The sequence below is a fragment of the Flavihumibacter solisilvae genome, assembly GCF_000814475.1.
Taxonomy (GTDB): Bacteria; Bacteroidota; Bacteroidia; order Chitinophagales; family Chitinophagaceae; genus Flavihumibacter; species Flavihumibacter solisilvae.
The window spans coordinates 57,672-114,058 of record NZ_JSVC01000005.1 but is presented as its reverse complement, the minus strand read 5'-3'; the positions used below and the strand labels follow the sequence as shown (position 1 = coordinate 114,058).

General features: G+C 46.5%; 58 protein-coding genes and 1 tRNA gene (2 of these 59 cut by a window edge). 28 read left to right on the top strand and 31 right to left on the bottom strand.

The window, feature by feature from the left end; genetic code table 11:
* Window positions 1-1,599: the 3' portion of a ligase-associated DNA damage response DEXH box helicase gene (locus OI18_RS04835; RefSeq protein WP_039137677.1), read on the top strand. The gene continues 852 nt to the left of window position 1, outside the view; 1,599 of the gene's 2,451 nt are visible here — the last part of the coding sequence; the start codon falls outside the window, past its left edge; the stop codon is at window positions 1,597-1,599.
* Here the strand turns inward: OI18_RS04835 and OI18_RS04830 are convergent, their stop codons facing one another.
* Window positions 1,600-2,088 (bottom strand): hypothetical protein, encoded by a 489-nt coding sequence (locus tag OI18_RS04830; protein ID WP_039137676.1) that lies wholly within the window; start codon window positions 2,086-2,088, stop codon window positions 1,600-1,602.
* A 58-nt stretch (window positions 2,089-2,146) separates the two neighbouring features.
* Between OI18_RS04830 and pdeM the strand changes: the two genes are divergently transcribed.
* Both pdeM and OI18_RS04820 read left to right on the top strand, forming a co-directional pair.
* On the top strand, window positions 2,147-2,806 hold the full coding sequence (gene pdeM, locus OI18_RS04825) for a ligase-associated DNA damage response endonuclease PdeM (protein ID WP_039137674.1): 660 nt from the start codon (window positions 2,147-2,149) through the stop codon (window positions 2,804-2,806).
* Between the two features lie 14 nt (window positions 2,807-2,820).
* The gene (locus OI18_RS04820; RefSeq protein WP_039137673.1) at window positions 2,821-3,738 is read left to right on the top strand and encodes a histone deacetylase family protein; all 918 of its coding nucleotides are present in this window, start codon (window positions 2,821-2,823) and stop codon (window positions 3,736-3,738) included.
* A gap of 58 nt (window positions 3,739-3,796) precedes the next feature.
* Here OI18_RS04820 and OI18_RS04815 read toward each other — a convergent pair whose 3' ends face one another.
* Window positions 3,797-4,546 carry an XRE family transcriptional regulator gene (locus tag OI18_RS04815; protein WP_039137672.1) on the bottom strand — a complete coding sequence of 250 codons (750 nt, stop codon included), beginning with the start codon at window positions 4,544-4,546 and terminating at the stop codon, window positions 3,797-3,799.
* A gap of 184 nt (window positions 4,547-4,730) precedes the next feature.
* On the opposite strand from OI18_RS04815, the gene surE reads away from it, so the two are divergent.
* The 3 genes from surE to lpxB are packed head-to-tail and all read left to right on the top strand — an operon-like array spanning window position 4,731 to window position 6,968.
* Window positions 4,731-5,510, top strand: a complete 780-nt coding sequence (surE, locus tag OI18_RS04810) for a 5'/3'-nucleotidase SurE (RefSeq protein WP_039137671.1) — start codon at window positions 4,731-4,733, stop codon at window positions 5,508-5,510.
* Entirely contained in the window at window positions 5,510-5,809 is a 300-nt protein-coding gene (locus OI18_RS04805; protein WP_039137669.1) for a hypothetical protein, read from the top strand. Before surE ends, OI18_RS04805 begins: the two co-directional genes overlap by 1 nt.
* 10 nt (window positions 5,810-5,819) lie before the next feature.
* Window positions 5,820-6,968 (top strand): lipid-A-disaccharide synthase, encoded by a 1,149-nt coding sequence (gene lpxB, locus OI18_RS04800; RefSeq protein WP_052272875.1) that lies wholly within the window; start codon window positions 5,820-5,822, stop codon window positions 6,966-6,968.
* Here lpxB and OI18_RS25160 read toward each other — a convergent pair.
* The gene (locus tag OI18_RS25160; RefSeq protein ID WP_338030045.1) at window positions 6,934-7,104 is read right to left on the bottom strand and encodes a DUF6728 family protein; all 171 of its coding nucleotides are present in this window, start codon (window positions 7,102-7,104) and stop codon (window positions 6,934-6,936) included. The two genes, lpxB and OI18_RS25160, sit on opposite strands and share 35 nt — an antisense overlap.
* A gap of 62 nt (window positions 7,105-7,166) precedes the next feature.
* Between OI18_RS25160 and OI18_RS04795 the strand changes: the two genes are divergently transcribed.
* Window positions 7,167-7,778, top strand: a complete 612-nt coding sequence (locus OI18_RS04795) for a hypothetical protein (RefSeq protein WP_039137667.1) — start codon at window positions 7,167-7,169, stop codon at window positions 7,776-7,778.
* A 21-nt stretch (window positions 7,779-7,799) separates the two neighbouring features.
* Here the strand turns inward: OI18_RS04795 and OI18_RS04790 are convergent, their stop codons facing one another.
* Window positions 7,800-8,972 (bottom strand): phospholipase D-like domain-containing protein, encoded by a 1,173-nt coding sequence (locus OI18_RS04790; protein ID WP_039137665.1) that lies wholly within the window; start codon window positions 8,970-8,972, stop codon window positions 7,800-7,802.
* An 84-nt stretch (window positions 8,973-9,056) separates the two neighbouring features.
* Here OI18_RS04790 and OI18_RS04785 point away from each other — a divergent pair, with 84 nt between their 5' ends.
* The gene (locus tag OI18_RS04785; protein ID WP_039137663.1) at window positions 9,057-9,305 is read left to right on the top strand and encodes a YtxH domain-containing protein; all 249 of its coding nucleotides are present in this window, start codon (window positions 9,057-9,059) and stop codon (window positions 9,303-9,305) included.
* A gap of 35 nt (window positions 9,306-9,340) precedes the next feature.
* On the opposite strand, the gene OI18_RS04780 is transcribed toward OI18_RS04785, so the two are convergent.
* From OI18_RS04780 to OI18_RS04760, 5 genes are read right to left on the bottom strand one after another with little or no spacing between them, the layout of a single operon-like run.
* The gene (locus OI18_RS04780) at window positions 9,341-10,372 is read right to left on the bottom strand and encodes a metal-dependent hydrolase (protein WP_039137661.1); all 1,032 of its coding nucleotides are present in this window, start codon (window positions 10,370-10,372) and stop codon (window positions 9,341-9,343) included.
* A 26-nt stretch (window positions 10,373-10,398) separates the two neighbouring features.
* The gene (locus OI18_RS04775) at window positions 10,399-11,808 is read right to left on the bottom strand and encodes a serine hydrolase (protein WP_039137660.1); all 1,410 of its coding nucleotides are present in this window, start codon (window positions 11,806-11,808) and stop codon (window positions 10,399-10,401) included.
* 48 nt (window positions 11,809-11,856) lie between these two features.
* The gene (locus OI18_RS04770) at window positions 11,857-12,786 is read right to left on the bottom strand and encodes an alpha/beta hydrolase family protein (RefSeq protein ID WP_039137658.1); all 930 of its coding nucleotides are present in this window, start codon (window positions 12,784-12,786) and stop codon (window positions 11,857-11,859) included.
* A 9-nt stretch (window positions 12,787-12,795) separates the two neighbouring features.
* The gene (locus OI18_RS04765; protein WP_039137656.1) at window positions 12,796-13,335 is read right to left on the bottom strand and encodes a hypothetical protein; all 540 of its coding nucleotides are present in this window, start codon (window positions 13,333-13,335) and stop codon (window positions 12,796-12,798) included.
* 59 nt (window positions 13,336-13,394) lie between these two features.
* Window positions 13,395-13,985: a TetR/AcrR family transcriptional regulator gene (locus tag OI18_RS04760; protein WP_039137655.1), complete on the bottom strand. Its 591-nt coding sequence runs from the start codon at window positions 13,983-13,985 to the stop codon at window positions 13,395-13,397.
* A gap of 66 nt (window positions 13,986-14,051) precedes the next feature.
* Here OI18_RS04760 and OI18_RS04755 point away from each other — a divergent pair, with 66 nt between their 5' ends.
* The 8 genes from OI18_RS04755 to OI18_RS04720 all read left to right on the top strand — a co-directional run bounded on the left by OI18_RS04755 (window position 14,052) and on the right by OI18_RS04720 (window position 24,307).
* Complete coding sequence (locus tag OI18_RS04755) at window positions 14,052-14,552, top strand: hypothetical protein (RefSeq protein ID WP_039137654.1); 501 nt, start codon at window positions 14,052-14,054, stop codon at window positions 14,550-14,552.
* Between the two features lie 41 nt (window positions 14,553-14,593).
* The gene (locus OI18_RS04750) at window positions 14,594-15,505 is read left to right on the top strand and encodes an alpha/beta fold hydrolase (RefSeq protein ID WP_039137653.1); all 912 of its coding nucleotides are present in this window, start codon (window positions 14,594-14,596) and stop codon (window positions 15,503-15,505) included.
* Between the two features lie 18 nt (window positions 15,506-15,523).
* Complete coding sequence (locus tag OI18_RS04745; protein ID WP_039137651.1) at window positions 15,524-16,801, top strand: NfeD family protein; 1,278 nt, start codon at window positions 15,524-15,526, stop codon at window positions 16,799-16,801.
* Between the two features lie 10 nt (window positions 16,802-16,811).
* Entirely contained in the window at window positions 16,812-17,594 is a 783-nt protein-coding gene (locus tag OI18_RS04740; protein ID WP_039137649.1) for a slipin family protein, read from the top strand.
* Between the two features lie 107 nt (window positions 17,595-17,701).
* Window positions 17,702-19,480 (top strand): CHASE3 domain-containing protein, encoded by a 1,779-nt coding sequence (locus OI18_RS04735; protein ID WP_039137647.1) that lies wholly within the window; start codon window positions 17,702-17,704, stop codon window positions 19,478-19,480.
* 36 nt (window positions 19,481-19,516) lie between these two features.
* The gene (locus OI18_RS04730; protein ID WP_039137645.1) at window positions 19,517-21,448 is read left to right on the top strand and encodes an adenylate/guanylate cyclase domain-containing protein; all 1,932 of its coding nucleotides are present in this window, start codon (window positions 19,517-19,519) and stop codon (window positions 21,446-21,448) included.
* Window positions 21,449-21,475: 27 nt separating this feature from the next.
* Window positions 21,476-21,919, top strand: a complete 444-nt coding sequence (locus OI18_RS04725) for a DMT family transporter (protein ID WP_039137643.1) — start codon at window positions 21,476-21,478, stop codon at window positions 21,917-21,919.
* 24 nt (window positions 21,920-21,943) lie between these two features.
* Window positions 21,944-24,307, top strand: a complete 2,364-nt coding sequence (locus tag OI18_RS04720) for a glycoside hydrolase family 95 protein (RefSeq protein ID WP_052272874.1) — start codon at window positions 21,944-21,946, stop codon at window positions 24,305-24,307.
* Here OI18_RS04720 and OI18_RS04715 read toward each other — a convergent pair.
* From OI18_RS04715 to tgt, 6 genes are all read right to left on the bottom strand, one after another.
* Window positions 24,294-24,980 carry a 3-keto-disaccharide hydrolase gene (locus OI18_RS04715; RefSeq protein ID WP_039137642.1) on the bottom strand — a complete coding sequence of 229 codons (687 nt, stop codon included), beginning with the start codon at window positions 24,978-24,980 and terminating at the stop codon, window positions 24,294-24,296. The genes OI18_RS04720 and OI18_RS04715 overlap by 14 nt on opposite strands.
* 64 nt (window positions 24,981-25,044) lie before the next feature.
* Window positions 25,045-25,118: transfer RNA gene (locus OI18_RS04710), tRNA-Ala, on the bottom strand.
* 79 nt (window positions 25,119-25,197) lie between these two features.
* Complete coding sequence (locus OI18_RS04705; protein WP_039137641.1) at window positions 25,198-26,523, bottom strand: citrate (Si)-synthase, eukaryotic; 1,326 nt, start codon at window positions 26,521-26,523, stop codon at window positions 25,198-25,200.
* Window positions 26,524-26,611: 88 nt separating this feature from the next.
* Window positions 26,612-27,706, bottom strand: coding sequence for an LptF/LptG family permease (locus OI18_RS04700; protein ID WP_039137640.1), 1,095 nt, complete (start codon window positions 27,704-27,706; stop codon window positions 26,612-26,614).
* Window positions 27,707-27,736: 30 nt separating this feature from the next.
* A complete protein-coding gene (locus tag OI18_RS04695; RefSeq protein ID WP_039137639.1) occupies window positions 27,737-29,173 on the bottom strand; it encodes a hypothetical protein in 1,437 nt (478 codons plus the stop codon).
* A gap of 1 nt (window position 29,174) precedes the next feature.
* Window positions 29,175-30,314 carry a tRNA guanosine(34) transglycosylase Tgt gene (tgt, locus tag OI18_RS04690; RefSeq protein ID WP_039137638.1) on the bottom strand — a complete coding sequence of 380 codons (1,140 nt, stop codon included), beginning with the start codon at window positions 30,312-30,314 and terminating at the stop codon, window positions 29,175-29,177.
* Between the two features lie 130 nt (window positions 30,315-30,444).
* Here tgt and OI18_RS04685 point away from each other — a divergent pair, with 130 nt between their 5' ends.
* The 3 genes from OI18_RS04685 to OI18_RS04675 all read left to right on the top strand — a co-directional run bounded on the left by OI18_RS04685 (window position 30,445) and on the right by OI18_RS04675 (window position 32,919).
* Window positions 30,445-31,578 (top strand): glycosyltransferase, encoded by a 1,134-nt coding sequence (locus tag OI18_RS04685; RefSeq protein ID WP_039137635.1) that lies wholly within the window; start codon window positions 30,445-30,447, stop codon window positions 31,576-31,578.
* Window positions 31,548-32,198, top strand: coding sequence for a 16S rRNA (guanine(527)-N(7))-methyltransferase RsmG (rsmG, locus tag OI18_RS04680; protein WP_240312722.1), 651 nt, complete (start codon window positions 31,548-31,550; stop codon window positions 32,196-32,198). The genes OI18_RS04685 and rsmG overlap by 31 nt, the downstream gene beginning before the upstream one ends.
* Before the next feature lie 67 nt (window positions 32,199-32,265).
* Complete coding sequence (locus tag OI18_RS04675) at window positions 32,266-32,919, top strand: response regulator (protein ID WP_039137633.1); 654 nt, start codon at window positions 32,266-32,268, stop codon at window positions 32,917-32,919.
* A 218-nt stretch (window positions 32,920-33,137) separates the two neighbouring features.
* Here OI18_RS04675 and OI18_RS04670 read toward each other — a convergent pair whose 3' ends face one another.
* Genes OI18_RS04670 through OI18_RS04645 form a run of 6 tightly spaced genes read right to left on the bottom strand, consistent with a single transcriptional unit; the run spans window position 33,138 to window position 38,615 of the window.
* Window positions 33,138-35,066, bottom strand: a complete 1,929-nt coding sequence (locus OI18_RS04670) for a M1 family metallopeptidase (RefSeq protein ID WP_039137631.1) — start codon at window positions 35,064-35,066, stop codon at window positions 33,138-33,140.
* 19 nt (window positions 35,067-35,085) lie between these two features.
* Window positions 35,086-35,538, bottom strand: coding sequence for a PepSY-like domain-containing protein (locus OI18_RS04665; RefSeq protein ID WP_039137628.1), 453 nt, complete (start codon window positions 35,536-35,538; stop codon window positions 35,086-35,088).
* 57 nt (window positions 35,539-35,595) lie between these two features.
* Window positions 35,596-36,264, bottom strand: a complete 669-nt coding sequence (gene rsmI, locus OI18_RS04660; RefSeq protein ID WP_039137626.1) for a 16S rRNA (cytidine(1402)-2'-O)-methyltransferase — start codon at window positions 36,262-36,264, stop codon at window positions 35,596-35,598.
* Between the two features lie 8 nt (window positions 36,265-36,272).
* Complete coding sequence (gene purS, locus OI18_RS04655) at window positions 36,273-36,518, bottom strand: phosphoribosylformylglycinamidine synthase subunit PurS (protein WP_039137625.1); 246 nt, start codon at window positions 36,516-36,518, stop codon at window positions 36,273-36,275.
* On the bottom strand, window positions 36,515-37,279 hold the full coding sequence (locus tag OI18_RS04650; RefSeq protein ID WP_039137624.1) for a CDP-alcohol phosphatidyltransferase family protein: 765 nt from the start codon (window positions 37,277-37,279) through the stop codon (window positions 36,515-36,517). The genes purS and OI18_RS04650 overlap by 4 nt, the downstream gene beginning before the upstream one ends.
* Window positions 37,280-37,322: 43 nt before the next feature.
* Window positions 37,323-38,615: an aminopeptidase P N-terminal domain-containing protein gene (locus tag OI18_RS04645; protein WP_039137623.1), complete on the bottom strand. Its 1,293-nt coding sequence runs from the start codon at window positions 38,613-38,615 to the stop codon at window positions 37,323-37,325.
* Window positions 38,616-38,941: 326 nt separating this feature from the next.
* On the opposite strand from OI18_RS04645, the gene pckA reads away from it, so the two are divergent.
* Window positions 38,942-40,552 (top strand): phosphoenolpyruvate carboxykinase (ATP), encoded by a 1,611-nt coding sequence (pckA, locus tag OI18_RS04640; protein ID WP_052272873.1) that lies wholly within the window; start codon window positions 38,942-38,944, stop codon window positions 40,550-40,552.
* A gap of 132 nt (window positions 40,553-40,684) precedes the next feature.
* A complete protein-coding gene (locus OI18_RS04635; protein WP_039137621.1) occupies window positions 40,685-41,242 on the top strand; it encodes a DUF922 domain-containing protein in 558 nt (185 codons plus the stop codon).
* Here OI18_RS04635 and OI18_RS04630 read toward each other — a convergent pair.
* From OI18_RS04630 to trpS, 5 genes are all read right to left on the bottom strand, one after another.
* Window positions 41,233-43,356, bottom strand: a complete 2,124-nt coding sequence (locus OI18_RS04630) for a peptidase domain-containing ABC transporter (RefSeq protein WP_072038954.1) — start codon at window positions 43,354-43,356, stop codon at window positions 41,233-41,235. The two genes, OI18_RS04635 and OI18_RS04630, sit on opposite strands and share 10 nt — an antisense overlap.
* Window positions 43,357-43,363: 7 nt before the next feature.
* Window positions 43,364-44,503 (bottom strand): HlyD family secretion protein, encoded by a 1,140-nt coding sequence (locus tag OI18_RS04625; RefSeq protein ID WP_082037856.1) that lies wholly within the window; start codon window positions 44,501-44,503, stop codon window positions 43,364-43,366.
* 42 nt (window positions 44,504-44,545) lie between these two features.
* Window positions 44,546-44,683, bottom strand: a complete 138-nt coding sequence (locus OI18_RS24645; protein WP_160290194.1) for a hypothetical protein — start codon at window positions 44,681-44,683, stop codon at window positions 44,546-44,548.
* Window positions 44,684-44,891: 208 nt separating this feature from the next.
* The gene (locus tag OI18_RS04615) at window positions 44,892-45,527 is read right to left on the bottom strand and encodes a deoxynucleoside kinase (RefSeq protein ID WP_039137614.1); all 636 of its coding nucleotides are present in this window, start codon (window positions 45,525-45,527) and stop codon (window positions 44,892-44,894) included.
* A gap of 11 nt (window positions 45,528-45,538) precedes the next feature.
* Window positions 45,539-46,582: a tryptophan--tRNA ligase gene (trpS, locus tag OI18_RS04610; RefSeq protein ID WP_240312721.1), complete on the bottom strand. Its 1,044-nt coding sequence runs from the start codon at window positions 46,580-46,582 to the stop codon at window positions 45,539-45,541.
* Window positions 46,583-46,608: 26 nt separating this feature from the next.
* On the opposite strand from trpS, the gene gatC reads away from it, so the two are divergent.
* From gatC to OI18_RS04595, 3 genes are read left to right on the top strand one after another with little or no spacing between them, the layout of a single operon-like run.
* Window positions 46,609-46,899: an Asp-tRNA(Asn)/Glu-tRNA(Gln) amidotransferase subunit GatC gene (gatC, locus tag OI18_RS04605; RefSeq protein WP_039137610.1), complete on the top strand. Its 291-nt coding sequence runs from the start codon at window positions 46,609-46,611 to the stop codon at window positions 46,897-46,899.
* 1 nt (window position 46,900) lies between these two features.
* Window positions 46,901-47,614 (top strand): ABC transporter ATP-binding protein, encoded by a 714-nt coding sequence (locus OI18_RS04600; RefSeq protein WP_039137609.1) that lies wholly within the window; start codon window positions 46,901-46,903, stop codon window positions 47,612-47,614.
* A gap of 6 nt (window positions 47,615-47,620) precedes the next feature.
* Window positions 47,621-48,184 (top strand): cob(I)yrinic acid a,c-diamide adenosyltransferase, encoded by a 564-nt coding sequence (locus tag OI18_RS04595; protein ID WP_039137608.1) that lies wholly within the window; start codon window positions 47,621-47,623, stop codon window positions 48,182-48,184.
* Here the strand turns inward: OI18_RS04595 and OI18_RS04590 are convergent.
* Complete coding sequence (locus tag OI18_RS04590) at window positions 48,181-48,840, bottom strand: ABC transporter ATP-binding protein (protein ID WP_039137606.1); 660 nt, start codon at window positions 48,838-48,840, stop codon at window positions 48,181-48,183. The two genes, OI18_RS04595 and OI18_RS04590, sit on opposite strands and share 4 nt — an antisense overlap.
* 115 nt (window positions 48,841-48,955) lie before the next feature.
* On the opposite strand from OI18_RS04590, the gene OI18_RS04585 reads away from it, so the two are divergent.
* On the top strand, window positions 48,956-49,177 hold the full coding sequence (locus OI18_RS04585; protein WP_039131553.1) for a DUF2795 domain-containing protein: 222 nt from the start codon (window positions 48,956-48,958) through the stop codon (window positions 49,175-49,177).
* A 202-nt stretch (window positions 49,178-49,379) separates the two neighbouring features.
* Here OI18_RS04585 and OI18_RS04580 read toward each other — a convergent pair whose 3' ends face one another.
* From OI18_RS04580 to OI18_RS04565, 4 genes are all read right to left on the bottom strand, one after another.
* The gene (locus tag OI18_RS04580) at window positions 49,380-50,204 is read right to left on the bottom strand and encodes an enoyl-ACP reductase FabI (RefSeq protein WP_039137600.1); all 825 of its coding nucleotides are present in this window, start codon (window positions 50,202-50,204) and stop codon (window positions 49,380-49,382) included.
* A 34-nt stretch (window positions 50,205-50,238) separates the two neighbouring features.
* A complete protein-coding gene (gene recN, locus OI18_RS04575) occupies window positions 50,239-51,894 on the bottom strand; it encodes a DNA repair protein RecN (RefSeq protein WP_039137598.1) in 1,656 nt (551 codons plus the stop codon).
* Window positions 51,895-52,025: 131 nt separating this feature from the next.
* A complete protein-coding gene (locus tag OI18_RS04570; protein ID WP_039137594.1) occupies window positions 52,026-52,781 on the bottom strand; it encodes a zinc ribbon domain-containing protein in 756 nt (251 codons plus the stop codon).
* A gap of 14 nt (window positions 52,782-52,795) precedes the next feature.
* Window positions 52,796-53,893 carry a Nif3-like dinuclear metal center hexameric protein gene (locus tag OI18_RS04565; RefSeq protein ID WP_039137592.1) on the bottom strand — a complete coding sequence of 366 codons (1,098 nt, stop codon included), beginning with the start codon at window positions 53,891-53,893 and terminating at the stop codon, window positions 52,796-52,798.
* A gap of 224 nt (window positions 53,894-54,117) precedes the next feature.
* Between OI18_RS04565 and OI18_RS04560 the strand changes: the two genes are divergently transcribed.
* The 3 genes in view from OI18_RS04560 to OI18_RS04550 are tightly spaced (at most 56 nt apart) and all read left to right on the top strand, a layout consistent with a single transcriptional unit that may run on beyond the window.
* Window positions 54,118-55,650: a carboxypeptidase M32 gene (locus tag OI18_RS04560; RefSeq protein ID WP_039137589.1), complete on the top strand. Its 1,533-nt coding sequence runs from the start codon at window positions 54,118-54,120 to the stop codon at window positions 55,648-55,650.
* Window positions 55,647-56,054, top strand: a complete 408-nt coding sequence (locus tag OI18_RS04555) for a hypothetical protein (protein WP_039137587.1) — start codon at window positions 55,647-55,649, stop codon at window positions 56,052-56,054. Before OI18_RS04560 ends, OI18_RS04555 begins: the two co-directional genes overlap by 4 nt.
* Before the next feature lie 56 nt (window positions 56,055-56,110).
* Window positions 56,111-56,387, top strand: the 5' portion of a protein-coding gene (locus tag OI18_RS04550; RefSeq protein ID WP_039137585.1) for a T9SS C-terminal target domain-containing protein. 4,088 nt of this gene lie beyond the right edge of the window; the window shows 277 of its 4,365 coding nt (coding positions 1-277); the start codon lies at window positions 56,111-56,113; its stop codon lies beyond the right edge, outside the window.

Sequence of the window (56,387 nt, the reverse complement as noted above, 5' to 3'; positions counted from 1 at the left end):
CCTGATCTTGCCGGCGCTATTGCGTTGCATCACGGCAGTATCGACCAGGATTTGCGGATCTGGGTGGAAGAAGCGCTGCACACCGGTCTGCTTAAAGTTGTAGTATGCACATCAAGCCTTGACCTTGGTGTTGATTTCCGGCCGGTTGAAACAGTCATCCAGGTTGGTTCACCAAAGGGAGTTGCGCGCTTCCTGCAGCGGGCAGGAAGAAGCGGTCACCAGCCAGGTGCTACCAGCCGCATTTACTTTTTGCCCACACATTCTCTTGAGCTTGTTGAAGCTGCTGCGTTAAAAGAAGCGATGGATCGCAATGTGATTGAATCACGTGACCCGATGTTACTTTGTTATGATGTGTTGTTGCAATTTATGTGCACGCTGGCCATTTCTGAAGGATTTGACCAGGCAGTTCTTTTTAACGAAGTAAGGACAACCTATTGTTTCCGTGACCTCACTCAGGATGACTGGATTCAATTGTTGAGTTTCCTTACGACCGGCGGTAAGGCATTGCAACAATATGACGATTATAAAAAAGTAGAGTTGATAGATGGTGTTTACCGGATCACCAGCCGGAGGATGGCCATGCGACACCGGATGCATATAGGCACGATCGTAAGTGATGTAATGATGAAAGTCCGGTTCATCAGCGGAGGATATATCGGAGTGATTGAAGAAGGGTTCATTGCGCGTTTGGAACCGGGCGACAGTTTCATCCTTGCCGGCAGAAACCTGGAACTGGTAATGGTAAAAGAGATGACTGCCCTGGTTCGAAAATCAAATTCGCCCAAGGCGATCGTACCCAGCTGGGAAGGAGGCCGGATGCCGCTTTCAGCGAACCTGGGCAGAATGCTAAGGGAGCAGTTCGACGAAGCCGGAAGTGGCAGCAGTAACAAAGACGAAATCATTGCGCTACGGCCGCTCTTCGATCTGCAGTCAGAGTTAAGTCACGTGCCAAAGGCAAATGAACTCCTCATTGAGCAGATTGAAACAAAAGATGGTTTCCACCTTTTCGTTTATCCCTTTGAAGGCCGGCTCGTGCACGAAGCAATGGCGGCGATCCTTGCTTACAGGATCAGCCGGATCATGCCTATTACCTTTTCATTTGCGATGAATGATTACGGATTCGAATTACTGAGTGATCAACCCATTCCGGTCGACGACAGCAATGTATATGAATTGTTCTCACCTGAAAATCTATTCCAGGATATCCAGCGAAGTGTCAACAGTACAGAAATGGCCAGGAGAAAGTTCAGGGAGATTGCCACGATCGGCGGGCTTATTTTCCAGGGATATCCCGGGGAGCAGAAGAAGACAAGGCATCTTCAGTCGAGTGCCTCGTTGTTGTTCAATGTGTTTCGGGAATATGATCCCGACAATCTTTTGATCAGGCAGGCCTACCAGCAGGTATTCGATCAGCAGATGGAGGAAGTCCGCCTGCGGGATATGCTGCAACGCATACAGCAGAGCAATATAGTGATCAGGTTCCCTGAAAGACTGACGCCTTTCTGTTTCCCGATCAAAGTCGATAGCATGAGAGAGAACCTGTCCTCGGAAAAGCTCGAGGACAGGATCAAAAAAATGCAGTTACAGCTATCGAAATAATTATTTCAGGTGTTTCAGCTGGGTGGTATACAAAATGATAAACAATACCGGGAATACAAGCATGAAACTCATGGCACCAGCGAAACCGATCCCGATAAAGATGATACTGCCTACGATGGGAAGCAATTCACCGATGAGCCACATGTAGTAACCATTTTTCTGAAGTTTCCGCATCTGGATGGCGCCGTAAATACAGAGACCGACACCTACGAGTGCAATTATAAAAAGGGGAATCCTGTTTTCGTAAGCCAGGCGGGCATTTTCAAGTGCTTCCGGTCCTGCCATTTTCTTCATGAAATCCGGTGCATCATCCAGTTTTCCACTTGATTGAAGTTCCTCGAGGTCATCGAGACTCTTCCTTCCTTTTATAAAGTTCAATGAGCCAAAAAACAGTTCAATCGCACTTCCGATAAATGTGAGAATTGTGAGCACATTCAGCATGGAGGGAAGTTTTTTCTCCTGCGGTTCAAATGGGTTTTCTGTATTCATACGCGGGGTTTTGTTGAAAAGCCAAATTAACAATAATCCTTTTTAGATTTGCAGGATAATGCAGGCACCTCTTTCTTTTTCTGTATCCGGTGAGCAATTGTGGCTTTCCCCTCACAAGGCTGTTTACTGGGAATCGGCCGGTACACTGATCGTCAGTGATCTTCATTTTGGTAAGACCGGGCATTTCCGCAAGGCAGGGATTGCAGTACCACAACATGTGTTCAGGAATGACCTCCAGCGACTTTTTGACCTGGTCAGCTTTTTCAGGCCGCACACGATCCTGATCGTTGGCGACTTCTTTCATTCGGCTGAAAACCGTGAAGCAGACCTGTTTGCCCGCTGGAGAAATGACCACGATGGCATCAGGATCAGGCTGGTCATGGGTAATCATGATATTTTTTCCGAAGACTGGTATACAATAAACAACATAGAAGTTTTTAAGAATATTTACTCACAGGGTCCGTTCAGTTTCGTGCATGAATGGTTACCCGAAATGGAAAACGGGACGGAGACCTATTTTTTCTCCGGCCATATACACCCGGGGGTCCGGTTAAGTGGAATGGGCAGGCAGTCACTCCGTCTGCCATGTTTTTATTTCGGCCGTAGTGCCGCGATCCTGCCTGCCTTCAGTGAATTTACGGGCCTGGCAATACTTGAACCGGATGAAGGCTCACGGGTATTTGTAATTGCCGAGAAAAAAGTGCTTTCCCTTCAATAAGACGACGAGTTCCGATGAGTAGAAACGGCCTGTATATCGCTTATGATCCCATTTATTCTTATCCACTGCCGGAAGGTCATCGCTTCCCGATGATCAAGTACGAACTGATCCCGGGACAACTACTCTATGAAGGATTAATCCGGGAAGAAAATCTCGTGGCGCCAGCAGTATGCCCGGATAAGGTAATACTCTACACGCATGACCATGATTACCTCGGCAGGTTACATAACCAGACACTAAGCGCTAAAGAACAAAGAGAGATAGGCTTTCCCCAATCGCCGCAACTCACGCTTCGTGAACTCATTATCACGCAGGGCACCATCAACTGTTCGTTGCATGCACTGAGTCACGGAATTGCGCTAAATGTTGCGGGAGGTACACATCATGCATATGCCGGAAAGGGCGAGGGCTTCTGCCTCCTGAACGATTTTGCTGTTGCAGCGAATTACCTGCTGCAGGAGCAGCTTGCTTCACGCATACTGATCATTGATCTCGATGTGCACCAGGGTAATGGAACTGCAAAACTCTTTGAGCATGAAAAGCGGGTCTTCACTTTCAGTATGCACGGGCGTCACAATTATCCCTTCCGGAAAGAAATTTCAGACCTGGATATTCCACTTGAAGATGGCACCGATACTATTACCTATCTCGATCTGCTGAAAAAAAACCTGCCCCCGGTAATCAAAAGCTACCAGCCGGATTTTGCGTTCTACCTGTCGGGCGTTGATATACTCGCCACAGATAAATTCGGTAAACTGAAGGTATCCACAGAGGGGTGTCGCGAACGCGACCGGTTCGTTTTTCAAATCTTACACGAGAACCACATTCCGTGCACGGTTGCCATGGGCGGGGGGTATTCACCTGACATCAGGGACATAATAACAGCGCATTGCAATACCTTTCGCGAAGCTGCAATGATCAGTGACAATTAAAAAAACCCCGCCGAAGCGGGGCTTACTAACCCATAATACTAAAAAACAACAGCGTTTATCAATTCATTTTTTTCTTCAGGGAACTAACCTGTTCCTGCAGGTTAGAGACAACTGAGGCCAGTTGGTCAACGTCCCACCGTTGCTGTTGATTTGCACGGGTGATGACCATCTGCGCCTGCCATACTTCCATAATATCGCCGGCATCAACCTGGTAAGGCTGGAAAACCGGGTTATCACTAACGAGGGTAAGTTTAGTTTTTGAGCGGGGATTTTTCATGACCCTTTTATAAACTATACCCTGCTGCCTTGAAACGACTATGTAGGTATTGCTCGTTTTCAACGACTCAAGGTTATCGATCTTCTCGCCAACAATGATAGAACCACTTGGGGTCGGCAACATTGAATCACCAAGAATCTCAAATGCCCTGTACTGGCCCGGAGCAAGCATTGGCAGCGTAAACGTGTTCAATTCATCAATGAACTCCGGATCTGCATAGCCTGCCAGGTAACCGGCGGCTGCTTTAACAGGTACAAATTGAATTACCGTTGGTTCCGAAGCCAGTTTCTGGGCCCGTCGTTTGGCTATATAACTACCCTTTGTATCACCAAGGTCTTTCAGAAACAACTCATCCAGGCTCACCTTGAACATTTCACTCACAACTTCCAGCACTTCCAGTCTTGGCTCTGCCCTTTCTTCTTCATAAGCACCAAGTAAAGATCTTTTGATCCTGAGCTTCGTTGCAAAATCTTCCTGTGTCCATCCCCGAAGCTTACGCAGATATTTTAAGTTTTTGCCGGCAAATGACATGCTAAGTGATTTAGCACGAAAATACTAAATTATTTGTCAAAGTAAAAAGTAAAAAATTAAAATTTAGAAAAATAGTTCCTGCTGCGAATGCGAAGGATGGAGCAACCCGCCTGCGGACACTTGTAACCGTTCCATCCCGGAACCTGTTTTTCCCTTTTTAATATCTACTTTTGACTTTTTTATTATGCCAAAGCGCAAGGAAAAGCCAATCATTCTCATTACAAACGACGACGGTGTTACGGCACCCGGAATTAAAAACCTGGTAGAAGCGGTTAAGGATCTGGGTAAGGTCGTTGTGGTTGCCCCGGACAAACCACAGTCGGGGATGGGACATGCCATTACGATCGGGTCGCCGTTGCGACTGAATGCAGTTACCTATTTTGAGGGCATAGAAGCATACTCATGTACCGGTACTCCGGTGGACTGTGTGAAGCTGGCGGTCGATAAGGTTTTGCACCGCAAGCCGGACATCTGCCTCAGCGGAATAAACCACGGTGCCAATCATTCCATCAATGTGATCTATTCAGGCACTATGTCCGCCGCAGTTGAAGCAGCCATTGAAAGCATCCCCTCCATTGGATTTTCACTGCTGGATTACAGCATTGAAGCGGATTTTTCTGCCGCTGCAGTGTATGCGCGAAAAATTACTGAGCTTGTGCTGGCTAAAAAGCTCGATAAGCACCTCGTATTGAACGTGAACTTCCCGGCAGTACCGGAAGACCAGATAAAAGGCATTAAGATCTGCCGGCAGGCCTATGCCAAGTACCAGGAGGATTTCCTGGAACGCCAGGACCCTCACGGCCGCAGGTATTACTGGCTCACCGGCGAGTTCATGAATTTTGATAAGGGCAGGGATACCGATGTGTGGGCACTTCAGAATAATTATGTAAGTGTGGTTCCTGTACAATTTGATCTTACCAATTACGTTCTTAAGTCCAAACTGGAAAAAAGCTGGAAACATTAATGTTCAAGAAAGACAATCTCCGCCTGGGAATCGTACTGGGCTTACTGGCACCTGTAGCCGGACTGATCATATATTACCTTGTTGCGTTTTTACCGCGGCATGTTGCGTTTACGGACTTTCTTCAATACCTCCGCCTTTATAAAAGCCTGCTGACTGGAGTCAGCAGTATATCGCTGGTTGCAAATGCTATCCTTTTCACCATCTATATCAACAGCAGGAGGGACCAGACGGCGAAAGGCGTATTTATTGCTACACTCGTTTATGGGATCGCTGTCCTCCTTATAAAACTGATCGCCTAATTTTGGGGCTATGAGATATTACATCATCGCGGGCGAGGCCAGCGGCGACCTGCATGGCGGTAACCTGATCAGGGAATTGAAAAAAAGGGATACTGATGCAGACATCCGTTGCTGGGGCGGGGACCTGATGCAGGCCGCCGGTGCAACCCTGGTTAAACATTACTCCGAACTGGCTTTCATGGGTTTTGTGGAAGTGATTGCAAACCTTCGGACCATATTCCGAAACCTTGACTTTTGTAAACAGGATATAACTGAATTCCGGCCGGATGCGATAATATTCATTGACTATCCAGGTTTCAACCTACGCATTGCGAAATGGGCGAAGGAAAAAGGGTACAGGACCATCTATTACATTTCTCCCCAGGTGTGGGCCTGGAAGGAAAACAGGGTCAAAGGTATAAGGGAGAACGTGGATAAAATGCTCGTAATCCTCCCCTTTGAAAAAGGTTTTTATGACAAATGGAATTACCCGGTAGAATATGTGGGTCATCCTTTGGTGGAAGTCATTAACCAGTTTAAGGCTGCACATCCTGATCTGAAACCCGATCCGAAACTGATCGCGCTGCTGCCAGGAAGCCGTAAACAGGAAATCCTTCAGAAGCTTCCGGTAATGCTCGAAGTAAGCCGTTCGTTTCCCGATTACAGGTTTGTCGTGGCAATGGCCCCTGGCCAACCTGACAGCTTTTACGAACCATTATTAGGTCCGTTCCCAAATGTTTCGGCTGTCCGAAACGCGACCTATCCCCTGTTGATGCAGGCTGCGGCAGCCATGGTTACATCGGGCACTGCTACCCTGGAAACTGCGCTGTTCGGCGTTCCGGAAGTTGTGTGCTATAAAGGCAACAGGATATCATACATGATAGCCAAACGACTCATCAAAGTAAAATATATTTCACTGGTGAACCTGATCGTGGATAGGCTGATCGTTAAGGAACTCATCCAGGATGAAATGAATGTGGAGAATCTCAGTGCCGAACTGGATCGACTCCTTCATAACGAATCAGCGCGCCGTCAGCTGGAAAAAGAATACCATGATTTAAGAGAAATCCTTCAACAGGGCGGCAATGCATCAGCGCAGGCAGCTGAAAGTATCTGGAACTTCATGCTGGAAGGAACAAGAGATCTTACTTCCGGAAAAAGACAAAACGGACGAGCATAAAAATCAACGCTGCCACGAACATAAACAATGAGATGCGGTTAATGCCATGCATATACCCTATCCATTTACTCCGTGGCGCTTTCGGATCTCTCTTTTTGATGTAGAGGTATTCTGCTAACTGCCTTAATACGCCCATTATAACGGTTTATTTATTAACAAAACTAGTCGGCTAATAGTTAACTTTAATAAAAAACCGCCATGAAATTTCCAGCAGTTGCGATGGCACTTCTCGCCAGTATGATCTTAACCGGGTGCGGCAGCTCCAAGCCCGCTTCCGGAACCGAAAGTTTCATTGCTGAAGGATACCAGAAAAAGAAGTACAGCAACATCCTGGTGCTGGGCACGATGAAGGATACTGTTGCGCGGAAAAAAGTAGAAAAAGAAATGGTGGATCTGCTGAACCGCAGCGGATATCATTCCACTCCGACACATCCTTATTTTTCGATGACTGAGATTACCAGCCGAGAAGCGTTAAAGACAAAAATTGACCCGATCCAGTTCGATGGAATAATCGTACTGACATATCTTGGAGCGCAGACATCAATGAGTGACCAGGTCAGTGTGGCTTCAACGACACCACTTGCATCCATGAGCCTCTTCGATATTTATACCAGCCCTGCCTACGATTTCAATTATGATACAAGATCGCAGACTGTCGGCAGTGTATCAGCTGCATTCTATACCAGGGAGCAATACCAGAAGCAATGGGCCAGCATGGTGCAGGTAAATATGAGCAACGGCCTTGATATGGGAACAGAAATGCTTGCAGGTTTGGTGTTAGCCCGAATGAAGCGGGACAAGATCCTTTGAAATTTTTTATTTGATGGATGATTATTTACGGTCCTGCTTGAAATAGAAAGTGAACAGGTAAAAGGCGAATCGGATAAGATCATATGAGATGCGTTGCCAGAACCTGACATACCAGGGATAATGTTTTACAAGATCGTCTTCCGTGATCCTGACACAGTCTTGCCGGATAATTTCTTCCAGCTGCTCCCGGACAGACGCGGCAAACTCTTCATCCAGCACTTCAAGGTTTAGTTCAATACTTGCATATGCACTCAGGAAATTCAGGTTATAAGACCCAGTGGTGGCCCATTGCCCATCAGCGCAGCTGATCTTGCCATGAAGGACCTTAGGCTGGTATTCATAAAGCCGCATTTTCTTCCTGATCATCCAGCGGTAAAGGTACCTTTCGGCATGTTTGGCCATATGGATGTCTGACTTGCCTGCTGTAATAACGGTTATCCTCACTCCTCTTGCTGCCGCTGCAGCTATGCTCCGGCGCATGATCCGACCGGGTAAAAAATAGCTCGACATCATATAGACATCCCTGGTTGCATGTGACAGCATTTTCAGGTAACTGGAGGAGATTTCAATCCGCCTGCGAACCCAATCTTCACGCCTTACTCCTACCAGGCATTTATCGGGAATATTAGCGGCGGAAAGTTTGAGGTTAAAGCGTTCACTCTTCTTCTTTCCCCATCCTGACTTATTCCACAGGTCCTGGCAGATGAAGAACAACTTTCCTGCTGCCTGCCCTTCAGTAAGGATCGCCCAATCAAGCCAGGCCGGCTGATCCGACAGGTCATTGTAACGATTACTGAGGTTAATGCCACCAACAAGCGCGCGGGAGCCGTCTGCAACTGCAACCTTATGGTGAAGCCTGCGGCCGAAATAAAAATGTTTGGAACGGAGGAGCGGTTCGAACCAGCGAAACTTTACGCCGGAAGCTTTTAACTCAGATAACTGTTTTGTCACCCCCTGCGAAGCATATCCATCGGCCAGTACAAACACAGCTACTCCCCTGGCTGCCGCAGCCATCAACTCGCCAAGGATTTCACGGCCGGTTTCATCGCCGTCGATAATATAGATCTGGAGGTGGAATGACTGCCTGGCACTCCTGATCAATTCGGTAAGATGACTGAAATATTCTTTTCCTCCGCGAATGAGTTGCACCCGGTTGTGTATGGTATATCCCACCTGAGGAAAAGACTTCTCCATAAAAGTAATTTAGATTAAATCTTGGTATTGTATTTGGTAACTTTAAGAGAGTAACTGAATTCCTTAAATAAAAAACCATTCGTTATGACAAACGCAAATAAAATCATGACTGCACTGGCGGCAGGGGTGGCTATCGGTGGTGTACTGGGAATATTATTCGCTCCCGACAAGGGCGAAAATACCCGCAAAAAAATAGCGGATAACAGCAAAAAGCTCACTGATACCATCCGGGATAAAGTAAATGAAGGGAAGAATAAACTATCCGGCATCCGCAATAATGTTCGCGAACGGGTGGACTCCATCAGGGGTACCATGGATGAATATGCAACCTGAGCCAACAAACTTTTCATTTATAACCAAGCCTTTCGTTACAACCTGCGAAGGGCTTTTTTTCGCCCTGCCATCCTGCGTAATAAAGCTATTGCTACATCTTTGTCCCACTTGGCAAACCGGCCTCTTTGCACAACAAGCATGTTCTCACCGGGGTGTTGCAGGAAATAATGGAATACAAACCGCTCTTCGGGACTTTGCCAACCAATGATCTGACCAAACCTGAGATCATTGAACACGATACTATCTCCCCATCTTTCAACTGTATAGAACCCTTGTGCAAATCGTATCAGCTGATGAACATCCTCATGCTCAGAAATGGGTCGGAGAAGACTGTCATTGCGCGGGAAATACTGAAAATCCATAGTAGTATCCTTATCAAACACTGACCGGTACCCGACATAGTATCCGCTATCATTACCTGTTACCACATACCACAGCAGGTTGTTAAGCGGCGTTGGAGTAATGAAGTAATTGTTCATAGGAATCTTCTGCGCTTTCACAATCTTCTTCACTTCGTTATTTATAACCAGTTTATTGAAGACAGAAAGCAGCAGGTACATTGCCGGCGGTATAAGTCCGAACCTGATCCAGAAGCTTCTTTTTCTGTGTGAGTTGGGAATGATCGCCAACACGACAGTGGCAATAGCCGGCCAGATACTGAACAGGGGATCTGCTACATATACTGCATTGAACGAAAAGCGCGCATGACTAAAGGGTTCAAACCATCCTGTTCCATAATTATTAAACCCATCAAGAAAAATATGTACGAGCATTTCTGCAGCGAAGAACAAGAGAAAACGCCGGAACATAATCTCATGCGGCCGGTGGATCCTGTCGGCTGCAAAAGCCAGGGCGGGTGTGGCCATGAAAATAAATAAAAAGGAATGCGTGAACCCGCGATGTGCAAGAAGTTCTTCAGCGACTGGCATCCAGAATCCGGCTATGAAATCAATATCGGGGAGACTCTGTGCAAGCGCCCCCCAGATCATTGCCTTCTTCCCGATCTGTTTCCCAAAAAAAACTTCACCAATACATGCCCCTAATGCTATGTGAGTTAACGAATCCATTTTCTGACAACAGAATTTTCATGCAATTAAGGATTTATTTGGTGGAAAATCCTGTCTCCTATTTCATTTGCATCTCCATTCAGGCAATTGCTTAATACAACCACCGCCACACCTGTCGCCGGCTGAAACAACACCCTGCTGGTAAAACCGGCTGTACCCCCTGAGTGGAAGAAGTATTTTCCTTTTGCATTTTCTGCCCAGAACCAGCCAATGGCAAGGTTCATTTCCGTTTGCATTACCGGAGCATGGGAATATGCAATATCCCTGCCAGCGATGGAACTATCGGGCGTGGTTTGCATTCGCAAATATTTCAGGAGGTCTTCGATATTGCTGCGGGCTGCCCCGGCAGGTGTATATGCAGATACAGTAAAGTATCGTGCGGGTGTGGCATCCGCATGATACGGACGAACCTCACCGATTGGCTGTTCCTCATTGATGAAACTTCTCTTCATGCCGAGCGGAGTGAATATCAGCTCGCGATACAAAACAGATATCGGCTTGCCTGTTACTCTTTCACACATGTACCCCAGTAAAGAATACCCGAGATTGCTGTAACGGAATTTCGTACCAGGTGTTTCAAAAGGTTTCCAATCCTTCACGAATGCCAGCATATGACGGGCTTCATAGAATTTCATCTGGTTATCGACATCGTCTGAAACTTTTGCACCATAGTCCTTATCGTTCTGATGTGGAAGTCCCCCCGTATGTGCCACCAGGTGCCTGATCAGCAAAGGCGTATCGCTGGTACCCAAAAGAGGAATGGAATCAGGCAGGTATTTATTCACCTTGTCGTCCAGTGATACTTTACCGGTACGTAAAAGGTGGGCGAGTACTGTGCCGGTAAAGGTTTTGGTGACCGAACCGATTTCATAAACAGAATGTGCCGAAGGTAAAGGTCCTCCGTTAAGAAACGACTCACCGTAGTTATAATAAAAAGCCTTCCCATCCTTCCAGACACCAATGCTGATCGCCGGGGTATTTGAGCGTTGCAAAATGGATCTTACGATGGTGTCAACCAGTTTATCGCTGGTACTGGAAAGGGGGTTATCTGTTTGCCATTTATCCCGCTTCTTTAATTCAAAGAAGGGATCTTCATGCGTAAACAGCATTGAAGAGATCTTGTCGTTGTTGTATGAAAGGACAACAAATATTTTTCCTTTGGTGCCCTCAAACTGGTAAAGGGACTGATTGTTTTCTCCTTTGAGAAACTTCACCGAGTTGAAATTTCCGAATGCGTTCTGCAGTGAGGGAACTGCGTTTTTTACCGCATCGAGCGGGAATTGTGTTTTGAATGTGCTGTCGAAAAGACTGAAAAGCCCGGCAGGATCCGATTGGTTGACATAACGCGCGATGTTAGTGGCAACCTCCGGATGCTGCTGGGCGATTGAATGTAGTGCAGTACAAAAGAAAACTGCAATAAGGATAAGGTGGCGCATCTTTTTAGGCAAACTTAGCTGCTGCCAACTTTCCCGGCATTCACATATCTATGTGAAACGGATAGCCGGCTCGCCAACGTGGATAAGCGGTAACGTCTCTCCTGCATTCCTGTCGTCATGCTCGATCTCGCGGAGGATGAGAGGCCAGATTTTCCCGCCAGGTCCGCTCCGGAAAAACCCGGTGTGGGCGATCCTGTACACCCCGGCCTGCTCCGGCGATACCATGATCTTCTTCCGCGGAGAAGAGGGATAAAAAGACAGCAGGCGATCAATGTTGTCACTCGTTGCAATAAAGTCATCTGAAGAACCAAATGCTGTAATCGGAACATTGAAATGCGAGAAATCAAAGCGACCGGATTCCTGTCTCAAGGTTTCTGCAAAATGATCCGGATCGCAGCACCAGCGTGCCCACTGGCGTGCCGCCCCAGCGGGTATGTCCTGGCCAAGGCCATACCGGCTTATCGGTCCATAGCCCAGCAACGGAATTGAAAGCGGGAGGAATACCTTCCACAGGAAAAGACTGTACAGGTTAAAGGGAAACCTAAATGACTTCCAGTATCCCGTTGAGCTGTTAATGGCAATAACTTTTGTGATACAATCGTAGCGGTCCATTAGCGCCATAAACTGTCCACCAATGCTGTGACCGACCCAGTATATTGGTTGAGAAGAAAAGTATTCAACAGCGAAATTCAAAACACCGTTCATGTCGAGCAAGGCCCAGTCAAGCATACTGCATTTTACATTCCTGAGCTTCGAGTTCCTGGAATCTCCCATGCCGCGGTAGTCGTATATGATCACCCGGTAACTTTCACCGGCCATATACCGCGCGAATTTCAAATAGAACTTTTTTGTGAGCCCGGTTGCGGGGTGGACAAGAATTGTTCCTATCACCTGGTTGTTCACGGGCATGATGATGTCGGCTGCGAGTTGCAGACTATCCATGGCCGGGATCGTGATGCTCCTGATAGTTGTGTCCATGGCTGGTTTCTATTGGCAGTTATTCAATGTGCCAACCAGGGCAGGCAATTCTGTGTATGCCGTTTTTCCTGACTCCAGTTGCCCGAGAACAGCCTGGCAATCTTTGGCCATAGGCTTTATGATAGCGACATATTCTTTCTTTTTTAACCAGGTCAGGTCCGGTTCACCGGAAACAGAAATAAAATACTCACCCTTTCGGCCTTCACTTCCCTGCATCACGCTAGCTTCTGTTCCGTTGTAAGTGAGTTTACCATCATTATCGGTCACTTTCTGGTAAAGTGTATAGCGATTGCCTGTTGTCACTACTTCAAAAAAATCATTCTTGTAACTGATATAACGGTGCTGGTCGATCGAGCACTCTTTTACCTGCGAGGCACTCAGTTGCTGCTTTTTGCTGGATGCATCCACATATGTGAGCATGCCGGTCCTGTTGATGTCATTTCTGAAACTACCCTGCAATGTCGTTCCGTTGAAAAGAATGGCTGCGTTTTGAGCCTGGGCGCAATGGACAGTAATAATCAGTCCCACCCCTGCAAGAATCTTTTTCATGTAAGGTTATTTTTTGTCAAATAATTGAGACCAACCGGTCTCTAACAGGTTAAAAAAAATCAGCTTCTAAGGTTCTGGATGCGCTGGCGGAGACTTTCGATTACCGGTGTGGTGTAGCTCATGTCCTTATGCAATTTTGCCAGCAGTATAGCGCCTTCAATGGATACCAGCATGATCCGGGCTTCCGCTTCAGGGTCAGTCGAGGGTTTGAAAATCCCTTTTTCTTTTCCATCGCGGTAAACGGATGCGACGGATTGCTCCCAATCCTTTGCTGCTTTCATGACTTCTTCACGGAGGGGTAGGTTTGTATCGTCCACTTCTGTTGCCGTGTTCAGGATCGGACAACCACCTTCCACTGGCGGATGGGCAAGAAAGTGGCAAAAAGTATCCAGGAACTGGTACAGTTTCTGGTCAGCAGGCTGGCCTTTAGTGAAAGTAGACAAGTAGGCTGCCTTAAGTTTTTGGTAAGAGTAGCGGAACGCGATGGCGGCAAGCATTTCCTTTGACTCGAAATGCCGGTAGATGCCACCCTTTTTCAAACCGGTCTCTTCCATGATGTCGTTGATAGATGTGCCTGCATAACCTTTTGTATTGAACAGGACCGATGCCTTTTCTACAATATGTTGTATGGTTGCTTCAGCATTACGCATGAGACCGATTGGTCTCTAAAGGTATATAAAAAAAATTAATAGGAAAAATTTTTATCCGCTAGTATATTGTTACCAGTTAAGGAAAACAAACCCCTCCTTCCGGCCATCCTGGCTGCCGGTCTATTAACCGGTATACTGGATGGGTTCGCAGCCGTAGTACAATACCTGATAAATACAGGCAGGAACCCGGTGATGGTTTTCCGGTTTATTGCCAGTGGAATCTTTGGCAAACCCGCTTTTGATCCGGAGGCGACATTCATGCCGGTATGGGGCTTATTCTTTCATCTCGCGATAGCAACGATATTTACGGCGATCTTTTTCTTCTTATATCCGAGGATTCCATTTTTTTCCCGGAATCGGATTACAGGCGGAGTAATATACGGACTGGTCATCTGGTTAATCATGAACAGGATTGTTCTGCCGCTCAGCAACACCCCGTCTTTACCATTCAAACTGAAATCAGCTGTTACCGGTATACTCATCCTTATAGTAGCGGTTGGCATTCCGGTGTCCATTCTGGCAGCACGATATTATGAAAGGCCGGGGTTCAGAACTGAAGAGCAATAGCCGGATGAATTAACCGGAGTATTTACTTTAAATCAATTAGCATGAATTTTTTTGCGATGATCACAGTAGCTGCAATGTTGCTGAATGTCGCCTGCAACAACCCGGAAAAAAAACGTAAAGCAATTGCATACCCGGACAAAATTTATTCAACAGACAGCCTGAACATCCATTACACTATAGATGGAGCCGGCGATACGACATTGTTTTTCATACATGGCTGGGCGATCAATCACTCGTACTGGTCGAACCAGGTTTCGGGTTTTTCAGCGAGGTATAAAGTGGTGACTGTTGATCTTCCGGGTTTCGGCGCTTCGGAACCTGGGCGGAAGGAATATACAATTGAGAAATACGCCGACGATATCGCCGCGGTGATTGATCAGCTTAACCTGGAAAACGTAATTCTGATCGGGCATTCCATGAGTGGCGACATCGTAATAGAAGCACTTCGAAAACATCCGCAACATATTAGCGGATTGGTAGGTATCGATAATTTCCAGGATGTCGGAAGAATAATTACATTGAAAGACCAGCAGGAGATACAAAACTTCATGGACGCGCTAAAAAAGAGCTATCAGCAAACAGCAGGAACTTATGCTGACCAGACGTTGTTTCACAAGGATACAGATACGGCTATCCGAAAAAAGGTGATCAATGACATTAAAATGGCTGATTCCACTGTTGCTATCTCTGCCCTCGAAGGATTGTTGAAATACCAGCAGCAGGAAAGAACAGTACTTCAGCAATTAACCCTTCCGCTATTGCTGGTAAATAGTGATGCGAACCCCGTTGACACGATGGCTCTTGCAAAATTTTGCAGATCCGGCTTCCAGGTTTTTTATGTGCCTTCTACCCGGCATTACCCCATGATAGAAAAACCGGAAGAATTTAACCGGGCTTTGCAAAATGCGATCAACAGTATTCCGCATAGAAATGAAACAACAAAAAATCGGTAAATTACGTCAGGGGATCATATGATACGATTCATTTTAATAACCCTGATAGCGCTTGCTTCCTATCAGCTCCAGGCCCAGAAAGTGCTGGCCATAAAAGTTGACGGCGCCATTAATCCGGTTGCGACCGATTATATCCAACGGGGCATTAAAAAGGCCACGGACGATAACGCATCCTGCCTCCTGATCCAATTGAATACACCGGGTGGTCTATTAAAATCTACAAGGGTCATTGTGCAGTCCATACTTGAGTCTCCTGTTCCTGTCATCGTATATATTTCACCGGGGGGCGCGCATGCCGGTTCGGCAGGTGTTTTCATTACGATGGGCGCGCATATCGCAGCGATGGCCCCGGGTACCAACATTGGCGCTGCCCATCCTGTAACACTGCAGGGTGCGCAGGATTCTGTTATGTCAGCCAAAGCAACCAACGATGCAGCCGCCTTCATCAGGAGCATTGCCAACCAGCGCAACCGTAACCTTGAATGGGCGGAACAGGCTGTCCGGGAAAGCCAGTCCATCACGGAAAAAGAAGCGTTGGAAAAAAATGTTATCGATGTTGTGGCTACTGACGTACGCGAATTGCTTGCAATGATCGACGGAAAAGTGGTTCAGACCAGTTCAGGCAAGCACACGCTCCATACGACGAAGAGTTCCGTTGAATATCTTGAAATGGGATTTGTTGACAAGCTCCTCGACCTTTTAAGTGACCCTAACATCGCTTATATCATGCTGCTGATCGGTTTTTATGGAATACTTTTCGAACTCTATAATCCGGGCGCAATCTTTCCGGGAGTTGCCGGAGGGATCTGTCTCATCCTTGCTTTTTACACCCTGCATACGTTACCGATAAACTATGCCGGCCTGGCACTTATCATTTTTGCAGTTATTCTTTATTTGCTGGAAATTAAAATTGTCAGTCATGGTATCCTGGCAATTGGAGGAACAGTGGCGTTACTAATGGGCTCCATGATGTTGTTGCGGAATGACTCGCCGCTGGAATACGTCAGGATCTCACTGAAAGTGATTATACCATCCATTGTCATAACCGCTTTGTTCTTCCTGTTTGTAGTGGGCGCCGGACTCAGGGCCCAGAGAAGCAAGCCGGTTACGGGGCCCGAGGGACTGATTGGTGAAACAGGAGAATCGCTTGAGGAACTGAACCCGTCAGGAATGGTGAGAGTCCATGGGGAGATCTGGCAGGCAGAATCAGTTTCCGGGAGTATCGGAGGCAGTGTACGCATACGGGTAACTGGTATAAAGGATCTCAGATTGTTTGTAGAACCACTCCACATATAAATACATAACCATGCAGCCCGCATCGATCGTATTGTTACTGGTAATTTTCTTTACCATCATCATTCTTGCGAATGCCATAAGAATCCTGCGCGAATATGAACGCGGTGTCGTATTCCGGCTTGGACGGCTGGCACCAAATTCAGGCGTAAGAGGACCGGGACTGATACTGCTTATCCCGATCATAGACAAAATGGTCAGGGTCAGTCTCAGAACAGTTGTACTGGACGTTCCACCGCAGGATATCATTACACAGGATAACGTTTCCATTAAAGTTAATGCCGTGGTCTATTTCCGGGTGATTCATCCGCAAAAGGCAATTGTGGAAGTTGAAAATTACCTGTTTGCCACGTCACAGATTTCACAAACCACACTGAGAAGCGTGCTGGGTCAATCTGAACTCGATGACCTGTTGTCGCAACGGGAAAAGATCAATCATAAACTTCAGCAGATCATCGACGCCAACACTGAGCCATGGGGAATAAAAGTCTCAAATGTGGAAGTAAAGCAGATCGACCTGCCGCAGGAAATGCAGCGGGCGATGGCAAAACAGGCGGAAGCAGAACGTGAACGGCGTTCGAAAGTCATTGCAGCCGAAGGAGAATTCCAGGCATCACAACGATTGGCTGATGCAGCGAAAGTTTTGAGCATGGAGCCGAGTGCATTGACCTTACGTTACCTTCAGACACTTCGTGAAATAGCTACCGAGAACAATTCAACCACCATCTTCCCGGTTCCCATCGACCTGGTTAAACCGTTCATGGATGCTGCAGATGCTGCGAGGAAAAGTAAGTAAGTAAGACCCACAAATTAAAATTCATGACACCGCAATAAAATAGTTCGTTTACCGATATTGGATATTTATCCCTATTTCGTATATTTTACGTCTAATCCATACCTGTTATGATCAAACGAATTATGTTACAGGACAACATCATCAGGCATTGGTTAGGGCAGGTAGTACCGGGTATTACGGAATATGGTATCAAAAAACTTAACCACCCCAGGCTTACGAATGAACGTAAGTTCCTGGCACTATCCATCATTATAATCGCGGGGATTCTTTTCCTCGGCGCAAAAACTCTTGATAACAATTTCCTTCAGCAGGAAGCGGCACACCAGGTAGACCACACGCGCCAGGTAATGAATGATGCCGAGCAGATATCTGCCCTGATCAAGGACCTTGAACTTGGCGCGAGGGGATATGTAATTACCGGCGACCATACTTTTCTCCTTCCCTTTTATACCATCAGGCAAACTATTTTTTACCGCATTGCCAACCTGAAAGCCATTTCAAAAGACAACCACGAGCAACAAGCCAGGCTCGATACCTTGAAAAACCTGCTGCAGCAAAAACTGGCGTTCCTGGAAACCTGTATTCAAATGCGTAGAAAAGGTTCGAAAGTGGCGGAAAACTACATCAAAGAAAATGCAGATGTAAACCGGCTGGCATTCCTTGAAAATATCATTTCCGCCATTAAAGCTGAAGAGAACCGTACGCTCGCCACGAGAATTGAAGCGAACGAAAAAAGCATTTCCGCATTTACGACTATTTACCTGGTCTTTTTTACAGTATTACTGGCGCTGTCGACGGCCTTCTTTATGACGTTATGGAAAAACATGCGCACAACCATGATGGCAAAGATGTCGCTGGAAAATAACCGCCAGCTTCTGCAGTCGATAATTGACAATACTACATCCCTGATATACGTTAAAGACATGTATGGCAGGTACACGCTCGTGAACACAACTTTTGTAAAAACACTTGGACTTAGTCAGGAAGACATTATCGGTAAGACCGTTTTCGAATTCCTGGATTTTGATCGCGCTGCAGCGAATACAAAACTGGATGACCAGGTGCTCGGCGAAAGAAAACTGCTGGAAACGGAAGAAGATATGGTAATCAATGGGCAGTCGCACCACTACTACACCATCAAGTTCCCACTTGCCAACAGGAACGGTGAGGTATATGCACTGGTAGGCATCTCAACCGACATAACGGACCTCATAATAAGACAGGAGCTGCAACGCCAGCGGGAGATCGTAGAAAACACGATCGAAGCCCAGGAGAATGAACGTAAAGAGATTGGAATTGAACTACACGACAATATCAGTCAGCTGCTGGCGTCGGCAAAAATGATGCTCGATACTGCATTGCACACTACAGAGTCGAAAGACCCCCGGCTGGAAAAAGCCCGGAACGACATTTTCACTGCTATAAATGAAAGCCGCAAACTTTCACATGCCCTCGTTTCACCCTTCCTGAAAAATGAACCAATCACAGATGCCATAGAGCAATTGGTAAAAGACATCAACCTTGCCGGCCGGATGGAAGCACGAATGAAATGCTCAGGAAAGAAACAGTTGAATGCCCTGAGTGAGAAACTTAAGCTTACCCTTTTCCGAATCTGCCAGGAACAGCTCAATAACATCTTAAAATACTCAAGGGCATCGAACATATTGATTGACCTGAAGATAGTTTCAGGTCAGGTTTACCTGGAGATTTCTGATGACGGCATTGGCTTTGACCCACAGCTTAAGCCAAAAGGTATCGGGTTACGTAACATTGCAGGAAGAGTACAGTTCCATTCGGGAAATATGCAGATCAACTCCTCCCCTAACAATGGCTGCACGCTGAAGATAGAGATTCCCATGACTGCAGCCACTCATCCTGTAGTTTGAACAGGTTAGGCATTTCTTTGTTAATTTACAATTGAAATGCGACAACTGGCAGCAATATTATTCGCGGACATGACTGGCTACACCACACTTGTTCAGGAAAATGAACAACTGGCCCGCCAGAAAAGGAGACGCCTCAAAACTGTATTGGAATCATGCATAAATTCCCACAATGGAAAAATATTGCAGTACTACGGCGATGGTTCCCTCAGCATCTTCAATAGTGCAATAGACAGTGTGCGCTGCTCAATCAACATCCAGCAGCAACTCATGCAGGAGCCAAAAGTTGATCTTCGCATTGGCATCCATACCGGTGACATTATCATAGATGAGGACGCAGTATATGGCGATGGAGTTAACCTTGCCTCGCGTATCGAATCACTTGCAGTACCAGGAGGTATTCTTATTTCCGAGAAAGTATATGACGAGATCCGGAACCAGGAGAATATCATTGCAAGTGAGCTGGGATATTTCGAATTAAAGAACGTGCGATCTCCGGTCAGGATCTATGCCATTTCCAATAATGGCATTGTCGTTCCCACAAGGCAGGATCTTAAGGGGAAGACCAAACAGACAGGCAACAGGCTTGCTGTACTGCCTTTTGTCAACATGAGTGCAGACCCGGAAAATGAGTATTTCAGTGATGGTATAACTGAGGAGCTGCTCAATGCACTCACTCGGGTGGAAGGGTTGCAGGTGACATCCCGCACTTCAGCATTCGCCTTCAAAGGGACGAACCATGATATTCGCGACATTGCCATTCAGCTAAATGTTGACAAGGTGCTGGAAGGCAGTGTGAGAAAAGCGGGTAACCGAGTACGGATAACCGCCCAGCTGATAAATGCTGCAGATGGCTATCATATCTGGAGCGAAAACTATGACCGCAACCTGACGGATATTTTTGAAGTGCAGGATGAGATCAGTGCCCGCATCGCCAACAAAATGCGGGAAAACCTTTCGACACCGGTCAGGGAAGAACACCTGGTAAAAGTTCCGGTCAAGAATGTGACAGCGTACACCTACTATCTTAAGGGGCTTCACTTCTGGAACAAATTAACCCCGGCGGATACGCGAAAGGCAATTGAATATTTTGAACAGGCCATTGCACTCGAACCCGGATATGCCCACGCATATGCGATGATCGCAGCGGCCTACAGTTTTCTTGGTGCCACGGGACAAATGCTTCCCTCCACTGCTTTCGAAATAGTGCACAGGTTTGCCGACAAGGCACTCGAACTTGATGATTCTATCGCTGAAAGCCACATCGCAAAGGCAAGCGCCTACCTGTTTTATGAGTGGAACTGGCCAAAAGGCTATGAAGCCCTGCAGAAAGCGATGAGCCTTAATCGCGGAGCAATAGAGGCTTACGAACTGATGGGATTTTATTATGTGATAAAAGGACAAAAGGAGGAAGCGGTAAATATCCTCGAAGAAGCAGAAAGGATTGATCCGCTTTCCCCGATCGTGTTGCAAACGCTGGGTAATATGTACATGTTTGCTGGCAGGTACGACGACAGCATCAGGCAGGCAGAAAAGCTCCTGGAAATTGATCCGCAAATGCGAATTGCCATCGAAATAAAAGGATGGGGCACAGGGATGAAAGGCGACTGGCATGCTGCAAAAAAACTATTCCAGGAAGTACACAGGCTCACCGGCCATCCACTAAAAGGGTTGATGGGCCTGGCGTTCTCACATGGGCGGCTTGGCGAAAAAGAAGAAGCACTTGAATGTATCAGGAAAATGGAACAGCGCCAATTACAGGAACCTGATTCCGTTATAGATGCAGATATTGCGGCCGCCTGGTTCGGACTTGGTGATATGGACAAGACATTCGAATATCTTAACAGGTGCATAGACAAGCGGATGGGCCCAGTCAGCTATTTCCTGGAATACCCCGCTTACCAGGGCGTGAAGGAGGATCCGCGGTATGCACAACTGATGGAGCGTACACAGAGAACGATACCCACCTGAACAGACATTCATTAATATTAAACATACATGGGAAAAGGATTCTGGATGTTTTTAGCTCTTATTTCTGGGGCATTGCTACCTATTCAGGCGGGTCTGAATTCGAAACTGGGCAAAGCTACGGGCAGCCCGATCTACGCAGCTGCCTTCTCCTTTCTGACCGGCACAATCGCCCTGTTCCTCTATATAGTTGTAACCGGACAAACCATCAACTGGCAACAGTTGCGGAATGTCCATTTTGCCTATTGGCTGGGCGGACTACTCGGTGCATTTTATGTGTCAGCTACTATCTATGCATTTCCGAAGATCGGTCCGGCATTGACCTTTGGACTGGTAGTAGCCAGCCAGATGATCATCTCCGTTATCATGGATCACTACAATATTCTGGTAGCGCAACCGCATCCCATTAACATCTGGCGTATATTCGGAATCGTTATGATCATTGCAGGTGTTATCATAATCCGCAAATTCTGATTCCGTCATACTATTCTGATTATCATGAAATCAAGGCTCGCCGCATTTCTTACTATCGCCTTTTTGTTACCATTGGTGGTATATACGCAGGACAGTCTAACAGCAGATCAATTGAAGCTTTGGTATACGCATGCAGCAGGCACCTGGAATGAGGCACTTCCTGTCGGTAATGGAAGGCTGGGTGCAATGGTTTTTGGGCGTGTGGACAACGAACGCATCCAGTTGAATGAAGAAAGCCTGTGGGCTGGGAAAAATATCAACGTCAATAACCCGGAAGCGAAAGCACACATCCGTGAAATTCAACAGCTCGTACTTAACGGCCATAACCAAAAAGCATTTGACCTCGGTGAAAAATACCTTGTAAATACACCGCCCGGTTTCAGGTCCTATCAGTCATTGGGGGACTGCATCATTGATTTCGGTGAGCAGGGCGAGGCTCATGACTATCGAAATGAATTGGATCTGGAGACAGGCATAGTTACTACTACTTATTCAATCAATGGAGTTTTATTCAGTCGCCAGGTATTTGCCTCCGCACCCCGGAACTGTATAATTATCAGGATTACTGCAAGTAAGCCCAATGCGATCCATTGCAAGGTCAATCTTTCCCGCGAAAAAGATGCAACGGTTATATCTGCCGGAGATGATCAACTTACGATGACCGGACAAATCGTTGACGTGGATGATGTGATCAATGGTGCAGGTGGATTCAATATGAAGTTTTCAGCGCGGTTAACAGCCCGCCAGCAGGGTGGTAATATCAAATCATCAAACAATACATTACTGATTTCCGGTGCAAATGCGGTTACATTATTCATCACCGCCGCCACTGATTATAATTTTGCCACACTTGGCTTCGACAGGAATATCAAACCGGAAGCAGTGGCTGAAAAGATAATCGGGGAAGCAGTTTCATTTTCCGACAAGCAATTAATGCAGCAACATGAGACTGATCACAGACGGTTGTTCAGCCGTGTTCAGCTGGCACTTGGCGGTAAGGATTACAGCCACGAACCCACTGATGTCCGCCTCGAAGCAATCAAAAAAGGCCGCGAAGATCAGCAACTGGCAGCATTATATTTCCAGTATGGCCGTTACCTTTTAATGGCATCTTCGAGAAGTCCTGGTCTTCTCCCTGCAAACCTGCAGGGCGTGTGGAACGAGCATTATATTGCGCCCTGGAATTCGGACTACCACACAAACATCAACCTTCAGATGAATTACTGGCCGGCCGAGGTCTGCAATCTTTCCGAGACCACGCGCCCGCTTTTTGACTTCATCGACTATTACCGCGTTCCCGGCAGAGTTACTGCACAGTCACTTTATAGTGCTCCCGGCTGGACGATGCATCATGCGACAGATATATTCGGTAAAACCGGGATCAATGCTTCAATGCAATGGGGCACTTCACCACTTTCTGGCGCATGGTTATGCCTGCACCTGTGGGAACATTACCAGTTTACGCAGAACAAAGAATTCCTTAGGACAAAGGCATACCCAATCATGAAGGAAGCAGTTGAATTCATTCAACAGTTCCTTATAGAGGACAAGAATGGCTACCTGGTGACGGCACCATCAATGTCGCCCGAAAACGCGTTTGTGCTCCCGGATGGAGGCAGGACACAGATCACATACGCGCCAACCATCGATGTGCAAATGATTATGCAATTGTATAAAGCATGTATTGCAGCTGCACGCCAGGTCGGTAAGGAAGACAATTTCATAGCAGCAATGGAAAAAACCCTTGCGCGCCTGCCACCCCTGCAGGTAAGTAAGCGTTACGGGACTGTACAGGAATGGATCAATGATTATGAAGAAGCTGAGCCGGGACACAGGCACATCTCACATTTGTTCGGTTTATATCCGGGTGATCTCATCACACCGCAAACGCCTGAATTATTCCAGGCAGCATCAAAAACATTAACAAGGCGTCTTGGACATGGTGGTGGACATACAGGCTGGAGCCGCGCCTGGATCATAAACTTTTATGCAAGACTGCTGGACGGTGAGAAAGCATACGAAAACGTTGTAGCCCTGTTGCAGAAATCCACCCTGAAAAATCTCTTCGACAACCATCCGCCATTCCAGATAGATGGCAATTTCGGGGGAACTGCAGGCATTGCAGAAATGCTGCTGCAATCTCACAATGGTATCATTAATTTATTGCCAGCGTTGCCAAAAGCCTGGCATAATGGCGAAGTAAAAGGCCTGTGTGCGAGGGGTGGTCTGGAAATAGACATGCAATGGAAGGAAGGCAAACTGGTGAATGGGTTCCTGGCAGCAAAGACTTCCGGGTTAGTGACCATCAGGTATGGCGGCAGGGAAACAAAGCTTAAAACAGTTGCAGGCAAACGTTATAACCTGAAAGAAATAATTAAAGCCCTTTAAGCATAAGGTTCCTGAATTCCACTTCCGAACCTTCGGCCTGGAGGGCGATGTGGCCTTTAGAAGCAGTTGCATTGGATCCCTCATTTACCAGGTCCTCATTTATCCACACACGCACTTTATCCTCACGACACTCAATCCTGACTTTATTCCATTCTCCCAACGGCTTTTCGGAGTTGTCGGTAAGGTTCAGGATTCTTCGCTCCTTTCCTTCCACTGTACCCCAGGCATCTTTATGACCGCGGCGCTTTTCCATGTCAGGCACTTCGATATTTTCACCGATGCACCAAAAGTCGCCGGCGTTTTCGTGCATTAACTGCACTTCTATTGACTTCGGAAATATTTTGTATAAAATGCGGGGAGTTGATGCATGCACCAAAATGCCACAGTTGCCGGGTTCCCCTGCGAACCGGTATTCTGCCTCAAGGACATAATCTTTGAACACACTGTCAGTGATCAGGTGTCCGACGGGTGTACCGAGGCTAACAAGGTTCCCATCACGGACAATGAAGGGCTTCCTTGCTGCAGGCACAGTATCCCGTTCTGGCACATCCATGTGCCAGCCCGTTAAATCCTTTCCGTTGAAAAGGGAAACTGCGCTTTTCTGTCCAGTTGTCTGGCTGCAGGAAGCACACCATGATGCCAGTATTATTATGCAGGTTTTTACATTCAACATATGGGGAAATTACAATATTCGGGGGGAGGAAAAAGAAAAAGGTTCTGCAACTGCAGAACCTTCGTGGAGAATACCGGAGTCGAACCGGTGACCTTTTGCATGCCATGCAAACGCTCTAGCCAGCTGAGCTAATTCCCCTTTCCCTATTTGGGAGTGCAAAGATATTGAAAAGTGAAAAGTAAAAAGTAAAAATCTAAAAAAAAGGATCCGCTGCGATTTATTCGCCCCAGATTTCCTCTTCACCTTTGAGCCACTTCTTCACAATCTCGGTCGTAACCGATTTCGGCCTTTCGATCGGGAAACTAAGCGCACGATCCCAGATGAGGCTGGCCATTACGCCAAGCGCACGGCTGACACCAAACAGTACTGTGTAAAACTCATATTCCTTAAGTCCAAAATGCACGAGCAGCGCTCCACTGTGGGCATCCACATTCGGCCATGGATTTTTGATTTTACCGAGGCTTTGCAGGATTGGTGGCACGGTTTCATAAACATTCCAGACTGTTTGGCAAAGCTTATCATCCGGCATATGCTTTTTACCAAATTCCATCTGTGCGGTAAAACGGGGATCCGTCTTTCTTAATACCGCGTGCCCGTATCCGGGAACCACTTTCCCAGCCGATAAAGTATCCTGAACGTATTGAGCAATTTGTTCTTTTGTCGGAGACTCGGTACCCAGCTGGTCCTGCATTTCGTAGATCCATTTGATAACTTCCTGGTTAGCCAGCCCATGCAGTGGACCGGCAAGGCCGTTCATACCTGCAGCAAAACTCAGGTAGGGATCACTTAAAGCAGACCCTACGAGGTGGGTGGTATGAGCCGATACGTTTCCTCCTTCATGATCTGCATGTATGGTCATATACAATCTCATGAGTTCCTTGAAACACTCATCTTCATACCCAAGCATATGAGCGAAGTTCCCTGCCCAGTCAAGAAGCCCGTTTGGCTGAATATGTTCATTGTTCTTATACTTACGGCGATACACATATGCAGCAATCCTGGGAAGTCGTGCGATCAGGTCCATAGCATCATCGAAAGTATGTTCCCAGTAATCCTTTTTATTCATTCCCTTCGCATACTCTTTTGCGAAATTACTTTCAGTCTGAAGCGCCATAACACCAACCACGAACATGGTCATGGGATGGGTACTTAGCGGCAGCGCATCGATGGTATTGAAAACATGGGTAGGCACGTGTGAGCGGCGCTGCCATTTGGCAGTCATCTCGTTCACGTCCTCCTCAGTAGGTAAATCATCAAACAACATCAGGTGAAACAAACCTTCGGGAAGGGGCTCATTGCCGTTTTTACTTTTGGGAAGTTTTGACTGAAGTTCCGGAATAGTAAATCCTCTGAAACGAATTCCTTCATGTGAATCAAGCAGGGAAGTCTCGGAAACAAGGCCAGTTATTCCACGCATCCCCTGGTAGACCTGGGAAAGGACGACCTCTCCGATCACTTTCTGACCATTCTCTTTCAATAACTCCTTGATTTCGGCTCCCGCCGCATCTGCCTTTGCTTTGAATTTTTCTTTGTAAGCTCCCATGAAGAACAAATTTTATGTGTTCAGATGTAACTAATTTCCGGTTGGCTATAACCGATAAAATTAGCTATTGTCAACGGTACAACAAAGATTATTTGGGAGCCTTCCTGTATAGTATTGCTGCCACTGCTGTGAAAATGATGTTAGGCAGCCATGCAGCAAGGAAAGGCGGGAAATTCCCTTTGGTGGAAAATACCGTAGAGAATTTATCCATCACCACAAACAGGGCTGCCGTTACTATACCAAAAGCCATGTGCAGTCCGCTTCCCCCTCTTGTTTTTCGCGCAGCCACAGCCACGCCCATAATCGTAAGAATTATAACAGAAACCGGAGTGGCTAATCTCCTGTAAAGCTCAACTTTGTAAGTATTCAGTCCTTCCGTGCCCCTGTCCTCTTCCCTGTTGATAAAACCACGCAATTCAGGTGTCGTCAGCTTGTCCTTCAGGTAATCGTCCCGGCGCAGTTCGTCAGGTTTTACGTTAAGATTGAGATTCAGGGAAGCATGCCTGACTACATCTTCCTTTAATCCGTTGATGGTGCGTTCCAGGGCATTCTCAGCCCGCCATTTTTTTGAGGCTGTATCCCACCTGATGTAATCGGAACGAAGATTATAATAAACCTGGTTGCCCCTGACCTTCTCCAGGAAAAATGAGCTGGCTGATTTATTTATAGTATCATAATATTTCATTCCGACAAATGTGTTGGAGTCGGAACGGAAATAGAAATCACGGCTGCCTCCTGCCTGCCCGGCATAGTAGGAACTGTTCTTATCTATGTAGTTCGTTTTGAAAGTGCTGTGAATCTCATTGGCACGGGGAATAATAAATGCATTAGCCCATGCCATTATAAGCGCAAGCAGCACTGCTCCTATCATGTATGGCCGCAGCATCCGATTGTAGGGAATTCCCGCGGCAAGTATGGCGACCGTCTCAGACCTTCCAGCCATTTTCGATGTAAAAAAAATAACCGCAATAAACACGATCAGCGGGAAGAGCATAGAGATGAGGAATGGAACAAAGCCAAAATAATATTTGGTGATTATTCCCATAATTGGAAGGCCTGACTTTACGAAGTCGTCAGTCTTTTCGCTGGCATCAATAACCACTGCGATCACTGTAATCGTCATAATTGTAAAGACGAAAGTGACCATAAACTTCTTAAAGATGTACCAGTCTAATATCTTCATTCCTGTGCATTTGCAGCGACCAAAAGTAGGTCAATTTACGGGGTCGGAGCCTTCGCTTTTCCTTTTATAATATAATTTTATAAATCCCTGCCGGTCCCGGGGCTCATAGTCATCATACCAGGCAATTATATCGGGAAGTCGCTCAACCTTTTCCCTGAACAACACAAGATCAATGAAGGGGTGTTGCGCCAGGACTTGTTTTGCCGCCGAATCATAAGGCACAAATTGTATCGTACTGCCCTTCGCTGCTGCTTCACTGAAATTCTTTTCACGGTCACTGAACACCTTTCCATAAACATATCCCTGCAAAAGATTTTCATATATCCTTGGCACCTGGACGCTTGCCAATGGCATAACGGCAATAATCCACCAGAAAAAGGACGGCAGGTGTTTCCACATTTCCTCCTTTATCCCGACACCGTGAAACCTGCTGCCATAAAAATAGGCACCACACAAACTGACGAAGATCATCGGCATTACGAGCACATTAAGCATCCTCGGTGGTATTGAACCATTACTTCCCCAAAGTATGGGAGCAAGTGAAACCAGTGGCAACAACAAAATAACAACCGCACCAAAGGGAACAGCGTTATAAATTTTTGGTGGCAGCGGCTTCCTGGTCCCGAAAAGACATCCTGAAATGTAGGAAACCAGAAGCGATGTCCAGTATAACGGTTCGCGGATAATACCAAGGACCAGATTGATGCTCCAATAAAAAATGCTGGCCAACACTTTCGTGATGTCCTTATCGCCCATTGATTCAGATCGCTTCCAGGAACCGGGTGAAAAAATGGCCATGGCAACAAGGACGACTATTGAAACCTGGAGCCACCTGTATCTCTTTCCAGCCATGGGCATGAAAAGTAACAGCAGAATAGCGGACAATTCATTAGAGCCAGCAATAATAAAAACGAGAAACAACATGCCCGTACCATGCAGGACCTGGTTGCGGACAGGCCGATCACCAATCAGTAGTCCGCCCAATATTACCATGGCAACTACCGGCACCTGGTATGTTACAGCTCCGCTTAACCAGTAATAAGCCTGGGCAACAGAGGGAAGTGAATAAGTGTACAGAAGAAAAAGTACCAGTGAAATCAATAGTCTTATTGAAAGGCTGGTACCTGCAGTTGAGATCTTCCTTAAGAAACTGGTGACAAAAAAATAAAATGAACCTGCAGTAAGAATCATAAGCACAATAGCATGCCAATGGTAGCCCGCTGAGCTCACGGACAAATATGCCAGTACAGACAAAAGGGGCGTTGAAAAATACCTGCCCTGCCAGTTCAGGTAGTAGTCTTTCTGCATATCCCAGAAGCTGGTATCACGGTGACTGGCTGCCCACATGAAATCATCGGCAGCGGGACGCGCAAAAAAACTCAACACAAAAAGGGGAACAAGCATTACCATTACGGACATCAGCAGAAGAAAAAACCTGCTGTTGCCGGAGCTGCCTGCGTTGATCATATTAAAGCCTTGTTTTTATAATGGGGATCATTTCGTTTTTCCAACTGTTGAAATCCCCGGCTAAAATATGTTTTCTTGCTTCTTTTACAAGCCACAGGTAAAATGCAAGATTATGGACGCTTGCAATGGTTAGTCCAAGAATCTCCTTAGCTTTTACTAGATGACGCAGGTATGCTTTTGAATAATAGTGGCTGAAAGTGCAATCAATACCATCATCAATCGGCGAAAAATCCTTTTCCCATTTCTTGTTATCGATGTTGATTACTCCCCTGCTTGTGAAAAGCATCGCATTCCGTCCATTGCGGGTAGGCATGACACAATCGAACATATCTACACCAAGTGAAATATTTTCCAGTATGTTCCAAGGAGTTCCGACGCCCATCAGGTATCGCGGCTTATTTTCCGGCAGGTTTTCACAGCAAAGGCCGGCCAGTTCATACATCATCTCTTCCGGTTCGCCGACACTTAAGCCGCCGATTGCATTTCCCACTGCATTCTTAGAACTTATATAAGCGCAGGATTCTTTCCTGAGGTCGCCAAAAGTGCTTCCCTGGACAATGGGAAACAGGTTTTGCGAATAGCCGTATTTGTCCGGCGTTTCATCCAGTCGTTTGAAGCAGCGGTCCAGCCACCTGTGTGTAAGATCAAGAGATTTCCGGGCATAGGCGTAATCGCTTGGATACGGTGGACATTCATCAAATGCCATGATTATATCACCCCCGATAATGCGTTGAATGTCCATTACGCTTTCGGGACTGAACAGGTGTTTTGAGCCGTCTATATGCGACTGGAACAGGGCTCCGTCCTCTGTCAGCTTCCTGTTGCCGGCCAGGGAAAAGACCTGGTATCCCCCGCTATCGGTCAGGATCGGGCCGTCCCATCCGTTGAATTTATGCAATCCCCCGGCTGCTTCCAGTACCTCCAGGCCCGGGCGCAGGTACAGGTGGTATGTGTTGCCGAGGATAATTTCCGCCTTCACCTCCTCCTTGAGCTGCTGTTGTGACACGGCTTTTACGCTGCCTACAGTTCCTACAGGCATAAAAATGGGGGTCTGGACGGTTCCATGATCAGTAACAAACTCACCGGCTCGGGCCTTGCTGTTCGGATCCTGTGCTGATAAAGTAAAAGATAAAGCTGCCATATGGGGGGCAAAGATATTCACCATTCACCATTCACTTGTCCACCTACCCCGCTGTTTACCTTTTCGCGCTGTTCTTTTTCCCTATTTTCGCGGCTGGCCGGGTTGTATCCGGTCGAACCCTGAAACGTTTATGGATTTATTGCAGATTAACCTGGACTGGTGGCAGGTCGCCTTTATATGTTTTTGTGTAATCACACTTATCCAGCTTATATATTACTGGGGCATATTCAGGAAACTCGCCTATTTTAAACCACGTGAAAGAGAGCATACACAGCAGCATCCCGTTTCCGTCATCATCTGCGCACGGGACGAAGCAGGCAACCTTGCAAGAAATCTTCCCGGAGTCCTGTTCCAGCAATATCCCAGCACGCATGAACTTATTGTAGTTAATCATAACAGCCAGGATGATACGCGGTATCTTCTTGAGGAGTTCCGTAAGACATTCAAAAGCCTGGAGATTGTTAATCTTGAACACGAAGCAAAAGGCATCCCCGGTAAGAAATATCCATTATCGATAGGGATCCGCGAAGCGAATCATGAAATCCTCCTGCTGACGGATGCTGATTGCGTGCCAGCCTCCGAAAACTGGCTTTACCGGATGCAGGATGCATACCAGCCGGGAATTGAAATTGTTCTGGGATATGGAGCGTACCGGAAGAAACCCGGCCTTCTCAATAAGCTGATCAGGTTTGATACTTTCCATACGGCCATGCAATACCTGTCGTTTGCACTTTCAGGAATGCCATATATGGGAGTAGGAAGAAACCTTTCTTACAAACGACAGCTGTTCCTCGAAAACAAGGGATTCAGTTCAATTAACCACCTTCCGGGAGGAGACGACGACCTGTTTATTCATAAGGTCGCACATAAACATAATACAGGCGTGGTGATCGACGAAAATGCCTTCACCCTTTCGGAGCCGAAATTGAAATTCGGCGACTGGTTCAGGCAAAAGACACGGCATTACAGCACCGGTAAGTACTACAGTCCAAAATTCAGGTTCCTGTTGGGCCTGTACGCCTTTTCCCAATTTATGTTTTACCCGGCCTTCATTATCTGTCTTATTTTCTTCAGCTGGCAATGGAGCCTGGTAGTTTTTGGCAGTCGTTTCATTACTCAGGCCATTATTTCCTACAAATGCATGAATCGTCTCCAGGAAAAGGATCTCTGGCCCTGGTGGTGGCTGTTTGATATCTGGATGTTCTTTTATTATTGCATCTTTGCATCTGCAATATGGAAAAAGCCCCGGCAAAACTGGAACTGATCGAGAATTACTTCGGAGATTTTACCCCTCGCCAACTTGAGCAATTCAGGGCATTGGAGGGGTTGTACACGGACTGGAACAGCAAAATCAATGTGATTTCGAGGAAGGACATTGACCAGCTTTATAGTAACCACGTACTTCATTCCCTTGCAATAGCTGCTGCTTTTACTTTTCCGCCGGGATCAAAAATTATTGATATCGGGACCGGTGGAGGCTTCCCGGGGATTCCCCTCGCCATCTTTTTCCCCGAGGTCGAATTCCTGCTTGCCGACAGTATAAATAAGAAACTTAAGGTGGTGGCCGGAGTGGCAGACGAGATCGGGCTGAAGAATGTCGTGACCAGGCACACCCGGGTTGAAGACATAAAAGACCGGAAATTTGATTACGTCGTTTCACGGGCTGTGGCCCCGTTAGGCGACTTGTGGAGATGGAGTAAGCCCTTGCTGGCCAAGCGACCCTCAGATGGTGAACATCCTGCATCCGGATTAATCTGCCTGAAAGGCGGTGACCTGGCTGCGGAAATTTCTGCAAGCGGCGTAAGACCCAAAATAATGGAAGTGTTTGATCTTTTCCCGGAAGAAAACTTCAGGGAAAAATACCTTTTATACGTACACAAATAAGTTCCGGCGGGAACACCTACCACAAAGTGGTATGGGAAAATCCCTATTAAAATACAACCTTTGCCAGATGGCGATAACAGTATGCATTGTAGATGATACCAGCGATATCAGGCTGGCACTTGAGGAGATTGTCCGCTTATCCGATGACTATAAATTATTGGGAAGTTTTGCCAGTGGAGAGGATGCAATCCTTAAAATACCGGTATTGCAACCGAATGTTGTTTTGATGGATATTAACCTCGGGGGAATGAGCGGGATTGAATGTGTGCGTAAACTGAAGCCGGAGAACCCGGACATACTTTTTATGATGTGCACTGTTTACGAGGAAGACGAGAAAATTTTTGAAGCCCTTAGTGCAGGCGCCAGCGGATATATCCTGAAAAAGACTTCACCGGTAAAGTTATTGGAAGCAATCCGGGAACTGAATGAGGGTGGAGCACCGATGAGTACCCAGATAGCACGGAAAGTTGTCGCCGCCTTCCAGCAAAAGCCCGCCACTTCCGAAGTGAGCCCCAGCGGTAGTTCTTCGGGGAAATTAAATACGCTTTCCAATCGTGAAATGGAGATCCTTGAGCTTCTGTCAAAAGGAATGCTTTACAAGGAGATTGCTGCCCAGCTTTTTATCAGCCAGGAAACGGTCCGGAAACACGTGTATCATATGTACGAAAAACTACATGTAAATAACCGGGTAGAAGCAGTAAATAAGTTTTTTGGCAGGTAATTACCGGATTTGGTTGTAGAAAATACCCACTTTGTGGTATTCGTGGGTAGAATATGCTTGGTATTTTTGGACTGCCTCAGGGATGCACAAATATTATTAATCATTCAACCTTACCTCACAGATTCCGCAACCCAATAGGCCACTCCATTTCTGCTATAAAAAATTTAAGCCGTCGCATAGCAACGGCTTATTTTATTGCAGTATGTGTGGCAGGAAAACTACCAGGTCAGTTCGAGCGTGTTATCTTTCTTATTCACGTCTGCCAGGCGACCTGAAGGATCAATTTCCACTTTAATGATATCCTGTAACTTATGACTTGTACTGATCTCATAAGTGGGGTGAGTCCATTTCCATGCCTCGTATGTAGTTCTCCTGATGCTGTCTGATTCTGCTGGTTTTTCACCAAACATGAGGTACATCGGAACGTAATGCAATTCCCTGGTACCGTCCTTGAAGGTTACCACGAGATCAATCGGCATAGGCACTTTGCCCGTTCTTTTCAACCTGATTTTTGTGGTACCGCTTTGCTCATATAAACTATCGATACCATAATCGATCGTTTTCGTAGTATTCACCCAGTATTCCCTGTACCAATCCAGTTTCATGTCACTCTTCTGTTCGGCTACGCGAATGAAATCATTAACGTTGGGATGTTTGAATTTCCACTTGTTATAATAATCGACCAGGATCTGGTCGCGGACCTGCGCGCCCACTATATAACCCAGTTGTTCGAGAAACACTTCACCTTTCGAATAGGCAGCGATGCTGTACCCGAAATTGCTTTCAAAATGATCGGCATGGGTTGTCATGGGTTCTTCCCTTCCGCTGCGTACAAGAGCAAAATACCCGGCATAGGCATCACTGTGCGGATTTTCCTGCGGCTGGACGTTACTGTCGCGACGCGGGCCGGTTCCCGTTGAACTTTGGGTAACAGCGTTTCCGGTGTTCAGGTTGCGGTAGTATTGTGACACAAGAGATTCACCAAATGATGTGAATCCTTCATCCATCCAGGCATACAGGCTTTCGTTTGTCCCCATCAGCATCTGGTACCATGTGTGCATCCATTCGTGGAAGGCAGTGCCGATACTGGGTCCGGAAATGAGTGTAGCCATAGGATATTCCATACCGCCATCACCCCCATGTATAAACGAATATTGCTTGTAAGGATATTTACCGAATTTTTTTTCAATGAACGGAAGAACCTGTACAGCAGCATCGGCGATCTTCGTCCACGCTTCATCGTTCTTCGCATCGTTCTCTTTATAATTATACAGAACGTGAATGGCCGGACCACCAGGCACCTGTCTTACAATATGCCTGAACTCAGGGTCGGCAGCCCATACGAAGTCATGCACTTCGGGCGCAACAAAATGCCATGTCAGTTTATTTCCCGCAGGCAGGGTAACCTTTGTGCCTTTTGCTTCGTAACCAAATCCGATTGATTGCGGATTCTGCAGGTATCCTGTTCCCCCCAGCACATAATTCTTATCGATAGAGATCTTCACATCAAAATCCCCCCAAACGCCATAGAATTCACGTGCAACGTAAGGAGTCGGATGCCAGCCTTCATAATCGTATTCACACAGTTTCGGATACCACTGGCTCATTGAATAACGTACACCGGTGTTCGGATTATCGCGTCCTGCCCTGCGGACCTGCAAGGGCACCTGGCTTTCGAATTCCATGTTGAATACCACCTTTGATTTCGGGGCAATTGGCTTTTTCAGCACAACTTCGAGGATCGTTTCCTTCACGGTGAATTGCTGGGAAACGCCATTCATTTTAAGTGAAAGAATTTTCTGGTATCCAATCTCATCGGGCTTGAGGTTCTGGATCCGGTCACGTACTCTCCCATCCCAATCGGGGCGGTTGTTAATTGCGACCTTGCCCAGCTCCCTGCTTCTTACATCCATCATACTGTTAGGCTGAAATGCATTCCAGTACAAATGATAAAACACTTTGTGAAGGGTATCCGGTGAGTTGTTTGTGTATTCCAGCTGTTGCTTACCTGTAAAACGGTTGGAAGTTACATCAACATCGATATCCATTTTATACTTAACGCGCTGTTGCCAGCGATCAGGCTGGGCATACGATAGTGAAATGGAAAAAAGGAAGCTGAACAACAGCCAGCTCAACTTGATTTTCATTGGTGTCCTGTTAGTTAGGTTATAGGGTGAGTTTATCTTTCAGCAATCGGCCTTTTTCAGAAAAGGTAAGATCTCTTTTGTTTAGATCCGATTTACGAACGATGAGACGATACTCATGACGTTCATCAGGAAATGCCAGCTCATACAATGTGTCTACATCCCAGTCCGCATATTTGCTTTTATCCCAGCCATCTATTACGTTTCCGGGAAGTTCATCTTTTTTGATCACTTTCTGTGAGCTTGTCCACGTACCATCATTCCGGAAACTGGCTTCAAATTGCCTTCCGTCGAGATGAAAATACACAATATAATGACTGAGCTTGTCCTTCCACTCCACGCTTTCCGCGTTACGGTATTTATACTTAAACGCATCTGTAACCACTGAAGGGATCTTCCTGATTTGGGCATTTGCCTGGTTACCAAACCGGCAAAAGCTAACAAACATAAGGGTTACCAGGATTATTGGTCTCATAATGTGAATATTGTTTATACAAATATCAGCCCGGGGCTGAAAAGGAAATCATAAAACTCATTGTTCGGTTCCTGCCACCACAATCACAATTTCCCCTTTGACAATCTTTTCCTTAAAATACCCGGCTACTTCTGCAAGTGTGCCCCTTTTATTTTCCTCGAACATTTTAGTAAGTTCGCGACTCACGCAGCATTGCCTCTCTGAGCCGAAATATTGTGCCATTTCTTCCAGTGTTTTCACCAGCCGCATGGGTGATTCGTACAAAACAATGGTACGTTCTTCCTGGGCCAGTTTCTTCAGCATCGTTTGCCTTCCTTTCTTCAACGGCAGGAAACCCTCAAAACAAAAACGGTTGATGGGCAGGCCGCTGTTCACCAATGCAGGAACGAATGCAGTGGCACCGGGCAGGCATTCCACCCTGATATTGTGTCGTATACATTCCCTTACAAGCAGAAAGGCCGGATCTGAAATTCCCGGGGTACCGGCATCAGTCAGCACTGCCATTGTCTTACCCGTCGCCAGCTGATCCACAAGATGCTGGAGCACCTTATGTTCGTTATGCTGGTGATAGGGCGTGAGCGGCTTCTGAATCTGGAAATGATTCAATAAACGGGACGAGTTCCGGGTATCTTCTGCAAGAATTACATCCACGTTCCTGAGCACTTCGAGTGCCCGGAGAGTAATATCCTGCAAATTGCCGATTGGAGAGGGAACCAGGTACAGCATGAGCCGGATTAGTTCACGCTGATCTCATACTGCTCCATTACCGGGTTCGCCAGTAATTTTTTTGCAGCCTGGTCGGCAAGGGATTTTGCTTCTTCAGCATTGGCAGCTTCTACCTGCAGGGTGATATGTTTCCCAACACGCACGTCCTGAATCGCATTCAAACCAAGATTGCTTAATCCGCCCATAACAGCTTTACCCTGGGGATCGAGGAGGTCTTTAAGTGGCATTACTTTTACCTGTACTGAGAAGGTCATTCTATTCGATTTTTGAGGGCCAAAGATACAATAATGTAGGAAAGGAAAATGACTGGCATGGCCGCCCATTTCAGCACGATCACAGACAGAATTGCGATCAGTAATATTATAAGTTTTGGCAAATTGTTTTTAAGTGTAAAGTCCTTGAACTTCAGCGCCATGATCGGAAGCGTACTAACCATGAGATAACTGAGTACAAGAATTATTACATATAAGAGCCATTTGTTCAGGAGCAGGTTGCTGATGACAGTACTGTCGGTGTTCCAGTAAATCAATGGCAATGAGGCTACGACAAGCCCGGTGGCGGGAACCGGAACACCTTTAAAACCATGGCTCTGGCTGGGGTCAATATTGAAACGGCCCAGCCTGTAGGCAGCGGCACAGGGAATCAGCACGGATGGAATCAGCCACATTGTTGAAGCGTCGAGTCCCGTTTCTTCGCGTGCAACAGCCAGCCGCAGAAACTGGTACAGGATCAGACCGGGGGCCACGCCAAAACTCACCACATCAGCCAGGGAATCGAGTTGTTTTCCCAATTCACTGGTGGCACCCATCAGCCTGGCAACGAAACCGTCAAGAAAATCCACGACAGCAGCGATTGCAATGAAAAGTGATGCCATCCAGATCTTTTCCGGCATATCGATGAGGTATTCTCCGGATGGGCCGCTTGCGATCACGATCCCGTTCTGCAGTATGACAATGATGGCCAGGAAACCGAACACCAGGTTCAGGAGGGTAAAGAGATTTGGGATTTGTTTCATTTTCGATTAAACATAAGAGTTAGTGTACAGTATTGGGTAGCGCTTATTTTTTCTTCATCAGCGCTTCTATTTCTTCGGCTTTAATGGGAATGTTGGCCATCAGGTCCTTATTCCCGGTTTTTGTGATCCAAACATTGTTCTCAATCCGGATCCCCATTTCTTCTTCTTCAATATATATTCCCGGCTCGATTGTGAACACCATGCCGGCTTTTATCGGTTCTGTGCGGGTTCCCAGGTCATGTACATCGATGCCCAGGTGATGGGATATGCCATGGTAGAGATATTTGCGGTAAGCCCTGTTTTCCGGATCCTCATTTTTCATGTCCTCTTTTTTTAACAGCCCCAGTTTTTGAAACTGGCGGGTGGCCTCACCGCCTACTTTTTCAGTATAATCCACAATGGTAATACCAGGTTTAAGTATTCCCTTTGCGTATGTATGTATGGCAAGGCAGGCATTATACACATCTTTCTGACGCTTGGTGAATGAACCACTCACGGGTACCGTACGGGTAAGGTCTGCACAATATCCACCATATTCAGCCCCGAAATCCATTAGCACGAGTTCCCCGGCTTTACATTCCTCATTGTTGCTCACGTAATGCAGTATCCTGGCGCGGTCACCGCTTGCGATAATGCTGCCATAAGCCGGGCCCGTGGCGCGGTTACGCAGGAATTCATGCCAGATTTCTGCCTCGATCTCGTACTCCATTACACCGGGACGAATAAACGAAAGCAGGCGGCGGAATGTCTTTTCGGTTATGTCGATCGCTTCCTGCATCACTTTAACTTCCAGGGGCGACTTTATTGACCTTAATGACTTGAGGATGCGTGCACTTCTTTTATACTGATGTAGTGGGTAACGTTTGCGCATTTCTTCAGCGTAACGATAATCCCTGACCGCTATATTATTAGATTTTCTGTCGTTTTCATTTGTATTCAGGTAAATGGTTTCGGCCAGGTGAATCATCGGCTGCAACAGGCCATCCAGGCTGTCAAGCCACACAATACTGTCTATGCCGGAAATTGCAGTGGCTTCATTTCGCCTCAGCCTTCTTCCATCCCACTTTTCCTTTAATTCATTGGGACGGACGAGAACCAGCACTTCGCGGTATTTTGGATCCGGGCTTGCCGGGAAGAGTATAAGCATGGAGTCTTCCTGCTCAATTCCTGTAAGCCAGAACAGATCTGAATTCTGCTTGAACTTATATAGCGCATCACCGTTAGTCGGAAGTTCATCGTTACTGTTGAAAATGGCGATGGACTGCGGATCCATTTCCTTAACGAACCGTTTGCGGTTTTCGATAAACATCCGGGAATCCAGTGGCTGGTATTTCATGTTCCAATATTAGTCGGCTAAAATAGGTATGATTTTCATCAATCCGGGAAACATGGACGCAATGTTATAACATCGGCTGGCAATTTCAGCTCCGCCGGGGCCAAAAACGAAGTCAAATTTTAATATTGTTCAAAATTAAAAATATAGGAAGCATTCAAACTAACAAACGTTAGTTTATAGCGCATTCAACCATCCCTAAACCTATCAAGAAATCATTCAACATTACTTCAAAAGTATTAGAAAACATCTATAGTGTACTGAATACACATTAGTAGGGCGCATAACCATCAACCCCTAGATTTGTGCCAACAAACGATTGCTAAACCATGTCAGTTCCTACTATTATGCTACCAGCAGAGCAGCTGGTGACCCTGGGCCTAAGATCGTCTGACACAGTACATTACCAGCTTTCTCCGGAGGAATTAATTCAGGACACCCTTCGAATCGGTGAAGGGGAGTTGAGTGATTCCGGAGCCCTGTTAATCCGCACGGGCGAATTCACCGGCAGGAGTCCCAAAGACAAGTTCATCGTACAAGATGAGATCACAGCCGATACGGTCCACTGGAATGATTTTAACCTCCCGATAGATGAGAAGTACTTCTTCATCATAAAACAACGTATCACGGACTATCTTTCAAAAAGAAGTGAGATCTGGGTACGCGACGCCTATGCCTGTGCAGATCCGCGTTACAGGGTGAGTATCCGCGTTGTGAATGAAAAGCCGTGGCTCAACCTGTTTGCCTATAATATGTTTCTCAGGCCTACGGAAGAAGAACTTGAAAACTTTCACCCGGAATGGACTATCATGTCTGCCCCCGGTTTAAGGCTTGACCCTTCGGTTTGTGGCATCAGGCAACATAATGCCGCCGTAATTTCTTTCAAGTATAAAACAATCCTGATTGCAGGAACGGGTTATACAGGAGAACTCAAAAAAGGAATATTCAGCATCCTGAATTTCATTCTGCCCCACGAGCACCAGGTATTAAGTATGCACTGTTCAGCCAACATGGGGAATGAAGGGGATACTGCGCTTTTCTTCGGGCTCAGTGGTACCGGGAAAACCACATTAAGTGCCGACCCGAACCGAAAACTGATTGGTGATGATGAACATGGGTGGACTGACAATAATGTATTCAATTTTGAAGGAGGTTGTTATGCCAAATGCATCAATCTTACAGAAGAAAAGGAACCTGAGATATTTCATGCCATAAGACACGGTGCATTGGTGGAAAATGCGATCTTTTTTCCAGGTACGAATACCATCAACTTTGAGGATGCCTCAATAACTGAGAACACCAGAGTTTCATATCCACTTGATTATATCAGCAATTCACTGGACCCTGCGATTGGAAATACGCCGCTGAATGTATTCTTCCTGACCTGTGATGCTTATGGCGTGCTGCCACCTATATCCCGCCTGACGCCGGAACAGGCCATGTACCAGTTCATTTCCGGGTATACTGCGAAAGTTGCAGGAACAGAAACAGGCATTACTGAGCCTAAGTCTACATTCAGTGCCTGTTTTGGTGCGCCTTTCCTGCCCCTGCATCCAGGCAAGTATGCAGAAATGCTGGGGGAAAAAATGCGCCGCCATAACGTCAAGGTATGGCTCATTAATACCGGTTGGACCGGCGGTCCTTATGGCACCGGAAGCAGGATAAAACTTGCGTTTACACGGTCAATGATAACGGCTGCCCTTGACGGACAGCTTGAAGGAGTTGCGTATGAACGGCACCCTGTTTTCGGAATGGACATCCCACAGAGTTGTCCCGGTGTTCCCGCCTCTATTCTGAACCCGCGGAAAACTTGGCAGGATACCAATACCTACGACATGAAAGCCAGTGAACTTGCTAGCCAATTCATTAAAAATTTCGAGAAATATGCTTCAGGAGTTTCAGCTGAAATTATGGCTGCAGCGCCTGTTGCTGTAAAATAGGTTTAGTTTAATTGTTTTTCGGTCTCAACGTTGCTTGCAGTCCGCCCCGTTCACGGGGCGGAATTTTTTTAGCAATACTTTGCATAAAGCAAAATGGACTAACCATCATCTTTGTACAGTAAATATTCCCCTATGTTTATTGTTGGCTACCTGCTAATTATCCAGAGTTTTCTGCTTATCCCATCTGCGCACCCAAATGCAGACCCTGGTGCAGCGGAAAAAGAAAGTATCAATTGGCGACAGCGACGCCAATTGCAGTGGGGCGACTTTAAAGGTCAACCGGTTGCGAGTGCCCCGAATGCAGCCCTCACAAGCACTTCCATCCTGATTAGTTTCGGCTACGACAACAAAGCCCTTACCTATAACCTGCAATGCGTATTTTATCCGGAAAAATCATGGACAAAAGTGAAATCTGTCCGTATTCTTGCTCATGAACAGGGACATTTTGATATATCGCAATTGTTCACCCGAAAACTTCACAAAGCACTGTCTGAATATCGCTTCTCAGAAGGCTCAGTTGATCGTGATGTAATGGACATATACCAGAAAATCGGTAGCCAACAGGCTGCTTTTCAGCAGCAGTATGACAAGGAAACAAACTATTCGAGAGATGCATCACAACAACTGATCTGGCAGGAAAAGATTGAAGAAGAATTAAAATCACTTTCAAAATTCGCAGCTTATCCGTGATCGCCATCATTCTCCCACAATGTGTAATAATCGCCGGATGCCGATAACTTCCCTTCCCTGATCACATGAATACGATCACAATACTGCAGAATATCGTGCCTGTGAGCAATGACAATAACCGTTTTTCCTATTGACCGGAGATGACTGATCAGGTCCTGGATTCTTTTGCCTGTTTTATTGTCAAGGTTCGATGTGGCTTCATCAAAGATCACGATCTGTGGGTCGCGGTATAAAGTCCTGGCAATAGAAATAAGTTGACGCTGGCCTCCGGAAAGGTTTGCACCACCCTCACCTACCTGGTGCATAAAGCCCGAAGGAAATGATTCGATAAAATCCGAAGCGCCCAGGAGACAGCAAATCCTGATCACAAGTGCAGGATCGGGATCCGGATCTCCCAGGGTAATGTTTTCAAGTATGCTGCCTGAGAAAAGCTCAATCTTTTGTGGTACTATTCCTACCACAGACCGGATACTACTTTTATCTATATGCCTGATGGGATATGGGCCTATATAAATGTTCCCGCTTTCAGGAGAATTCAGGCCCATGATGAGACTGACCAGTGTTGACTTGCCACTACCACTCATACCGGTAATGCCAGTACACTCGCCCTTCCTCAAAATTAAATTCAAATGATCAAATACAGGTTTTCCCGCACCATACCGGAAAACAACATCAGAAAACCTGATATCGTCAACCAATTCCGGTGTCATCGCAATTGTTTCCTCTTGCTCATTACCATCTTCCACGGCTGCAAATAGTCTTTCAGTTGCAACTCTTGCATCCTGGATAATCCTGCCGGAGCTGACAAGCATAACGAAAGGACTGGCCAGCATACCTGCCAATGTGTAAAAAGAAAGCAGTTCTCCTGCTGTAAGATCCTGAATCATTACAAGGTATGCCCCACACCACAGTATTATGACTAACGAGACTTTATTGGCGAAATCAGCTATGGCAGAAATAAGGAGATTAAACCTGTTTGAAACACCGGTCAATTGCAGGAACCGGAAAAAGCTCTCATTAACCCTGTCAGCAAAAATATTTCCGAGGTTCAGCGAGCGAATAGTATGCATGTTGTGCAGGCTTTCTGTGATGTCCGACTCGAGTTTTGCCGAGGCCGCCAACTGTTTTACAAGCAGCTTTCGGTTAGTGATGCTGCTTATTGCATACAGCAGAATAAAAACCGGTAACATGGAGATAACAATAAGGGCAAGTTTCCAGTTATAAAAAAGGCATCCGGCAATACTGAATAAAACGATGGATAAATTCAGCAGTATATTCACCAGGAACTCATTCAACGCAATACGGATCTTCATCGCATCGCCAATCCTGTTTAGCAGGTCACCAGTTCTGAAACTCTCAAATACTTGTTGCGGCATGGCAGTTAACTTCCTGAAACAGGCGGCAAACAGCCTGGTGTCCAGAACCTTTCCAACATACACGCCGAGCATATTACGGATCAAACCAATAAATGCCTGCAATATCAGGACTACGATCATGACAAACCCTGAAATATGCAACAGATGAAAATCAGCGTTCCCGATAACCAGGTCAAATAATTTCTGTACATAAATGACCGTCGAAAATCCCACTGTTGAATATAACAGTGCACCTGCCATCATCAGCAAAAGATTACTTTTCTGTTGAAGGATCAAACTATACCAGATCCTGGAAACCGGCAATCGTTCATCTCCCTCGCGGAAATCAACAGAAGGAGAAAACATGACGAGGATTCCAGTCCAGATTTCTGCAAAAATTTCTTTTCTCACAAAATGAAACCTGCCGGACGCCGGATCCATATACTTAATTTCTTTACGCCCTGATTTCACTATAACCACGAAATGATTGCTATTGTCGCTCCTCCGGATGTGGGCAATAGCCGGCACCGTCATCGACATTAAAGCTTCAGGACTGCCTTTCACTGCCTTTCCTGTCAACCCAAAGATCCCAGCTGCCCGTACCAGACCCGAAATACTTGTTCCGGTAGCCGTAGTCCATGTATGGCGCCTTACCCTTGACACAGGGATTCTGAATCCATAAAATCCGAGTATACATGCCAGGCATGCTGGTCCACAGTCAGAACCATCCTGTTGTCTGACTGCCCTGACTCTTGCCATTTAAACTCTATTTGATGACCGGGATTGGTTGTGTGTATTGACGAAACCGGCCGATTACCAACTGCCACAGTTTTCTTTCTGTAACCAGGAACCGGGACTTGAGCGTCACACCGGCTACCAGGTGGAAATCTTTTATTTCATCACCATTATTATCCGGTGGCGATGACAACACGCGGTAAACCGGCTGGCTGCTATTCCACTCCATAACCGGACTTACGACTACGATCCTGCCGGGTGCTATATTCAAATGATCTGCGCCGGCAATATTGAAAGAATAATATACCGGTTGCCCCGGAGAGAGAAATGCAATTGCAGACGGCGTAACATAAGATTCAATGACGAGAGAATCGAATGGAGATACAAAACAAAAAACATCTTCTATGGCTATGTTATCATTTTCCACGCGACGTTTCAGCCCGGTCACTACTCCTGCTACTGGTGAGTGTATGTAATGACTTTTATATTCTTCCTCTGCGTTAAAGATGTCCATTTCCAGCTTCCATAAACGTTCGGAAAGTAATTGCCGCTCTTTTTCCCAGGCCGCAACCTGCCCGCTGATAAAAGCTTTGAAAGCTGTATTAATTTCCTGGAACTTACTCTCCGCTGCAGCCAGCTCAGCAGGAGCGACAATATTGTCGTGGCACAACACCCTGGTGAGTTCCAGATCGGCTTCGGCCTTCTTCAATTTCACATTCCACGCAGAATGGTTTGCCATAAACAATTGGTATTGCCTATCGCTTTTCTTAACGTTCACTTCACCGGGCGTAACGGGATATTGAGAAGCAAAGACTCCAAGAATTTCCAAACGTCCGATCTGCAATTTGAGATCTTCAGATGCCTTTCTAAGCGTAAGTATTGTCTTCCGGGAGACAGCATCGTGAAGCTTCGCAATTTTATCACCGGCAGATATGCTGTCACCATTGCTGATATAGATCGAATCTATAATTCCGGGTTTCCTCGAATGGATTGGTATTGTTTCCCCATTCTGTCGGGTAATCGCCGGAAATATCGCGACTACATCAACTGTTATAAAAAACATAGATAAGATTACCCCGGTAAGCAATATTATAACGAGTATGTACAATCGCCTTATGTATGCCGGCGGTTGTCCGGATAGTAGTCGCTGTTGTTCAAACACATCTTCCATTCCGCTAATTTGAAAGGACCGGCAGTTGCCGGTCCGGACTAATTACTTTTTGAGACTGGACGAAAGCGAGGACTGAAATTCAGCCGCCTGCTTTGAGAGTTCCCAGATACTTTGTAACGCACCAGAGGCATAAGTAAACAGGTCAAATGGCTGTGCTTCACCACCATTTATGTCCTGCATTTCAACCTCTGTTAATTGAACAAACAAAGCTTTTTGGTCTACGCAACACGATTCCATAACTCAGTGATTTAAAATTATTACGTTTCTTTCGCCCCCTTCAGGCAGCAGGCATAACGTAAATCTCCCCGTAACCGGCATGCATACTGTTTACAGATGCTAAGCTAGTATACGGGGAGATCGTGAGGTAGAGTGCTTTAACGGTATCTGGTCAGAACAGGCCGTACAGTTGCGCATCAACTTTACGAATGATATCACCAAGGTCTTCTTCCTTTTCTGCGAACTTGTTCTTGTCGACGTCAATTACCAAAAGCGGTCCTTCATTATATGAGGCGATCCACTTGTTGTAAAAATCGTTCAGGCGCTTAAGGTAATCCAGCCTGATATTCTCTTCATATTCCCTGCCACGCTTCTGAATCTGGCCGACAAGTGTCGGAACGGAAGCCTGCAGGTAAATGAGAAGATCCGGCGGCTGAACCATTGTTTTCAGGGTCTGAAAGAACAAAAAATAGTTGTCGTAATCACGTTTGCTCATCAATTGCATTTCATGCAGGTTGGGAGCAAAAATGTGCGCATCTTCATAAATCGTCCGATCCTGTATCACGGTCTCTGTACCACGATGAATATCGAGGATCTGGTTCAACCTGCTGTTCAGAAAAAATATCTGCAGGTTAAAACTCCACCTGGGCATATCCTCATAGAAATCGTTCAGGTAGGGATTATGATCGACATCTTCAAACTGGGGAATCCATTTATAGTGTTTGCTTAGCAATTCAGTGAGCGTGGTTTTACCGGCACCGATATTGCCAGCCACCGCAATATGTTTTGGTTTCTTTCCTTTGGACATAATTAGGCAAATTAATAGTATTTCAATCCAATTGCTTCCCTTACTTTTTCCATTGTTTCGGCTGCTCTTTTTCTTGCCTTTTCTGCCCCGGCTTCCATAATATCCCTCAGGTACTTCTGATCATTGCGAATGGCTTCGGCTTTTTCGCGGATTGGCCGTACAAACACAACCATATCTTCAGCCAGTTGCTTTTTCATATCACCATAACGGATAACAGCTCTGTTATAATCGTCCAGGAATTTATCTAACACCTCATTGCTGCTCACCAGTTTCATGAGAAGGAAAATATTCTCAATATAGTCCGGCATAGGCGTACCAGGTTCTGTCGGTCCCGCATCAGTTTTTGCTTTCATGATCTTCTTCCTGATCATATCGTCTTCATCAGAAAGGTAAATCGTAGCATACTGATTTTCACTTTTACTCATTTTCCCCTTCCCATCAAGGCTGGGAACTTTAATCAGTTGCTCGCCGAAGTTAAAGGCATAAGGTTCTGGAAATACATCACCGTACCGGTGATTGAAGCGGTTGGCAAAATTCCGGCTCATTTCCAGGTGTTGCTCCTGGTCTTTTCCAACAGGCACCAGTGTCGCCCGGTGAAGAAGGATATCAGCAGCCTGTAAAACGGGATAAGTCAGTAGTCCCGCATTTACGTTTTCAGGGTGCTGCCTTGCCTTGTCCTTAAAAGTAGTCGTCTTTTCCAACTCGCCTTTATATGCCAGCATATTCAGGTACATATACAATTCACCTGTTTCATAAAGATGGCTCTGGCAATAGAGCGCGACTTTTTCAGGATCCAGTCCACACGCAACATTCTCCGCAAGCACGCGGTGAACATTTGGTTTCAGTTCTTTTGTATCAGGATGTGTTGTCAGTGAGTGTACATCAGCAACCATAAAATAACACTCATATTCATCCTGCATTCTTACATAATTGCGGATTGCCCCGAAATAATTTCCGAGGTGTAAAAATCCGGTACTCCGGATCCCGCTCATTACAACTTCCTTCTTTCCATTTTCCATAGAGCGGCGAAGATAAGAAGCTCCTTTAAAACCCATTCATTTCCATTATTTTTGTTGATACCATGGAACTTACTAATGATATGATCCGGCAACTGGCCAGCCTGGCAAGGCTGGAATTCGATGAGGCGGATACCATTCAGATCAGGGAAGACCTGGCCCGGATGATCGGCTTTGTCGAAAAACTGCAGGAACTGGATACCACCGGAGTGGAACCGTTGCTGCACATGTCCGGAACCAGGGATGTATTGCGGGACGACGAAATCAAAGGATCGATGGGAAGGGAAGACGCGATGAAGATTGCACCGGATACTGACGGTAAGTATTTTTATGTTCCCAAAGTGATCAAAAAATAATATGAGTCAACCGATCATACACCTACACCAGATCCACAAGAGTTATTACATGGGAAAGCAGGCCATTCCGGTGCTGAAAGGCATAACCATAGATATTTCCCGGAATGAGTATGTGGCGCTCATGGGACCTTCGGGGTCCGGTAAAAGTACCCTGATGAACATCCTGGGCTGTCTCGACTCCCCTACTGCCGGCAAGTATATCTTGAACGGGCATGATGTCAGCAAGATGGCAGATGATGACCTTGCCAATGTGAGAAATAAGGAAATAGGGTTCGTTTTCCAGCAATTCAACCTGCTACCAAGGCTGACGGCAGCTGAAAATGTGGCGCTGCCCCTGGTATACGCAGGCATGGCAAAAAAGCTGCGTCATGAATGGGCGCTGGAAGTCCTGAACAAGGTGGGGCTGGCCGACAGGAGCCACCATAAACCGAATGAGCTAAGTGGTGGACAGTGTCAGCGGGTAGCCATTGCCCGGGCGTTGGTAAACAATCCATCCATTATTCTCGCCGATGAGCCGACTGGTAACCTTGACTCAAGAACATCTGTGGAGATCATGGACATATTTGGGAAGATCCAGCAGGCAGGGAATACTGTCGTTCTTGTAACGCATGAAGAAGATATTGCCAATCACGCGCACCGCATTGTTCGTCTTCGTGACGGGCTTATAGAAACCGACAAGAAAAACCTCCAGCCCAGCCTGGCTGTTGTACATTAAGGTTATATGGCATTAAAAATTTATACCAAAACAGGCGATACAGGGAACACTTCCCTTATCGGAGGTACAAAAGTCCCGAAAAGCCATATTCGTATAGAGACATACGGTACGGTTGACGAACTCAATTCGTATGTGGGTTTCTGCAATGATCAGCTCTCTGATGCTGCTTCAAAGGAAATGCTTAAAGAGATCCAGGATCGCCTGTTTACCATCGGTTCCTCCCTGGCCTGTGACCCTGACCGTGAACCGCTCATGAAAATTCCTGACCTTAAGGAAAGTGACGTTACCATTCTTGAGAATGAAATTGACAGGATGAATGAAGTGTTGCCAAGAATGAAGGCCTTCATCCTGCCAGGAGGGCATATGGCCGTTTCATCACTACACATCGCCAGGTGTATTTGCAGAAGGGCCGAACGCCTGTGTGTTCACATGCAACAGGAATCAATATTTGTCGATCCCCTGGTCATAAAATACCTGAACAGGCTGAGCGATTATCTTTTCGTTTTATCCCGCTACACCGGTCATCTGCTGGGTGCCGGGGAAATCCCCTGGAAACCCCGCACCAGCTAGCTTCCGTTTGTAATAAGGCCATCTTTCATGTGCAGTACGCGATCGCTCATCTGCGCAAGTTCTTCATTGTGGGTAACGATGAGAAAGGTCTGGTTGAATTCTTTGCGCAGGCGGAAGAAAAGTTCATGCAATTCCCTTGCGTTTCTTGAGTCGAGGTTACCAGTCGGCTCATCGGCAAAAATGATCCGCGGGTTATTGATCAGTGCCCTTGCCACGGCAACCCTTTGCTGCTCTCCGCCGGACAGTTCCTGGGGCTTGTTTCCCGCCCTTTCCTTCAGTCCAAGGTGTTCCAGCAATTGGATTGCCCGCTGTTCCACCTCCTGTTTGGGCCTGTTTGCTATCCATCCGGGAATACAAACATTCTCCACCGCAGTAAACTCGGGCAGCAGGTGGTGAAACTGGAATACGAAACCAATAAACTGGTTGCGGAAAGCCGCGAGCTGGCGATCCGTCATTCCGTTAATGGCGGTATTATTGAGTGAGATGGTGCCACTGTCAGCTTTGTCGAGCGTACCGAGAATGTGCAAAAGGGTGCTCTTCCCGGCTCCTGACGAACCGACGATACTTACGATTTCCCCTGCCTCAATACGGATATCCACCCCTTTCAGCACCTGTAGATTACCAAATTGTTTACGAATACCTGTAGCCTGGAGCATGTAACTAATTGATTATTCCTGTATACGAAGCAGCAATATTAAGCGTTGTTAGCCGAAAGGATTTGGAAATTTCGTTTTAACCCCTACATTTGCCGGAAATTTAAAATCTGTATAGATGTTCTGGACTCTTGAATTGGCATCCTATCTGGAAGACGCACCATGGCCTGCAACTAAAGACGAGTTGATCGATTACGCCATCCGTAGCGGTGCACCAATAGAAGTGGTGGAAAACCTGCAGGAACTGGAAGACGAAGGAGAGATATATGAAGGGATTGACGACATTTGGCCCGATTATCCCTCCCAGGAAGACTTCTTCTTTAATGAGGATGAGTATTAGTAAGGAAAAATTCGAAAGTTAAATAGGAAAAGTGAGCGTGCGACAGTGGGACACACGGATGTTAATGCCATAGCCAATAAGAAATTTATAGAAAGGGCCTCCAATGGGGGTCCTTTTTCATTGTGAGCACTCCCCCGGTAGTTTTCCAAACTAAAAAAGCGTTCCCTGGTGGAACGCTTTTTTATGCCTACTTTATATTTTTTTAATTTTCTTTTTCTATCCCCAGGCTCGTCATCACTTCCATGCTTACACCTGTAGTTGAGTAACCGCCGTCATGAAACAGGTTCTGCATCGTCACCATACGGGTAAGATCAGAAAACAGGGTGATACAATAGTTCGCGCAATCCTCTGCAGTTGCATTTCCCAACGGCGCAATGGCATTCGCATAATCGTAGAAGTCACCAAATCCTTTGATCCCCGTGCCGGCCGTTGTTTTAGTGGGCGATTGGGAAACAGTATTGATCCTAACATTCTTTTCTTTTCCATAGTGATAACCGAAACTGCGGGCGATAGATTCGAGCATCGCTTTAATATCAGCCATATCGGTATAGAAGGGATAGGTCCGCTGTGCAGCCATATAGGTTAATGCTACCACGCTCCCCCATTCATTGATGGCATCAAGCTTTTTTGCAACTGCCAGCATCTTATGCAGTGACAAAGCGGATACATCGATGCCCTTCTGGAAGTATTCATAATTAAGTTCAGTATATGGGATATTCTTACGGATATTCACACTCATCCCGATAGAATGCAGAACGAAGTCAATCTTACCGCCAAGGACTTCCTGAGACTTTGTAAACAGGTTAGCCAGTTCATCGTTATTGGTAGCATCTGCGGGGATGATCTCTGCCCCGGTCTTTTCAGCTAATTTTTTGATTTCACCCATTCTCATGGCAATCGGAGCATTGGTCAGGACAAATGTCGCACCTTCTTCATGCGCTTTCTCCGCAACTTTCCAGGCAATTGAATTTTCATCCAATGCGCCGGTTATGATGCCGCGTTTGCCTTTAAGTAAATTGTATCCCATATTAATAGTTTGAGTTGGCTGCGAAAATAGGGATTTAGTTCATTACCATTTCCCTTGCATTTTCAAGAGCAGCTGCTGTTGGTTTCTCCCCTCCCAGCATTTGTGCAATTGCCTGTATGCGTTCTTCCTTATCCAGGATCCTGATGTTGGTGTTTATTACCGATCCCAGGGATTGCTTATATACGAATAAATGAAGATCGGCGCGACCTGCAATCTGTGGCTGATGGGTGATACAGATCACCTGGCGCGCATGAGCAAGCTCTTTCATGATCAGGCCTACCTGGCGACTGGCTTCTCCGGAAATGCCGGTATCGATTTCATCAAAAATCAGGGTGGGAAGGTCCATCCTGTTTGCTACCAGTGATTTTATACACAGCATCAACCTGCTTAGTTCTCCGCCTGACGCCACTTTCCGTAAGGGCGCATATTGTTTGCTTTTATTCGCATCAAAGAGAAAGTCAATGTCGTCACTACCGGAAATTGAGGGAGCTGATTTTTCAAGGTGAACCTTGATGGAAGCATTGGGCATCCCAACCCTGGCCAGCAGGCTGTTAACCTGTTTTTCCAGCGGAGAAACCTGTTTCTTACGTGCATTGCCAAGGCGATCAGCAAGTTCAGTCATGGCAGTCTCGGCTGCTCCTAGCCTGGCCTGCAATTCTGCTGCTTTTTCATCCAGCACTTCAATCGCCTCCAGCTTTCCGGATAACTCCTGCTTCAGTTGCAACAACTCCGCCGTCGTCTTTACACCATGCTTTTTCAATAGCTTATAGCCCGCTGCAAGCCGTTCATTAACCTGTTCTATCCGCGCACTATCATGACCTGTCTTATCAGACAGGTGGCTGGCTTCATCCGCTATGTCATCCAACTCAACATGGGCCGCATGTAGGCGTTCCAGGAGTTCAGCAATTTTAGGATGCTGATCACCGAATGGCTGCAACTGATGTGAAAGGATCTTCAGTTGTTGAACGATGGCAGGTTCCTGTCCCTGCAATTGCTCATATATCCCTGCAAGTGCCGCCTTAATACCTTCGGCGCTGCTGAGCAGCTTCAGTTCGGCTTCAAGGTCTTCCAGCTCATTCTCCCGGAAAGCAGCATCCTCAAGTTCGTTATACAGGAACTGGAAATAGTCCTGTTCTTTCTTATCGCTGCTGATACGACCCATAAGCGAACTAAGCTCGCGCTGGATCTCCTGCCATTGGCGGAAAGATTTCCTGTATTGAGCCAGCAGGGATTCATTTCCTGCCATGGCATCCATCACTGCAAGCTGGAAGCCGGTTTCTCCCAGCGATAATGTATCAAACTGGCGATGAAGGTCAACCAGCTTTACGGAAAGTTCCTGCAGTTGTGTAAGCGTGACCGGGGTATCGTTTACGAAGGCCCGTGATTTGCCTGAAGAAGCGATTTCCCGCCGGATCACCAGCTCAGTAGTAACATCCAGGTCATTATCTTCCAGGAACCTGCTTACCGCTTCCTGTTGTGACACACTGAAAACGCCTTCGACAAAACACTTCTTCTCTTTGTTAAGCACCACATTGCTGTCTGCCCTTTCACCAAGTATAAGCGAAAGCGCGCCCATCAGGATAGACTTACCAGCTCCTGTTTCTCCCGTAATGATATTCAACCCCGCATCAAAACGGATCACCAGTTCTTCTATGATCGCATAATTTCTAATATGCAGTTCCTGCAACATAATCTATAATGATGCGGCAATTTAGGCATTTGCCAAATGCCCTGTCCACACGTTGATAAATTCCGTGTTTTTACTGTAAATAAAAATCCCGGCACCGGCCGGGATCTTCATCAGTATTATAAATCTGGATATTATTTCACTTCAACACCATCGTTAAGGTCATTATCCACGAGAATACGTCCGCAGTTCTCGCAAACAATGATTTTTTTACGCTGCTTGATCTCGCTCTGGCGCTGGGGAGGAATTGCGTTGAAGCATCCGCCGCAGGCATCCCTTACCACAGGAACAACAGCAAGACCGTTGCGATAATTTCCACGGATACGGTCATATGAAAGCAGCAGGCGCGGATCAACTTTCTCGCGTGCTTCCGCAGCCAGTTTATTGAAATGCTTTTCTTCAGTGTCAGTTGTGGCGATGATCTTCTCAAGCTCATCTTTCTTATGCTTCAATACACCATCTTTAGTGGCGATCGCTTTCTTTGCTTTTTCCAGTCCTACTACTTTTTCCGCTATCTCTTCATTCGCATCCTTAATATGCTTTTCAGCCAGCTTTACTTCCAGCTGCTGCATTTCAATCTCTTTGGTGATCGCTTCAAACTCACGGCTGTTTTTTACATTCGTGCTTTGCTTTTCGTATTTCTTGATGAGGGCATCTGCTTCTTTAATGGATTCTTTCTTCTGGTTAATGAATTCATTGATACCATTGATCTCCTCCTCTATCCTGGTCTGGCGGGAATTCAGTCCTTGTATTTCATCCTCCAGGTCACTCACTTCAATCGGCAATTCTCCTTTCAGGATCTGGAATTCATCGATCTTTGATTCGATCTTCTGTAAGGATACCAGAGAAACCAGTTTTTCTTCAACCGAAAAGTCTTTAACAGTTGCCATATATGTTTTTGAAATTAGATATAATACTTCACCGGGTTGGTATTTACCCCCGTTTTGAAGACGGCAAAGGTAGGAAATTTTTCCGCCAAAATATCATATAGCAGATCCACCGTAAACTGCTCGCTCTCGAAATGACCGATGTCCGCCAGCAGCATCCTTCCGTCCGCGTCAAAGAACTCATGGTATTTTATGTCGCCTGTTATATATACATCTGCATTCAATTGTAAGGCCCTGGAAACCAAAAAACTACCTGCACCACCACAGAGGGCTACTGACCTGACCATCCTGCCGGTAAACGGCGTATGACGTACCACTTTCAGCCCAAACACCGTTTTCAGGAGTTCCAGGAAATCCGACTCGGTGACTTCGGCCGGAAGCTCACCGATCATTCCCGACCCCACAGCTTCATGAACATTACTGAGAGATACAAGGTCGAATGCCACTTCCTCGTATGGGTGACTTGCCCTTAGTGCAGCAATGACCTGCGACTCCAGCCATACCGGGTAAATGACTTCGAGACGGGTCTCAGGCTCTTCATGCCGCGTGCCCTGTTTACCCGCATATGGGTTAGTACCCTCGCCGGGAAGATAGGTACCGGTACCAGCTACCGTATAACTGCATTCACTGTAGTCGCCGATGTGCCCGGCTCCCGCTGCAAAAAGTGCTGTACTGACCTGCTGCAGCTGGGCATGAGGCACAAATGTGTATAACTTTTTTAACAGGCCTGGTTTCGGCTGAAGGATCCGGCGGTTGCCCAGCTGAAGCAGATCAGCCATCTTACCACTTACGCCTATGCTTACGTTATCGAGGTTTGTATGAATGGCATAAAGGGTAATATTATGCCTGATGGCAGTGATTACCGTATTCTCCACATAATTTCTGCCCGTTAGTTTCTTCAATCCTGAAAAGACTATCGGATGGTGAGAGATTACCAGGTTACAGCCCCGGGAAACCGCCTCAAGCACCACTTCTTCGGTCGCATCCAGTGATATCAATACCCCGGTGCAATCAAGAAAGGCGTCGCCCGTGATCAGCCCGGAGTTATCATAAGATTCCTGGAGCGCCGGTGGCGCAATCATTTCAAGATGATGGATGATTTCTCTGATCTTCATACCCAAAGATAAATTGGTCTGGCTCAAAATTTGATACTTTAAAACTGTGAGTTTCAAGTGAAAAGTACAGACCTGACAAACCAAAACGGAACTGGCACGACGATGATCCGTACAAATTACCAGGGACACAGTATTTTCGCCGAAAATGAGGTCCGGATACCTTCATAACGAACATCTATTTTAAACAGGAGAATCTGTAGATTGCACCAAGAACCTGGAAACCTATGGAGCACGCCGCGAATACCGCATCCTTATACGAACAATATGTAACCGAGTTGCAGCGGATTGCAGATGTCCGTTATTCAGCAGCCGTATTACAGTGGGACCAGGAAACTTATATGCCACCTGCAGGTGCCGGTTTCAGGGCGCAGCAGATCGCCACACTCAGTGAGTTGGCTCATTCCAGATTTACCCAGCCTTCTTTTATTAACCTGGTAAATGAATTATCAGACCGAAAAGACCTTCATGATGCGGGACAGAAAAATATTTCCCTCAGCAAATACGATGTGGAACAACAGGCAAAACTGCCTTCTGCATTTGTACGGCGGCTGAGCGAAACAGTTTCGCGTTCGTTTAATGCCTGGATGGATGCCCGGCGACAAAATGATTTCAGGGTTTTTCTGCCGCTGCTTGGTGAAGTGGTTGAGCTCAAGAAGCAGGAAGCCGACATGCTTGGTTATGAGAGCCATCCGTACAACGCCCTGCTCAACGAATATGAAAGGGGAAGTACGGTGGAACTGCTCGACAATACTTTCAGCCGGTTACAGGAACCGTTGCGGAATCTGCTTGACAGGATCAGCCGTTGCCCACAGGTTGACGACTCCCTCCTTCACCAGCATTTTCCGGAACAGGACCAGTGGCAGTTCAGCATGCAATTGCTCGAAAAAATGAATTATGACCTTCAGGCAGGAAGGCAAGACAAAGCGGAACATCCGTTTACCACCAACTTCAGCAGCCGTGATGTGCGCATAACCACGCGAATCGATGAGCAGGACCTGAGCAATATGACTTACAGCACGATCCATGAATTAGGTCATGCATTATATGAACAGGGTTTACCGGCAGACCAGTATGGATTACCCCTTGGGGAATATGCATCTCTCAGCATTCATGAATCACAATCCCGGTTATGGGAAAACAATATCGGCAGGGGCATGCCCTGGTGCCAAAGCTTTTTCCCTGTAATGCAGCATTTTTTCCCCAAACAGTTTGGCGGGCGTTCAGCAGAGCAGTATTACCGCGCAGTCAACAAGGTTACTCCTTCCCTGATCCGGACAGAAGCCGATGAGCTGACCTATCATTTTCATGTTATTATCCGCTACGAGCTGGAGAAATCCCTTATCGGCGGTACCCTGAGCGTGGAAGACATACCGGCATTCTGGAATGAAAACTACCAGAAATATCTTGGCGTAACGGTACCGGATGACCGCAGGGGGTGCCTTCAGGATGTACATTGGAGCCACGGAAGTTTTGGTTATTTTCCCACGTATAGTCTCGGTAGCCTTTATGCGGCACAATTTTTTGAATCGGCAAAGACCGCTGTTGGCCAGCTGGATGAAAAGACGGCAAAAGCTGACTACAGTGACCTGCTCCAGTGGCTTCGGCAAAATATACATATACACGGCAGGAGGTTCAACAGCGAGGAATTGTGTAAAAATGTTACCGGTGAGGGAATAAACATCCGGTATTTCATGCAATATGCCGAGGCGAAATATCGTTTCATTTACGCTTTTCAAACCGAAGGAATTGCAATATGAAAAAATTGTTCTGGTTAACCATAACAATATGTTTTCTGGGGTCGTGTAAAAAGGCCATAGAAAAGAAGAAGGAAGATATTGTACTGGACGCCATGACAAATGGCCAGTGGTATGTGCATTCCTTCCGTGAGGGAAGTAAGGATATAACAGGCGATTTCGCTCCATACTCTTTTCAGTTTTACCGCGATGGAAGAGTGAGTGCGTTATCAGAGGGCAGTGAAGACAAAGGAACCTGGGCGGCGGATGTTGATGCAAGAACCATTACTTCCGATTTCCCGAATGCAGCAGATCCGGTTAGGAAGCTGAATGCCGCCTGGAAGATTACCGACAATTCCTGGGATTATGTAAAGGCTGAAACTACTGTTCAGGGCATAAAAAACTTACTGCACCTGAAGAAAAAATAGAATCCGTTCCAACCCTGTGAAAACAAGTTGCTTTCTGAATAACAAAAACCAGCTTGTTGAGAACATTAAATATCGTCCTGATCCTGCTCCTGTTCATTGCTGGTGCTCATTCATCGTGGGCACAGGCGCCCGTTCCCCAGTTTTCCGCAAACAAGACATCAGGATGTGCTCCACTTGCCGTCGCATTTAAAGATGAATCCCTGAATAATCCGACCGCCTGGAGCTGGGATCTCGGAAACGGCCAGCTGTCCACTGCCAGGAACCCTACGGTTACCTACCGCATACCGGGCACTTACACGGTTACGTTAGTAGCTACCAATGCAAGCGGTTCCC

What these genes read in the sequence shown, in the direction of transcription:
- rsmG (WP_240312722.1), top strand. Translation starts at nt 31,548, where the DNA reads ATGGAAAAAGCCCCGGCAAAACTGGAACTGATCGAGAATTACTTCGGA.
- OI18_RS04665 (WP_039137628.1), bottom strand. Translation starts at nt 35,538, where the DNA reads ATGAGACCAATAATCCTGGTAACCCTTATGTTTGTTAGCTTTTGCCGG.
- OI18_RS04765 (WP_039137656.1), bottom strand. Translation starts at nt 13,335, where the DNA reads ATGAAAAAGATTCTTGCAGGGGTGGGACTGATTATTACTGTCCATTGC.
- OI18_RS04760 (WP_039137655.1), bottom strand. Translation starts at nt 13,985, where the DNA reads ATGCGTAATGCTGAAGCAACCATACAACATATTGTAGAAAAGGCATCG.
- OI18_RS04790 (WP_039137665.1), bottom strand. Translation starts at nt 8,972, where the DNA reads ATGGAGAAGTCTTTTCCTCAGGTGGGATATACCATACACAACCGGGTG.
- OI18_RS04625 (WP_082037856.1), bottom strand. Translation starts at nt 44,503, where the DNA reads ATGGAAGATGTGTTTGAACAACAGCGACTACTATCCGGACAACCGCCG.
- OI18_RS04565 (WP_039137592.1), bottom strand. Translation starts at nt 53,893, where the DNA reads ATGAAGATCAGAGAAATCATCCATCATCTTGAAATGATTGCGCCACCG.
- OI18_RS04615 (WP_039137614.1), bottom strand. Translation starts at nt 45,527, where the DNA reads ATGTCCAAAGGAAAGAAACCAAAACATATTGCGGTGGCTGGCAATATC.
- OI18_RS04780 (WP_039137661.1), bottom strand. Translation starts at nt 10,372, where the DNA reads ATGGATTCGTTAACTCACATAGCATTAGGGGCATGTATTGGTGAAGTT.
- trpS (WP_240312721.1), bottom strand. Translation starts at nt 46,582, where the DNA reads ATGGGTTTTAAAGGAGCTTCTTATCTTCGCCGCTCTATGGAAAATGGA.
- OI18_RS04785 (WP_039137663.1), top strand. Translation starts at nt 9,057, where the DNA reads ATGACAAACGCAAATAAAATCATGACTGCACTGGCGGCAGGGGTGGCT.
- OI18_RS25160 (WP_338030045.1), bottom strand. Translation starts at nt 7,104, where the DNA reads ATGGGCGTATTAAGGCAGTTAGCAGAATACCTCTACATCAAAAAGAGA.
- OI18_RS04695 (WP_039137639.1), bottom strand. Translation starts at nt 29,173, where the DNA reads ATGATCAACGCAGGCAGCTCCGGCAACAGCAGGTTTTTTCTTCTGCTG.
- lpxB (WP_052272875.1), top strand. Translation starts at nt 5,820, where the DNA reads ATGAGATATTACATCATCGCGGGCGAGGCCAGCGGCGACCTGCATGGC.
- OI18_RS04635 (WP_039137621.1), top strand. Translation starts at nt 40,685, where the DNA reads ATGTTTATTGTTGGCTACCTGCTAATTATCCAGAGTTTTCTGCTTATC.
- OI18_RS04650 (WP_039137624.1), bottom strand. Translation starts at nt 37,279, where the DNA reads ATGAAACAAATCCCAAATCTCTTTACCCTCCTGAACCTGGTGTTCGGT.
- OI18_RS04815 (WP_039137672.1), bottom strand. Translation starts at nt 4,546, where the DNA reads ATGTCATTTGCCGGCAAAAACTTAAAATATCTGCGTAAGCTTCGGGGA.
- OI18_RS04590 (WP_039137606.1), bottom strand. Translation starts at nt 48,840, where the DNA reads ATGCTCCAGGCTACAGGTATTCGTAAACAATTTGGTAATCTACAGGTG.
- OI18_RS04685 (WP_039137635.1), top strand. Translation starts at nt 30,445, where the DNA reads ATGGATTTATTGCAGATTAACCTGGACTGGTGGCAGGTCGCCTTTATA.
- OI18_RS04830 (WP_039137676.1), bottom strand. Translation starts at nt 2,088, where the DNA reads ATGAATACAGAAAACCCATTTGAACCGCAGGAGAAAAAACTTCCCTCC.
- OI18_RS04645 (WP_039137623.1), bottom strand. Translation starts at nt 38,615, where the DNA reads ATGAAATACCAGCCACTGGATTCCCGGATGTTTATCGAAAACCGCAAA.
- recN (WP_039137598.1), bottom strand. Translation starts at nt 51,894, where the DNA reads ATGTTGCAGGAACTGCATATTAGAAATTATGCGATCATAGAAGAACTG.
- OI18_RS04580 (WP_039137600.1), bottom strand. Translation starts at nt 50,204, where the DNA reads ATGGGATACAATTTACTTAAAGGCAAACGCGGCATCATAACCGGCGCA.
- OI18_RS04740 (WP_039137649.1), top strand. Translation starts at nt 16,812, where the DNA reads ATGCAGCCCGCATCGATCGTATTGTTACTGGTAATTTTCTTTACCATC.
- rsmI (WP_039137626.1), bottom strand. Translation starts at nt 36,264, where the DNA reads ATGCTGTACCTGGTTCCCTCTCCAATCGGCAATTTGCAGGATATTACT.
- tgt (WP_039137638.1), bottom strand. Translation starts at nt 30,314, where the DNA reads ATGGCAGCTTTATCTTTTACTTTATCAGCACAGGATCCGAACAGCAAG.
- OI18_RS04595 (WP_039137608.1), top strand. Translation starts at nt 47,621, where the DNA reads ATGGCATTAAAAATTTATACCAAAACAGGCGATACAGGGAACACTTCC.
- purS (WP_039137625.1), bottom strand. Translation starts at nt 36,518, where the DNA reads ATGACCTTCTCAGTACAGGTAAAAGTAATGCCACTTAAAGACCTCCTC.
- OI18_RS04675 (WP_039137633.1), top strand. Translation starts at nt 32,266, where the DNA reads ATGGCGATAACAGTATGCATTGTAGATGATACCAGCGATATCAGGCTG.
- OI18_RS04730 (WP_039137645.1), top strand. Translation starts at nt 19,517, where the DNA reads ATGCGACAACTGGCAGCAATATTATTCGCGGACATGACTGGCTACACC.
- OI18_RS04585 (WP_039131553.1), top strand. Translation starts at nt 48,956, where the DNA reads ATGTTCTGGACTCTTGAATTGGCATCCTATCTGGAAGACGCACCATGG.
- OI18_RS04795 (WP_039137667.1), top strand. Translation starts at nt 7,167, where the DNA reads ATGAAATTTCCAGCAGTTGCGATGGCACTTCTCGCCAGTATGATCTTA.
- gatC (WP_039137610.1), top strand. Translation starts at nt 46,609, where the DNA reads ATGGAACTTACTAATGATATGATCCGGCAACTGGCCAGCCTGGCAAGG.
- OI18_RS04630 (WP_072038954.1), bottom strand. Translation starts at nt 43,356, where the DNA reads ATGGCAAGAGTCAGGGCAGTCAGACAACAGGATGGTTCTGACTGTGGA.
- OI18_RS04715 (WP_039137642.1), bottom strand. Translation starts at nt 24,980, where the DNA reads ATGTTGAATGTAAAAACCTGCATAATAATACTGGCATCATGGTGTGCT.
- OI18_RS24645 (WP_160290194.1), bottom strand. Translation starts at nt 44,683, where the DNA reads ATGCAGGACATAAATGGTGGTGAAGCACAGCCATTTGACCTGTTTACT.
- OI18_RS04705 (WP_039137641.1), bottom strand. Translation starts at nt 26,523, where the DNA reads ATGGGAGCTTACAAAGAAAAATTCAAAGCAAAGGCAGATGCGGCGGGA.
- OI18_RS04560 (WP_039137589.1), top strand. Translation starts at nt 54,118, where the DNA reads ATGGAGCACGCCGCGAATACCGCATCCTTATACGAACAATATGTAACC.
- OI18_RS04735 (WP_039137647.1), top strand. Translation starts at nt 17,702, where the DNA reads ATGATCAAACGAATTATGTTACAGGACAACATCATCAGGCATTGGTTA.
- OI18_RS04725 (WP_039137643.1), top strand. Translation starts at nt 21,476, where the DNA reads ATGGGAAAAGGATTCTGGATGTTTTTAGCTCTTATTTCTGGGGCATTG.
- surE (WP_039137671.1), top strand. Translation starts at nt 4,731, where the DNA reads ATGCCAAAGCGCAAGGAAAAGCCAATCATTCTCATTACAAACGACGAC.
- OI18_RS04820 (WP_039137673.1), top strand. Translation starts at nt 2,821, where the DNA reads ATGAGTAGAAACGGCCTGTATATCGCTTATGATCCCATTTATTCTTAT.
- OI18_RS04750 (WP_039137653.1), top strand. Translation starts at nt 14,594, where the DNA reads ATGAATTTTTTTGCGATGATCACAGTAGCTGCAATGTTGCTGAATGTC.
- pckA (WP_052272873.1), top strand. Translation starts at nt 38,942, where the DNA reads ATGTCAGTTCCTACTATTATGCTACCAGCAGAGCAGCTGGTGACCCTG.
- pdeM (WP_039137674.1), top strand. Translation starts at nt 2,147, where the DNA reads ATGCAGGCACCTCTTTCTTTTTCTGTATCCGGTGAGCAATTGTGGCTT.
- OI18_RS04745 (WP_039137651.1), top strand. Translation starts at nt 15,524, where the DNA reads ATGATACGATTCATTTTAATAACCCTGATAGCGCTTGCTTCCTATCAG.
- OI18_RS04720 (WP_052272874.1), top strand. Translation starts at nt 21,944, where the DNA reads ATGAAATCAAGGCTCGCCGCATTTCTTACTATCGCCTTTTTGTTACCA.
- OI18_RS04700 (WP_039137640.1), bottom strand. Translation starts at nt 27,706, where the DNA reads ATGAAGATATTAGACTGGTACATCTTTAAGAAGTTTATGGTCACTTTC.
- OI18_RS04570 (WP_039137594.1), bottom strand. Translation starts at nt 52,781, where the DNA reads ATGGCAACTGTTAAAGACTTTTCGGTTGAAGAAAAACTGGTTTCTCTG.
- OI18_RS04670 (WP_039137631.1), bottom strand. Translation starts at nt 35,066, where the DNA reads ATGAAAATCAAGTTGAGCTGGCTGTTGTTCAGCTTCCTTTTTTCCATT.
- OI18_RS04600 (WP_039137609.1), top strand. Translation starts at nt 46,901, where the DNA reads ATGAGTCAACCGATCATACACCTACACCAGATCCACAAGAGTTATTAC.
- OI18_RS04770 (WP_039137658.1), bottom strand. Translation starts at nt 12,786, where the DNA reads ATGGACACAACTATCAGGAGCATCACGATCCCGGCCATGGATAGTCTG.
- OI18_RS04775 (WP_039137660.1), bottom strand. Translation starts at nt 11,808, where the DNA reads ATGCGCCACCTTATCCTTATTGCAGTTTTCTTTTGTACTGCACTACAT.
- OI18_RS04805 (WP_039137669.1), top strand. Translation starts at nt 5,510, where the DNA reads ATGTTCAAGAAAGACAATCTCCGCCTGGGAATCGTACTGGGCTTACTG.
- OI18_RS04555 (WP_039137587.1), top strand. Translation starts at nt 55,647, where the DNA reads ATGAAAAAATTGTTCTGGTTAACCATAACAATATGTTTTCTGGGGTCG.